Origin of the sequence: Pseudomonas atagonensis, from assembly GCF_011369485.1 — a bacterium.
Classification (GTDB): Bacteria; Pseudomonadota; Gammaproteobacteria; order Pseudomonadales; family Pseudomonadaceae; genus Aquipseudomonas; species Aquipseudomonas atagonensis.
In genome coordinates, this window is record NZ_VXCA01000013.1 from 166,328 (window position 1) to 222,782 (window position 56,455).

Genomic DNA, 56,455 nt, shown 5'->3' on the forward strand with positions numbered 1-56,455 from the left:
CGATCTGCGCCTGGATTTCTTCGGCACCCTGCTCGGTTGCCTGAATCGTCAGCGGAAAACGGCTGGCCGGAATCGCGCTCTGGCGCAAGCCATGGAAACCGGCGACCTTGCTCAATTGCGCCAGCAACATCGGCTGTTGCGCCAGCAGCGTATCGAAAGCGGCCTGCAAGCGTTGCGGATCGAGGTCGCCCTCCAGGGTCACACTCAACCAGCGCAAGGCCGCACCGCAGGTCGCCGTGTTCGACAGTTGCTCCAGCAGCGCCTGTTGCTCGGGCGTCAGGGCGAATCCGCTTTCCTGCGTGTCCATCATGACCTCGTTCATGCTCCGGTTTCCTCGGTGCTCACTGTGCCCGGGGCGGTTTGCCCGGCGGCCGGCGCACGTTCAAGACTGCTGTGGTCGTACATGTCGCCCATCGCCACAACGATTTTTCGTGGGCCTTCGAACGGATCCCGAGCGTGAGCCACCAGCATGTTATCGAGCAGAATCGCGTCGCCCTTCTGCCAGTCGAACCGCACCGCGCACTCTTCGTACAGATCGCCGATGCGCTGCATCACCTCGTCTTCGATCGGGGTGCCGTCGCCGTAGTACACGTGCCGCGGCATGCGCTCGGGGCCGAACATCGACAACAGGTCTTCACGCACATCCGGCTCCAGCCAGTAGATGTGGTGCAACTGCACCTGATTGAAGAACGACTTGGCGCCCGTGATCGGGTGACGAATGATCGCCGGCCCCGGTGTGCGGGTTTGCAGTTCGTTGTTGTCGAGCCAGCGCCACTCGATACCGCCAGCGCGGCAGCGGGCTTCGACTTCAGCGCGGTCTTCAGTCTTGAAGAAATGCTGCCACGACACATCGAGGTTGTCGGTGAAGGTGCGCACGTACAGCAAGCCCTTGGACTCGAACTTGTCGCGCAGATCGGCCGGCAGTTTTTCGTACATCAAACGGCAATCCACCACCGGCGTCGCACCGCCAATCGGCGCCGCCACTTCGCAATAGAACATCTGCTTGCGCGGCCAGCGATCCTGATGCGAACTCTCGTTGTGGAACAGGATCATCTTGCGTTCCGGGTACGGCGTGGAGCGGTAGGTGTTCTTGCCGCCCTCCTTCTTCGGCAGGTCGCCGTACTGGCCGTACAGGCCCGGTTGAATCGCTTCGGCGAACGCCTCGAAACCCTGAATGCCGTCGAGTTCAAACCCGCGGAACAGGATGCCGGCGTGGGTGGCGAGTTTTTCTTCGATCAGCGGCCGGTTGTTCTTGATCCACTCGATCAAGTCCAGTTGCGGCTCGTTCGGCTCCATCAACAGCGGGAATGGCTGTGGAGCGGCGATCAGCGACTCGCGGATCGGTGCCGGACGAACCTTGGCCACCGGGGCGGCGCCGCGCTTGAGGAACTTGCCCAGTTTGTCGGCCTTGGGTCCGGGCGCAGCGGGTTTGGCGGCCACTGCTAAATTGTCGACTGGCATGCTGATAGCTCCCAATTGAATGTCCTGATCAGCGACGATCTGTTCCAACAGGGCTATCCAGGCCTGCACCAGGTACTGAATGCGCTCGTGTCCGAACAAGGTTGTGGCGAATTGCCAATTACCCAGCAATTGCCCTTCTTCTTCGTCAACGAACAATGCCATGTCGAATTTAGAATGGGTCTGCAACGCCGCCAGCGGTTCAACGCTCAAGCCCCCCATCGATTGGGTGCGCCCCGGCAGGTTGTTCATCACGAACAACACCTGCACCAGCGGGTTCATGCCCTTGTGACGCGGCACGCCACAGCTTTCGACGATCATGTCCAGCGGCAGGTCCTGATGCTCCAGCGCCCCGAGCAGGTTGTCCTGAGTACGGGCGAGGAAATTCGAGAACGCGCTGTGCGCCTCGAAGCGCGAACGCAGCGGCAACACGTTGACGAAGAAGCCGATCAGACGCTCCAGTTCCGGCTGTTCACGCCCGGCGACATCCGCGCCGACCAGCACATCGTTGCCACCGCTGAACCGATGCAACAGCACCTGGAACGACGCCAGCAGCGTGCTGTACAGCGTCACCCCGGCGTTAGTGGAGACCTTGCGCAAGCCCTGACTCAGATCCGCCGGCAGACGGAACTGCACCGCATCGCCGTCGTACGACGCCACCGCCCCGCGCGGCTTGTCCAGTGGCAGGTCGAGCTGCCCGCTGTAACCGCCGAGCACCTCTTTCCAGTAAGCCGCCTGCTGCCCGAGAACGCCTGCGCGCTCCAGTTCCTGTTGCCACAGGGCGAAGTCGGAGTACTGCACTTCCAGCGCCGGCAACGGCGTGTTGTCGCCAGCCTTGCTCAGCTCGTAGATCTGCACCAGCTCGTTGACCAGCACGCCCATCGACCAGCCGTCGGAGATGATGTGATGCATCGAGAACAGCAGCACATGCTCGGTCGCCGACAGGTGCAGGATGCGCCCGCGCCACAGCGGCGCCTGCTCCAGATCAATCGGCGTGTGCGCGTTGTCCAGCACCGCCTGTGCTACCTGCTCTTCCTGAGCAATGCGCGACAGACCGGACAGATCGATCACCGGGAAATCGACGCCGACCTGCTCGGCGATCAAGGCGATCGGATCACCTTCATCGTCCTGGGAATACGCGGTACGCAGCACCTCATGACGGCGCACCACTTCGGCGAAGCTGCTGATGAACCGCTCGGTCGACAGCTCGCCGCGCAAGCGCAAGGCCAGCGGCATGCCGTACGCCGAGCTGCCGCCGGACAACTGCTCGGCGACCCACAAGCGGCGCTGCACCAGCGACAACGGTGCCGTCGACTTGGCGCCAAAGGCCTTGAGCGGCAAGGCCTGGCTGCCAGCGACGGTAGCCGTCGGTGCCTGGGCCTGACGCATCCACGCCGCCAGATCCTTGAGGCGCGGATGGTTGAACAGATCCCGCAGACCCAGCGTGCCGGTAGTCAACTGGCGCAAACGCGACACCGCCTGCGTGGCCAGCAACGAATGCCCGCCCAGCTCGAAGAAGTGGTCTTCGCGGCTTACCTGATCGAGCTCCAGCACGTTCTGCCAGATCACTGCGATCTGCTGTTCCAGCTCACCGACCGGCGCCACGAAGTCCCCGGCCGAAACCACGCTCTCGACGCCCGGCAAGGCCTTGCGATCAATCTTGCCGTTCGGCGTCAGCGGCAGGCTGGCGAGGAACAACAGGTGCGCCGGGATCATGTAGTCCGGCAGGTTTGCCTTGAGCTGCGTCTTCAAGTCTTCGCGCAGCAAGGTTTGCGCGGCGGCATCGGCGTTCGCCACGGCCGCGTCGTCCATCACCACGTACGCCACCAGTTGATGGCTGGAAGCGATCGGTTGCGCGACCACGAGTGCCTGGCTGACACGCTCGATCTGCAACAGACGGGCTTCGATTTCACCCAGCTCGATACGGAAACCGCGCACCTTCACCTGATGGTCGATACGCCCGACGTACTGCAAGGTGCCGTCGGCCTGATAACGGGTCAGGTCGCCGGTGCGGTACATGCGCTCGCCATGGCCGGCGAACGGGTTGGGTACAAACTTCTCGGCGGTCATCGCCGCCCGACCCAGATAGCCTCGGCTGAGACCGGCACCGGCCAGGTAAAGCTCGGCCGACACGCCCAGTGGCGCCGGTTGCAGATCGCCGCCCAGCACGTAACTCGCGGTGCGCGCCATCGCCCGGCCGATGTTGGCCGTGCCACCCGCTTCACGACGGGTCCAGGTGGAATAAACGGTGTCTTCCGACGGCCCGTACAGGTCGATGACGTCTTCGATGCTCGCCTGTTTGTAAAGCAAGTCCACCAGATTCTGCTTCAGCGCTTCGCCGCACAGGTTGATCAGCCGCACGCCCGCCGGAATGTCGCCGGCGTCCTGCAAGGCATTGATCGCCGACGGCACGGTATTGATCAGGCGCACCTGATCCCGGGCGGGCAGCTGCGGCAGTTCAAGGGCGTTGCGGGCGATGATCAGCGAGCCGCCATTGGCCAGTGTGACAAACAGCTCCCACACCGACAGATCGAAGCACACCGACGTCGAAGCCAGCACGCCTTGAATGTCATCGCGACTGTAGGTGTTCTTCGACCAGTCGCTCAGCGCCATCACGTTGCTGTGGGTGATCGAAACGCCCTTCGGCTTGCCGGTAGAACCGGAGGTGTAGATCACGTAAGCGAGATTGTCCGCGCACACGTCCGTGACCGGCGCAATTGCGCTGTTGGCCGACAGGTCGAGTTGATCCAGAAGCAACACTTGCGTATCGCCACCGACCGTCAGAATCGCAGCCACCTCGGTTTCAGTCAGCAGCACCCGGGCGCGGCTGTCTTCGAGCATGTAAGCGACCCGATCCGCCGGGTAATCAGGGTCCAGTGGCACGTAGGTGCCGCCGGCCTTTAGCACCGCCAACAGCGCCACCAACAGTTGATCGGAGCGCTGCATGGCCACGCCGACCCGCACTTCCGGGCCGACCCCACAGTCGATCAAACGATGAGCCAGGCGATTGGCCCGGGTGTCGATGTCGGCATAAGTGAACGACTGATGACCGAAGGTCACCGCCCGCGCGTCCGGCTGGGCAGCCACCTGACGCTCGATGGCCTGGTGAATGCACAGCGCTTCGAGGGGGTTGGCCTCGACCGGATTCCAGTCATGCACGATCCGTTGCTCGTCCGCCGCTTCCAGCAGGTTCCATTCGCCCAGGCAGCCTTCGGCGCTGAGGTCGAGGCGCGTCAGAAGCTGTTGCAACTGCGCGGCCAGTTTGACCACGGTCTCGGCGGCGAAGCTTGTGCGCTGATAGCTGAAATGCACGGTCAGTTGCTGGTCGAGGTTGACCATCAACGTCAGCGGATAGTTGGTCTGCTCATAGCGGTCGACCTCGCCGAAGCGCAGGTCATCCGATGCGGCTTGCTGCAAGGCTTCGGCAATCGGGTAGTTCTCGAACACCAGAATGTTGTCGAACAACGCCTCCCCGCTCTGCCCGGCCCAGCGCTGAATGTCGAACAGCGGCGTGTGTTCCTGCTCGCGCAGCAACAGATTCTGCGCCTGCACCTGTTGCAGCCAGTGCGACAACGGCTGTTCGGCACGGGGGCTGGCGATGATCGGCAGGGTGTTGATGAACAGACCGATCTGGCCTTCGACGCCGCTCAACTGCGCCGGACGCCCCGACACCGTGGCACCGAACGCCACCGTGTCCTGCCCGGTGTAGCGCTGCAGCAGCAACAGCCACGCGGCCTGAACCAAGGTGTTGACCGTGACCTTTTGCACGCGGGCAAAACGGTTGAGTTCAGCAGTCGCGCGACTGTCGAGCGTGAGCAGGTGCTCGCCCTGGCCTGCCACCGAGCTGTCCGTGCCGTGCGGCACCGCATCGGCCAGATAGGTCGGCATGTCGAAATCGGCCAACTGGCCCTTCCAGAAGTGCTCCGTGACCTGCGCGTCCTGCTGCGCCAGCCACTGAATGTAATCGCGATAACGCCCGGCACCGCTCACCGGCGCCTGGCCGTGGTAGCGCTGCAGGACTTCGCCGAGCAACTGCGAGTTGCTCCAGCCGTCCATCAGAATGTGGTGCGAGGTGTAAATCAGATGGAAGCGCTCGGCCGCCACCCGCACCACCACCAACCGCAGCAACGGAGCCGCGTGCAGATCAAAACCTTGCTGACGCTGCGCACGCTCCAGTTCGCTCAGAGCCTGTTCCAGATCGCTGCGCTCACGCCAGTCGAGCACGCTGAACGGCACCTGCAATCCCTTGTGCACCACTTGCAACGCATGGGGCAGATCACCTTCCCAGACAAACCCGCTGCGCAGCACGTCATGGCTGTCCATCGCCGCCTGCCAGGCCTCGCGGAAACGCTCGACCTGCAAACCGTCCACGGCGACGCACATCTGATTGATGTAATCGCCCGACTGCTGCGCGTAGAGGGTGTGGAACAACATGCCCTGCTGCATCGGCGACAGTGGATAAATGTCTTCGATCAGACGCGGCGCAGTCGGCAAACCGTCGAGCTGAGCCTGGCTCAGACCCGCCAGCGGGAAGTCCGACGGGGTCAGGCCTTCCACGCCCGGCGTCAGGCAGTGGTCAATCAGTGCGGCGAGTTCATCGGCGTAATCGCGGGCCAGCGCTTCAATGGTGGCGCTGTCGAAACGTTCTTCGCTGAAGGTCCAGCCGACGCTCAATTCGCCGCCATACACCTGACCGTTGAGGGTCAGCCAGTTGCCCAGCGGCGCATCCGGGCTTTGCTCCATGCCGGCATTGTCCGGGGCCGGCGCGAACAGTGCGCCGTCATCGGCTTCGAAACTGCCGTCGAACTGACCGAGGTAGTTGAAGGTGATGCGCGGGGTCGGCAATGCCTTCAGGCTGCTTTGCGCCTCGGCATCACCAAGATGACGCAGCGCACCGAAACCGATGCCCTTGTTCGGGATCGAGCGCAGCTGTTCCTTGATCCGCTTGATCGAATCGCCCGCGCCTTCGGCCGGGGTCAGACGCACCGGGAACAGGCTGGTGAACCAGCCCACGGTACGGGTCAGGTCGACGCCGTCGAACAGCTCTTCGCGACCATGACCTTCCAGTTGAATCAGGGTCGACGGCTGCCCGCTCCAGCGCCCGATCACTCGGGCCAGCGCGGTCAGCAGCAGGTCGTTGACCTGGGTGCGATAGGCCGCCGGGGCTTCTTGCAACAGCTGCCGGGTCAGCTCCGCACTGAGGCTAGTCTGCACGGTTTGCGCCAGACGATTCTGCTGGCCGGCGTCGAGACGCTTGCACGGCAGATCGATGCTGACATCGCTCAGGCACGCCTGCCAGTACGCCAGTTCTTCCTGCAACGCCGGGCTGTTGGCGTAGCGCTGCAAGTGTTCGCTCCAGTCCTTGAAGGCACTGGTCTTGGCCGGCAGGCTCAGGGCCTGACCGCTGGTGGCTTGCTGATACGCGGTTTGCAGGTCTTCCAGCAGAATCCGCCACGAAACGCCGTCCACCGCCAGGTGATGGATCACCAGCAACAGGCGTTGACTGCCGTCGGCCAGATTCGCCAGCACCGCCCGCAGCAGCGGGCCGTTTTGCAGGTCGAGGCTGCGCTGGGCGCGGTTGCCCAAGGCTTCGAGATCCGCGATGTCGGCAATGGTTTCCTGCCAGAGCAGGTCTTGCGGCAACGCATCGACCGACAGGTGTTCGGCCTGCCAGACGCTGCCCTGCTGGCTGAAACTCAGGCGCAAGGCATCGTGATGGATGACCAGCGCGCGCAACGCTTGCTCGACCTTTTCCACCGCCAGCGGCTGACGCGGCTTGAGCAGCACCGACTGGTTCCAGTGATGACGCTCGGGGATTTCGTCCTCGAAGAACTGCTGCTGGATCGGCAGCAGCAACGCCGGGCCGGTGACCGGTTGCTGATCGATGGTCGACTCGCTGTCGCCGATCTGCGCAACCAACGCCAGACGTTGCACGGTCTGGTGCTGGAACAGGTCTTTGGGGTTCAGACGGATACCGGCCTGACGGGCGCGGCTGACCACTTGAATCGAGATGATCGAATCGCCGCCCAGCTCGAAGAAGTTGTCGTTCAGACCGACCTGCGGCAGCTTCAGCACGTCCTGCCAGATCTCGGCCAGACGCTGTTCCAGTTCGCTTTGCGGTGCCTGATAAGCCTGCTGCGCCTGACTCGCATCCGGCGACGGCAAGGCGCTGCGGTTGAGTTTGCCGTTGGCGGTCAGTGGCAATTGTTCGAGCAACAGCAAGTGCGCCGGGATCATGTGATCCGGCAGGTTTTCCTTGAGCGCGGCCCGCACAACGTCGCGCCACTTGGCTTGCTCGGCTGAGTCGGCGTCGAGCAATGCAGCCTCGCTCGGCACCAGGTACGCCACCAGTTGCTGACCGCTCAGACCCGGCTGCGCCAGTACCACGGCCTGGCGCACGGCGGCCTGTTCGAGCAACTGCGCTTCGATCTCGCCGAGTTCGATGCGGAAGCCGCGAATCTTCACCTGATGGTCGATCCGGCCGATGTATTCGATCACGCCGTCGGCGCGATAACGCGCCAGGTCACCGGTGCGGTACAGACGACCGCCATCGGCAGCAAAAGGATCGGGAATGAAGCGCAGCGTGGTCAGGTCAGGACGGTTCAGATACCCCCGGGCCAGACCGGCGCGACCGACGTACAGCTCGCCGATGCAACCTTTGGCCACCGGGTTCAGGTCGCCGTCGAGCAAGTACCAGGACAAGTCCGCAATCGGCTCGCCGATCGGGCTACTGGCATCGCGTTGCAGATCGGCCAGTGAGATCGGCCGGTAGGTCACGTGAACCGTGGTTTCGGTGATGCCGTACATGTTGATCAGTTGCGGCGTCTGATCACCGAAACGCTCGAACCATTGGCGCAGGCTCTTGACCTCCAGCGCCTCGCCGCCGAACACCACGTAACGCAGGGACGGTTGCGCCGCCGCGTGTTCCGGGGCGCACGCCACTTGCATCAGTTGCTTGAACGCCGACGGCGTCTGGTTGAGGACGGTGATCCCTTCACGGCACAGCAAGGCGTAGAAATCTTCCGGCGAACGGCTGGTCTCGTATGGAACCACCACCAGTTTGCCGCCGTACAGCAGCGCCCCGAAGATTTCCCAGACCGAGAAGTCGAACGCGTAGGAATGGAACAGGCTCCAGACATCCTGCGGACCGAAATCGAACCAGGCATCGGTGGCCTTGAACAGGCGCAGTACGTTGTGATGGGCGAGCAAGGTGCCTTTTGGCTGGCCGGTAGAACCGGAGGTGTAGATCACGTAAGCCAGGTTGTCCGGGCTCATGCGTACCTGCGGGTTGGCGTCGCTGTAGCCTTCGAGGCCGTCGCGTTCCTGATCGAGCATCACGCTGCGCACCGAGTCCGGCACCGGTAGACGACCGAGCAGATGACTCTGGGTCAACAGCAAGCCAATGCCGCTGTCGCCGATCATGTAGGCCAGGCGATCTTCCGGATACGTCGGATCCAGCGGCACATAGGCACCGCCGGCCTTGAGAATCGCCAGCAGCCCGACGAGCATTTCCAGGCTGCGCTCCACCGCCAGACCGACGCGTACGTCCGGCCCGACACCACTGGCAATCAGCTTGTGGGCCAACTGGTTGGCGCGGCTGTTGAGCTCAAAGTAGTTCAGGCTCTGTTCGCCATAGGTCACGGCCACCGCGTGCGGCGCACGCGCAGCCTGGGCTTCGATCAATTGATGCAGGCACGCCTCGCTCGGGAAATCGGCCACGGCCGGGTTCCATTGCAACAGCGTGGCCTCACGCTCGGCTTCCTCGTGCAGCGGCAGCTCGGCGATGCGCTGGGCGCAATCGGCGACGATGCCGTGCAGCAGATTGGTCCAGTGCTGCGCCAGACGTTCCATGGTCTCCGCGTCGAACAGGTCGGTGGCGTAAGTCAGTTCGGCCCAGACGTTGTCCGCCGATTCGAACGTGTCGAGGGTCAGGTCGAACTGCGCGGTGTGCGAGACCCAGCTCAGGCCTTCGATCTCGATCTTCGACAGACGCATCGCGCCTTCGGCCTGACGGGCCTGGCTCTGGTGGTTGTGCAGCACCTGGAACAGCGGGCTGTGACTCAGGCTGCGTTCCGGTTGCAGCGCATCGACCAGTTGCTCGAACGGCAGGTCTTGATGGGCCTGAGCACCGAGCACGGTGTTTTTCACTTGCTGCAACAGGCTGCGGAAAGTCTGCTGGCTGTCGAACTCGGCCTTCAGCACTTGAGTGTTGACGAAGAAGCCGATCAGGCCTTCGGTCTCGACCCGGTTACGGTTGGCCACCGGCACGCCGACGCGAATGTCGGCCTGACCGCTGTAGCGATGCAGCAGGGTCTGGAACGACGCCAGCAGCAGCGCGAACAGAGTGACGTTTTCCCGTTGTGCGACCTGCTTCAGGCCGGCGGCCAGTTCGGCGCTCAGCGGGATGTCCTGACGCGCGCCCCGGTAACTTTGCTCCGGCGGACGCGGACGGTCGGTCGGCAGCTCCAGCAACGGCTGGTCGCCGTCGCCCAGTTGCGCGGTCCAGTAACTCAGTTGACGCTCGCGTTCACCGGCGTCCATCCACTGGCGCTGCCACACGGCGTAGTCGGCGTACTGCACCGGCAACGCCGGCAACCGCGCGGTCTTGCCTTCGCTGTGCGCGGCATACAACGCCACCAGCTCGTTGACCATCACGCCCATCGACCAGCCATCGGAGACGATGTGGTGCAAGGTGATGATCAGCGCGTGGTCATCGGCCGCCAGGCGCAGCAGTTTGACCCGCAGCAGCGGGCCTTTCTGCAAATCGAACAGGTGCCGGGTTTCGGCAGCGACCAGAGCTTGCAGCACGGAGTCGTCCAGGTCGCGGTCGATAGCTTCGACGGTGATGTCCAGCGATGCCTGAGCCTGAATCACTTGCAGGGTCTGGCTCTGCTCTTCGACAAAGCAGGTGCGCAGGGATTCGTGGCGGGCGATCAGCGCATCGAAGCTGCGCTGCAACGCCGGCAAGTCCAGTTCGCCGCGCAGGCGCAGTGCGGCTGGCACGTGGTAAGCGGTGCTGGTCGGCTCCAGTTGCCAGAGGAACCATTGACGTTCCTGAGCGTAGGACAGCGTCAGCGGTTGCAGACGCGGCAACGCCACAATCGGCGGCTCCTGCTGTGCTTGCTCGACGCCGAGAGCGGCGACGAAATCCACCAGCGTGCTGTGTTCGAACAAAGTGCGCAGCGGCACCTGCACGTTGAGCGCCTGACGCACTCGCGAGACGACCTGGGTCACCAGCAACGAATGGCCGCCGAGTTCGAAGAAGTTGTCGCCCAGCCCTACCTGCTCCAGTTTCAACACCGCTTGCCAGATTTCGGCGACGGTGTGCTGGGTGGCGGTCTGCGGCGCAATGTAAGTCGATTGCAACTGGCTGGCGTCCGGCGCCGGCAAGGCCTTGCGGTCGACTTTGCCGTTGGGGGTCAGCGGCAGTTGCGCGAGGAACAGCAAATGCGCCGGCACCATGTACTCCGGCAATTCAGCCTTGAGGCTGGCCTTCAGTGCAGCACGGAACGCGGCTTCGCCATCAGCATCCAGCGCTTCGCCGGACGCCGGCACCACGTAGCCCACCAGTTGCGGGCCGGTCGGGCCATCCTGAGCGACGACCACGGTTTCGCGCACGCTGTCGAGCGCCAGCAGGCGCGCTTCGATTTCGCCCAGCTCGATACGGAAACCACGGATTTTCACCTGATGGTCGATCCGCCCGATGTATTCGATTACGCCTTCGGCGCGGTAACGGGTCAGGTCGCCGGTGCGATACAGACGCTCGCCGCTGGTCGAGAACGGATCCGGCACAAAGCGTTCGGCGGTCAGCGCAGGACGCTGGAAATAACCCCGCGCCAGGCCATCGCCACCGATCAGCAGCTCGCCCGGCGCGCCGAGCGGATTGAGTTCCAGATCACTGCCGAGGATGTACAGCGCGGTGTTGTCGATCGGTTTGCCGAGGAATGGACGGCTGTTGTCCACGCTCAGCGGATGCAGCGCCGACCAGATCGTGGTTTCGGTCGGGCCGTAGAGATTCCAGACCTTCGGCGAGCGCGCCAGCATGCGTTGCGCCAGTTCCTGGGGCAGCGCTTCACCGCCACAGAGGAAGGTGCGGCCTTCGAGAATCGCGGCGTGTTCGTTGTCCAGCAGCATGCGCCAGGTCGAAGGCGTGGCTTGCAGCATGGTCACGCCGTGGCGGGCGATCAGGTCGAGCACCGCTTGCGGATCCTGATGCACGTCCTTGCCAGTCAGCACCACGGCGGCGCCGGCCAACAGCGGGCCGTAGATTTCCAGGCCGAAAATGTCGAACGAGAACGTGGTCAGCGACAGCATGCGATCCGCCGCCGCGATGCCAGGTTGCTCGACCATGCTCGCGACGAAGTTGCTCAGGGCTGCGTGACGGACCATCACGCCTTTAGGCTTGCCGGTCGAGCCTGAGGTGTAAATCGTATAGGCCAGATGCTCGCCGCTCACTGCCACTTCAGGCACGGTGGTCGGGTACGCCGCCAGCCATTCCTGCGGTTGATCCAGCAACACCGTGGCAAGGCCGGCCGGGATCGGCAGCAGCGCCTGCAAGTGCGACTGGGTCAGCAGCAATTCGATGCCGCTGTCCTCGATCATGTAGGCCAGACGATCTTCCGGATACGCCGGGTCCAGCGGTACATAAGCGCCGCCGGCCTTGAGGATCGCCAGCAGGCCGACGATCATTTCCACGCTGCGCTCGACCGCGATGCCGACCAGTCGATCCGGGCCGACGCCCAGTTCGATCAGCTTGTGCGCGAGCTGGTTGGCGCGCGCATTCAACTGGCCGTAAGTCAGCTGGTCTTCGCCGATGATCAGCGCGGTGGCGTCAGGCGTTTTCTCGGCCTGCAAGGCGATGCGTTGCTGCACGCATGGCGCCGGCGCGGCGTGATCGACCACGCGTTTCCAGTCCTGCAACAACACTTGATGTTCGTTGGTTGCCAGCAGCGGCAGTTCGCCGACACGCTGGTTCGGCGCGGCAACAATGCCGTGCAGCAGGTTCAGCCAATGGCGTGCCAGACGCTCGATGGTTTGCGGTTTGAACAGGTCGGTGGCGTAAGTCAGTTCCGCCGCCACGCCTTCGCTGGATTCGTAGGTGCCGAGGGTCAGGTCGAACTGCGCGGTGCGGCCCTCCCAGACGATATCCTCGACGCTCAGTTGCGGCAGTTGCACCTGGCTCTGACGCTGAGTCTGGTCGTTGACCGCCTGGTGGTTGTACATCACCTGAAACACCGGGCTGTGGCTCAGGCTGCGTTCCGGTTGCAGGGCTTCGATAAGTTGCTCGAACGGCAGATCCTGATGGGCCTGGGCGGCCATCGCCGATTGCTTGACCTGGGCCAGCAATTGATTGAACGGCAGTTGCCCGTGAACGTCTGCGCTCAGCACCTGGGTGTTGACGAAGAAGCCGATCAGGCCTTCGGTTTCCACCCGGTTACGGTTGGCGGTCGGCACGCCGACACGAATCTGCGACTGGCCGCTGTAGCGGTGCAGCAACGCCTGGAACGACGCCAGCAGCACCATGAACAGACTCGCGCCTTCGCGCTGCGCCAGTTGCTTGAGGGCATCGCCCAGCGCCGTCGGCAGGTTCAGATCGAGGCGCGCACCACGGAAGCTTTGCACCGCCGGGCGCGGGTGATCGATCGGTAACTCCAGCACCGGCTGTTCGCCGCCGAGGGTGTCGATCCAGTATTTCAGCTGCCGCTCACGCTCGCCGGCCTCCAGCCAGTGACGCTGCCAGATCGCGTAGTCGGCGTATTGCACTTCCAGCGGCGGCAGGCTCAGGGACTGGCCGCCGGTGTCGGCGGCGTAATGCTTGATCAACTCGCCGACCAGCACTTGCATCGACCAGCCATCGGAGATGATGTGGTGCTGGATCAGCGCCAGCACGTGGTCGTCTTCGCCGACCTTGAGCAACGACACCCGCAGCAACGGGCCCTGTTGCAGATTGAACGGGCGCGCGGTTTCGTTCTCGACGAAAGCCTTGATCGCAGCGTCGGCATCCTGACCGGACGCCAGCGTCTCGACCGTGATGCTCAACGGCATCTGCGCGTGAACCTTCTGGCAGAAGGTTTCACCCTGCTCGACGAACGTGGTGCGCAGGCTTTCGTGGCGGGCGACCACCGCGTTGAAACTGCGCTCCAGCGCCGCGACATCCAGCCGCCCCTTCAAACGCAGCGCGCTGGGAATGTGATACGCGGTGCTGTGCGGATCCATCTGCCACAGGAACAACTGGCGTTCCTGGGCGTAGGACAGCGGTATCGCCTCGAAGCTTGAGCGAGTTTCCGGAATCGGCAGGTTGGCCGGCGAGACGCCCTCTTCGAGCATCTTTTCCAGGTAGAGCTTACGTTTGTCCAGCGGCAGAGTGATAAAGCGCTTGGCAATCCTCAAAGCAACACTCGTGTCCATCAGAACTCCTCCATATCGTCAAGCAGGGCTTCCAGCTTGTTCAGTTTCTGTTCGTTGATTGCCCCGCCTCCTGTATCGAGTCGAGCGACAAAGTCGCTCAGGACGGGGTGCTGGAATAGCAGTTGCGGCGTCAGCGTCAGGCCCAGTTCCAGGGCGATGCGCGACACGACATTGACCGCCAGCAGCGAGTGCCCGCCGAGTTCGAAGAAGTGATCGTTCAGACCGATGCGTTCCACGGTAAGCACTTGCTGCCAGATTGCCGCGACCTGTTGCTCAAGCTCCGATTGCGGCGCGACATACGCGGCCTGCATCTGGCTGGCATCCACCGCGGGCAGCGCCTTGCGGTCGAGCTTGCCGTTGGGGGTCAGGGGCAACTGCTCAAGGAACAGCAGGTGCGCGGGAATCATGTAGTCAGGTAACGAAGACTTGAGGCCAGTCTTTAGTCCGTCGCGCAGTTGGCGCTGCGCTTCACCGTCGTACACGTCCAGTTGCGCAGCGACCACGTAGGCCACCAGTTGCGCGCCGCCCTCGGCCTCGACGGCCAGCACGGCCGCCTCGCTGATACCCGGTTGCGCCAGCAGCCGCGCTTCGATTTCGCCCAGTTCGATACGGAAACCACGGATTTTCACCTGGTGGTCGATCCGGCCCATGTATTCAAGCGCCCCGTCCTCGCGCTGACGAATCAGGTCGCCGGTGCGGTAGAGACGCTCGCCGTTGCGGGCGAACGGATTGGGCACGAACTTCTCGGCGGTCATCGCCGCTTTGCCCAGATAACCGCGCGTTACGCCGGCACCGGACAGGTACAGCTCGGCCGACACGCCCTGCGGCACCGCTTGCAGATCGGCATCGAGCAAGTGGCTGGCGGAGTGATCCAGCGCACGACCAATACGCGGCTGACCACCGTCGGTGCGGCGGGTCCAGGTCGAGTAAGTGGTGTCTTCCGACGGGCCGTACAGGTCGTAGACATGCTCGACCGTCGACTGCTGATAAAGCGCGTCCACCAACCCTTGCTTGAGCGGTTCGCCCGCCAGGTTGATGATCCGCACACCCGGCGGAATCTGCCCGGCGCGCTGCAACGCGTTGATCGCCGACGGCACGGTGTTGATCAGGCGCACCTGATCGCGGGCCGGCAGTTGCGGCAGTTCCAGCGCGTTGCGGGCGATGATCAGCGAGCCGCCGTTGGCCAGGGTCACAAACAGCTCCCACACCGACAGGTCGAAGCACACCGAAGTCGAGGCCAGCACGCCTTGAATGTCTTCGCGGCGGTAGACCTTGGCCGACCAGTCGATCAGCGCCATGACGTTGCGGTGGGCAATCGCCACGCCTTTCGGCTTGCCGGTGGAACCGGAGGTGTAGATCACGTAGGCGAGGTTGTCCGGGGTCACGGCGGTTTGCGGGGCCTGAGCCGGATAGCCGCCCAACGCGACCTGATCCAGCAACAACACTTGAGCCTTGGACGGCACGGTCAACGTGACAGCCAGTTCCTGCTCAGTCAGCAACACTCGCGCACGGCTGTCTTCGAGCATGTAGGCCACGCGATCGGCCGGGTAATCCGGGTCCAGCGGCACGTAGGCGCCACCGGCCTTGAGCACCGCCAGCAGTGCAATCAGCAACTGCTCGGAACGCGGCAACGCCACGCCCACCCGCACTTCCGGGCCGACGCCGAGTTCGATCAACTTGTGCGCCAGACGGTTGGCCCGGGCGTCCAGTTCGGCGTAGGTCAGTTGCGTGTCGGCGAAGGTCACGGCCAGCGCATCCGGGCTCGCGGCGACCTGACGGGCAATGCGCTGGTGGATGCACAGTTCGGTGACGAAATCGCTGGAAACCGGCGCCGTCTCGATCAGACGCAACTCGCTGAGCGAACGCTCGCCCGCCTCGGTCATCTGCTCAAGCAAACGCTGCAAATGCGCGCCCAGTTGCGCCACGCCGACGTCGGCAAAACGGTCGCGCTGATAGCTGAAGTGCACCGACAGTTCGGCGCCCAGATGCACCAGCAGGGTCAGCGGATAGTTGGTCTGTTCGTGGTTCTCCACCGGACCGAATCGCAGGCCTTGTGGCGCGCCTTGCTCCAATGCCTCGGCGATCGGGTAGTTCTCGAACACCATCAAGCTGTCGAACAGCGCGTCACCGCCCTGCCCGGCCCAGCGCTGGATCTGCGCCAGCGGCGTGTGTTCGAACTCGCGCAGCGCCAGGTTCTGCGCCTGCACGCCTTGCAGCCAGCTGGCCAGGCTCTGCTGCGCTTGCGGCGCGGCGATCACCGGCAAGGTGTTGATGAACAGACCGACCTGCTGCTCGGCCCCCGGCAGATCCGCCGGACGCCCGGCGACGGTGGCGCCGAACGCCACGCAATCCTTGCCGGTGTAGCGCTGCAACAGCAGCAGCCACGCGGCTTGCACCAGGGTGTTGACGGTGACTTTCGAGGCCCGGGCAAACTCGCCCAGACGCTGAGTCAGGCCGGCATCGAGCATCTGGAAATGATCGCCATAACCAACGCTTGGCAAACCAGCATTCGGCCGCGCGATGGCATCGGCCAGACGCGTCGGCTCTTGCAGATTGCCCAGCGCCGCCAGCCAGTAGGCTTCAGCGGTCGCGGCGTCCTGACGCTGCAGCCAGGCGATGTAATCACGGTAACGCCCGGTCGGACGCGGCACCGCTTCGCCGCTGTAATGCTGCAACACTTCGCCGAGCAACTGCGCGCTGCTCCAGCCGTCCATCAGGATGTGATGGTTGGTGTAGATCAGGTGATGACGGTTTTCAGCGATGCGCACCAGCACCAGACGCAGCAACGGTGCGCGGGTCAGGTCGAGGCCTTGGGCACGTTCTTCATCGGCAAGTTTTTTCAGCGCGGCATCAAGATCGGTCTGTCCATTCCAGTCGAGTACGCGGAACGGCACTTCGAGCTGGCGCTGCACCACTTGCACCGGCTGCTCCAGATCGCCCTGCCAGACGAAACCGGTGCGCAGGATGTCGTGGGCATCCACCACCGCTTGCCACGCCGATCGGAAACGCTGCGGGTCGACGCCATCGACGTCCAGACGCATCTGGTTGATGTAGTCGCCGTTGCCGTGTTCGAGCAAGGTGTGGAACAGCATGCCCTGCTGCATCGGCGACAGCGGGTAGATGTCGTCGATGGTCTGCGGCTGTGGCGCCAGCACGTCGAGCTGGGCCTGGGTCAGGCTCGCCAGCGGGAAGTCCGACGGGGTCACGCCACGGTTGGCGCTGTCGCAGCAATGGGCGATCAGCGCGGTCAGCTCTTGCAGGTAATCGTCGGCCAGACGCTGGATGGTCGCCGGTTCGAACATCTCGCGGCTGAAGGTCCAGCTCAGGTCCAGCTCACCGTTGAACACCTTGCCGTCGAGGGCCAGCGGACTGCCCAGCGGGCCTTGCATGTTGACTTCTTCGCCGCCGGATTCGCTGGTCGGCACGAACAGCGCTGCATCACCGGCCTCGAAACTGCCGTCGAACTGGCCCAGATAGTTGAAGGTCAGGCGCGGCGTCGGCAGCGCTTGCAGGGTGGCCCGGGCATGGTCGTCGCCCAGATGCGCGAGGGCACCAAAACCGATGCCTTTGTTCGGGATCGCCCGCAGCTGCTCCTTGATCTGTTTCAGCGAGGCGCCGAGGTCGGCGGTCGGGGTCAGTTTTGCCGGGAACAGGCTGGTGAACCAGCCCACGGTGCGGGTCAGGTCGACGTGGTCGAACAGGTCTTCACGACCGTGCCCTTCCAGTTGCACCAGCACATTGTCGTCGCCGGTCCAGCGCACCATCACCCGCGCCAGGGCGGTCAGCAGCAGGTCGTTGACCTGGGTGCGATAGGCCGCCGGGGCCTCTTGCAGCAGTTGACGGGTCAGAGTCTTGTCCAGCGGCGTGCGGATCGCCAGCGCCTGGCAATGTTGCTGACCGCCCTGCGGGTTGTCGCACGGCAACGCGTTGGATGCGCCTTGCAGTTGTTGCTGCCAGAAGCCCAGTTCGGCTTGCAGCGGTGCACTGCCGGCGTAGTCCTGCAACGCTTCGGTCCAGGCTTTCACGGCACTGGTCTTGGCCGGCAGCTGCACCGCCGCCCCCGACTGGATCTGCCGGTAAGCGCTTTGCAGGTCTTCGAACAGAATCCGCCACGACACGCCATCCACCACCAGATGATGGACCACCAGCAGCAGGCGCTGGCTGCCATCCGCCAGGTTCGCCAGCACCGCGCGGATCAGCGAACCGCCGCTCAGTTGCAGGCTGCGCTGGGCCTGATTGCCCAGCACTTCGAGAGCCGCCAGATCAGCAACCTCGACTTGCCACAGCACGGTTTCGCCGGCCTGGGTTTCGACGTCGCGGTACTGCGCCGTCCAGCCCTGCGCTTGCTCGGCAAAGTCCAGGCGCAGGCTGTCGTGATGCACGACCAGCGCATCCAGTGCTTGCTCAAGCACAACAGCGTCCAACGGCTGAGCCGTCTTGAGCATCACCGACTGGTTCCAGTGATGACGGTCGGGAATCGGCTGGGCGAAGAACCACTGATGAATCGGCAGCAGCGCGGTTTCACCGGTCACCGGGCGCTGATCGATCTGCTGCACCGGCTCGCCGGTCTGCACCACATTGGCCAGCGCCTGAATGGTCTGGTGCTGGAACAGGTCTTTCGGGGTGAAGCGCAACCCGGCCTGACGGGCGCGGCTGACCACCTGAATCGAGATGATCGAATCGCCGCCCAGCTCGAAGAAGTTGTCGGTCAGGCCGACGCGTTCCAGCTTCAGCACGTCCTGCCAGATCGTTGCCAGTTGCTGCTCCAGTGCGCTTTGCGGCGCCACGTAGGCTTGCTGCAATTGGCTGACGTCGGGCTTCGGCAGGCTCTTGCGATCAAGCTTGCCGTTCGGCGTCAGCGGCATGCGCTCAAGGGTCAGCACGTAAGCCGGGACCATGTGCGCCGGCAAGCTGGCCTTGAGTTGCGCCCGCAGTTGCTCGGCGAAATCCGTCTGTTGCGAGTCGCCGACCACGTACGCCACCAGCCGTTTGCTGCCAGCGCTTTCCTGCGCCACGACCACCGCTTCGCGCACGCCGTCGAGGGCTTGCAGGCTGGCTTCGATCTCGCCCAGTTCGATACGGAAACCACGGATCTTCACCTGGTTGTCGATGCGCTCCAAATAATCGAAGGTGCCGTCGGCACGCTGGCGCACCAGGTCGCCGGTGCGGTACAGCACGCCACCGGTTGCGCTGAACGGGTCCGCGACAAAGCGCTCGGCGGTCATCGCCGGACGATTCAGGTAACCACGGGCCACGCCGCTGCCGCCGAGGTACAGCTCGCCGGCCATGCCTTGCGGCAGCAGGTTCAGATCGGCGTCGAGCACGTAGGCGCTGCGGTCGCCGATGCGGCTGCCGATCGGCGCATAGGCGGCGCCGCACGGCACATCGCGACCGGCCTTCCAGATCAGCGGCGTGACCACGGTTTCGGTCGGGCCGTAGCCGTTGATGATGTATTCCGGATTCAGCGCACGCTTGACCCGTTCGAAACTCGCATTCGGCACCGCATCACCGCCGAAGCAGTAGATGCGTACCGGCGGCGGATTGCCCACGCGCTCGGCGTGTTCGGCCAGTTGTTGCAGATACACCGGCGGGAAAGCGACCACGGTCACGCCGTGCTCGATCATGGCGTTGTAGGTCTGCTCCGGCGTCCACAGGCTGTCGTCGCGGATCAGCAGCGAGCCGCCGTGGGTCAAGCTGGTCAGCCAGCGTTCATGGGCGCCGTCGAAGGCGAACGACATGAAATGGAATTCGCAATCGCTGTCGCGCATTTCATAGCGCTCACCGATGGCCAGGCAGTGCATCGCCAGCGGCCCGTGGGTGACGCTGACGCCTTTCGGATTACCGGTGGAGCCGGAGGTGTAAATCACGTAGGCCAGATTGTCCGGATCGATCGTCACCGCCGGCGCCTGCGCCGAATGGCCGCTGAGGTCGAGGCGATCCAGCTCCAGCACGCTCATGGCGTCGTCGATCGGCAGTTGTGCCGACACACGGGAATCGGTCAGCAGCAGCGCCAGACCGGAATCCTGCATCAGGTACGCCAGACGCTCGCGCGGGTAGCTGGTGTCCAGCGGCACATAGGCGCCACCGGCCTTGAGCACCGCCAGCAAGGCAACGATCAGTCCTTCGCCGCGCGGCATCGCCACGCCGACCCGCACTTCGGCGCGCACGCCACGGGCCACCAGTTCATGGGCCAGACGGTTGGCCCGGGCATCCAGTTCGCCGTAGCTGTAATGCTTGCCATCGAAGATGACCGCGGTGCGATCCGGTTGCTGCGCGGCCAAGCGGGCATAGCGCTGGTGCACGGCGATATCGGTCGGATACGCCTGCGGATGGTTCTGCGCCTGTTGCCGCGCATGTTCGTCAGCCGTGGCCAAGGCGATTTCACCGAGACGACGTTCGGCGGATTCGGCGAACTGCTCCAGCAGGTGCAGCAACTGCGCGCTCAGGCGCTCGACCGTGGCGACGCTGAAATGCGCCTGGTCGAAGCTCATGTGCAGCGCCAGGGTTTCGCCCAGCGTCACGCCGAGGGTCAGCGGATAGTGGGTCTGATCCTGGTTGGCAACTTCGCCGAACACCACGCCCTGGGCAGTGCCGTGTTGCAGCGCTTCGGAAATCGGGAAGTTCTCGAACACCAGCAGCGTATCGAACAGCGACTCGCCGCCCTGCCCGGCCCAGCGCTGAATGCTCGCCAGCGGCGTGTGTTCGAACTCGCGCAGCGACAGGTTCTGCGCCTGCACCGCCGCCAGCCACGCGGCCACGGTCTGGTCCGGACGACTGCCGGCGATCACCGGCAAGGTGTTGATGAACAGACCGACTTGCTGCTCGATGCCCACCAGTTCCGCCGGACGCCCGGCCACGGTGGTGCCGAATGCCACGCAGGCGCTGCCGGTGTAGCGTTGCAACAGCAACAGCCACGCGGCTTGCACCAGGGTGTTGACGGTGACTTTCTGCTCACGGGCAAACGCATTTAAACGACGGGTGCGCGACGCATTGAGGTCGTAATGCTTGAGCAGATGACCGATTTCGCTGCGCACCTCTCCACCGCCGGCAGCGGCTTGCGCCAGCACGGTCGGTTCGTGGAAATCCGCCAGTTGTTGCAGCCAGAACGCTTCACTGACCGCCGCGTCTTGACGTTGCAGCCACTGGATGTAATCCGAGTAACGGCTGACCGGACGCGGTGGTTGCTGGCCGGCATAACGCTGCAGGACTTCGCCGAGCATCTGCGCGCTGCTCCAGCCGTCCATCAGGATGTGGTGGTTGGTGAAGATCAAGTGATGACGCTGGTCACTGATGCGGATCAGGGTCACACGCAGCAGCCCGGCCTGGGTCAGGTCGAACCCTTCGGCCAGATCGGCGGCGGTGAAATCCTCGAGGGCCTGGGCGATGTCGCTGCGCTCGCGCCAGTCGAGCAGCGTGTACGGCAACGGCAGTTGGCGATGGATGATTTGCAGTTGTTCCTGCAATTCGCCCTGCCAGATAAAGCCGCTGCGCAGGATGTCGTGGGCGTCCATGGTCGCTTGCCACGCCGCGCGGAAACGCTCGGGATCGAGGCCGTCAACATCGACACACAGCTGATTGATGTAAGTACCGGTGCCCTGCTCGTACAAGGTGTGGAACAACATGCCTTGCTGCATCGGCGACAGCGGATAGATGTCTTCGATGCTGGCGGCCGGCACCGGGATCGCGTCCAGTTGCGCCTGATCGATGTGCGCCAGCGGGAAGTCCGACGGCGTCACGCCCATCGAATCCGCGTCGCAGCAATGGCTGATCAGCACCTGGAGTTCACGCTCGTAATCCTCAGCCAAACGGGCGATGGTCGCCTCGTTGAATTGCTCGCGGCTGAAGGTCCAGCGCAAGTCGAGTTCGCCGTCGTAGACCTGACCTTCGACGCCCAGCCAGTTGTCCAGCGGCGCGTCGAGGCTTTGCTCCGGCCCGGCGTTTTCACCGGCCGGGCTGAACAGTGCACCGTCCTCGGCATCGAAGCTGCCGTCGAACTGGCCGAGGTAGTTGAAGGTGATGCGTGGCATGGCCAGCGCCTTGAGGCTGGCCTGGGTGGATGCGTCGCCCAGATGGCGCAGCACACCGAAACCGATGCCCTTGTTCGGGATCGCCCGCAGTTGTTCCTTGATCTGCTTGATCGCCGCCGCGACGGAATCCGCCGGGGTCAGGCGCACCGGAAACAGGCTGGTGAACCAGCCAACGGTGCGGGTCAGGTCGACGTCGTCGAACAGGTCTTCGCGGCCGTGGCCTTCCAGCTGGATGAGGGTGTCGGCGTGGCCGGTCCAGCGGCTGATCACCCGCGCCAGCGCGGTCAGCAGCAGGTCGTTGACCTGCGTGCGATAAGCGGCCGGGGCCTGTTGCAGCAACTGCTGAGTGAAGGTTTTGTCGAGGCGGCTGTGCAGCACCAAGGCGTGACGGCTTTGCAGGCTGCCCTGCGGGTTATCGCAAGGCAGATCCAGTGCCGCACCGTCGAGTTGTTGCTTCCAGAATCCCAGCTCGGCCTGCAGCGCTTCGGTCGCGGCATAGGCTTGCAGCTGCTCGCCCCAGACCTTGTAGGCGCTGGTTTTCGCCGGCAGTTTGATTGCGTTTTTTTGCGCAGCCTGTTGATAAGCCAGTTGCAGGTCTTCCAGCAGAATCCGCCAAGAAACACCGTCCACCACCAGGTGATGCACGGCCAGCAGCAGACGCTGACTGCCATCGGCGACGGTCGCCAGCACCGCGCGCAACAGCGGGCCGTTTTGCAGGCTCAGGCTTTGCTGGGCCTTGGCGTACAGCGCTTGCAGTTCGCTGTCGGCCAGCTTGTCGGCAGTCCACAACAGTTCCGGATCCTGCGCAATTGGCGCGACTTCGGCACGCCAGCCTTCGGCGCTTTCGACGAAGCGCGAACGCAGGCCGTCGTGATGCGCGATCAACGCGTTCAACGCTTGCAACAGCGCTTCGGCGTTCAGGGTTTGATGACTGCGAAGCAGCACTGCCTGGTTCCAGTGGTGACGCTGGGGAATCGGCTCTTCGAAGAACACTTGCTGGATCGGCAGCAACGGCAGTTCGCCGGTCACCGGCCCCTGATCGATGCTCACGCCAGCGCTGCCCTGCTGCGCCACGCCGGCCAGACCTTGCACGGTCTGGTGCTGGAACAGGTCGCGGGGGCTGAAATGAATGCCAGCCTGACGCGAGCGGCTGACCACCTGAATCGAGATGATCGAGTCGCCGCCCAGCTCGAAGAAGTTGTCGGTGAGGCCGACCTGTTCGAGCTTGAGCACGTCCTGCCAGATGCCCGCGATCTTCTGTTCCAGCTCGCTGCGTGGCGCGACGAACGCCTGCTGCATCTGGCTGGCGTCCGGCGCCGGCAAGGCCTTGCGGTCCAGTTTGCCGTTCGGGCTCAGCGGCAGTTCGGCGAGGAACAACAACTGCGTCGGCACCATGTAGTCCGGAAGGCTGTCCTTGAGCTGCGCCTTGATCGCCTCACGCGCCGCGCCTTGTTCATCGGCGTTCGCTGCAACCACCGATGCCTGCTTCGGCACCACGTAAGCCACCAGTTGCAGGCTGCTGCCGCCCTGCACCGCCAGCACCACGGTTTCGCTGACGTCGTTCAGTTCCAGCAGTCGCGCTTCGACCTCGCCCAGCTCGATACGGAAACCACGGATCTTCACTTGATGGTCAACGCGACCAACGTATTCGAGCTGGCCGAGGGCGTTGTAACGCGCCAGGTCGCCGGTGCGATACAGACGCGCCCCGCTGCTGGAAAACGGATCGGGAATGAAGCGTTCGGCAGTCAGATCGGCACGCTGGAAGTAACCGCGTGCCAGCAATTCACCACCGATCAGCAGTTCACCGACCACGCCGACCGGGGTCGGTTGGCCGTCGGCATCCAGCAGATAGGTGTGACGGCCCGGCAGCGGTTGACCGATCGGCAGGGTCAGCGGCAACGGCTGGCGACCGAACACGTAATCGCTGCAATCGAGGGTGGTCGCAGTGACAGTGGCTTCGGTCGGGCCGTAGGTGTTGAGCAGTTTGACGTGTTCCAGCCCAGCCTGACGCCAGGCCTGCACACCTTCCGGCGGCATCGCTTCACCGCCACTGTGCACCTGACGCAGCGCCGCGTAGTCACGCGGGCCGGCGGCGGCGAATTCCTTAGCGATCATGTTCCAGTAAGCGGTGGTCAGGTCCATGACCGTAATGCCGTGCTCAACAATGTTCCGGTACAGGGTTTCGCTGTCCCATACTTCGTTGCCGCGCAGCACCACCGAGGCGCCGCAGGTCAGCGGGCCGAACAGCTGCTCGCCGAAGGCATCGAAGTTGAAGGTCGCAAATTGCAGCGCGCAATCGGCGGCGCTCAGATCGTAGTAATGCTGCGAGGCGAATGCGTGCTTGCTCAGGGCGCCGTGGCTGATGCCCACACCTTTCGGGCGACCGGTGGAGCCGGAGGTGAACATCACGTAGGCGAGGTTATCGGCCCACACTGCGCGTTGCGGGTTGCTTTCGTCGGCATGCGCCCAGACTTCGGCCTGATCCAGGCACAGGCTCTGGACGTTTTGCGGCACCGGCAAACGCTCGAGCAAATGGCTTTGGGTCAGCAGCAAGCGGCTGCCGCTGTCTTCGATCATGCACAGCAGGCGATCACGCGGGTATTGCGGATCCAGCGGTACATAAGCGCCACCGGCCTTGAGCACGGCGAGGATGGCAACAATCAGTTCCAGTCCGCGATCCACCGCCACGCCCACCAGCACGTCCGGGCCGACGCCTTGCGCCAGTAGTGTGCGCGCCAGGCGATTGGCCCGGGCGTTGAGCTGGGCGTAGGTCAGTCGCTGGCCGTCGAAAATCAGCGCGACGGCATCAGGCGTCAGTTCGGCCTGGGCTTCGAACAGCTGATGTACCGGACGCTCGCTCGGCCACTGGGTATCGTGGCGGCCCCAGTCGTGAGTCAGTTGTTCCAGCTCAGTCGTTTCCAACAACGCGATGTCACCGACGCGCTGCTGCGGATCGCTGACGATGCTGCGCAGCAAGTTCGTCCAGTGACGCGCCATGCGTTCGATGGTTTCAGGCTCGAACAGATCCGTGGCGTAGGTGAACGCGGCGTGCAGCTGCCCGCCCTTCTCGTAGGTGTCCAGGCTCAGGTCGAACTGGGTGCTGCGGCTTTCCCACTCGATGACACCCAGTTCCAGACCGCTGCCGACTTTGAGCGTGGTGACGTCGGCGACTTCCGGCTGGTGGTTGTACATCACCTGAAACAGCGGGTTGTAGCTGAGGCTGCGCTCCAGCTTCAACGCCTCGACGAGACGCTCGAATGGCAAATCCTGATGGGCCTGGGCGCCAAGGGCGGCTTCCTTGAGGTCACGCAGCAGATCGGCGATGGAGGTCTGGCCGTCCAGTTCGACGCGCAGCACCTGAGTGTTGACGAAGAAGCCGATCAGCCCTTCGATTTCCCGGCGATTACGGTTGGCGATCGGCACGCCGACGCGCAGGTCGGACTGGCCGGTGTAACGGTGCAGCAGAATATTGAAGGTGCCGAGCAACAGCATGAACAACGTCACCCCATGCTGACGGGCGAGACCACGCAATTGCTCGACCAGCGCGGCGTCCACCACGCGTTCCAGACGCTGACCCTGGTTGCTCGGCAGCACCGGGCGCGGGTGATCCACCGGCAATTCCAGCACCGGGTGTTCGTCGCCCATCTGCGCCAGCCAGTAGTCGAGTTGACGCTGCTGCTCGCCGGCCTCCAGCCAGCGGCGCTGCCACAAGGCATAGTCGCTGTATTGCACCGCCAGCGGCGGCAGTTCGGCGGCGCGGCCCTGATCGTGGGCGTCATAGAAGCGGCAAAATTCGTCGATCAGCACGTTCATCGACCAGCCGTCGGAGACGATGTGGTGCAACGTCAACAGCAGCACATGTTCCTGCTCGGCCAGTTGCAACAGGCGCACCCGCAGCAGCGGGCCGTTGGCCAGGTCGAACGGCAGCAGCGATTGCTCTTGGGCCGCCGCAGCGACACGAGCTTCACGTTCGGCGGCCGGCAAATCACTGAGATCGATGCGCTGGATGTCCAGCGGTTGTTGCAGCGGCACTTGCAGCAGGCTGTCGTCGGGCTGCTGCTGGAACACCGTGCGCAGGGTTTCGTGACGTTCGATCAGGCTGGCGAAGGCTTGCTCCAGCGCTGTCTGGTTCAGGCGACCGGTCAGGCGCACCGCCGCCGGCAGGTTGTAGGCACCGCTTTGCGGATCCAGATGCCAGAGAAACCACATACGTTGCTGGGCATAAGACAGCGCCTGCCGATCCTCGGCCTCGACGCCTGCGGGAATCGGGAACCGGGAAAAATCCACCCCTTCTTTCGCCAGGGCAGCCAGGAACATCTGGCGCTTTTCCAGGGGCAACCCGATAAACCGGCGAGCGAGTTTCAAGGAGTCTTCTGCATTCATTTCTTGGCATCCGGATCAGTAGGCAGGCAGCACAAAGGCACGTCGTCCCTATAAAACGAATGCAGACCGGAAAAATTAGCGATTGAGAAGAAGTGTCAGAAAGGCAGTGGCGAGCATGAAGCCGCCAACTGAAAGCGCAGCGACAGCAGGCAGGACGCCCGCTGTCGCCGATTGAAACTCAGGCGCTGACGGCCAGCGCGTGGCGACGGTGATGCACCTCAAGTTGATCCTTGATCACCTTGAGCACTCGGGCTTCGTGCTCATGAATGAAGAAGTGCCCGCCGGCCAGCATGTCCACCGAGAAACTGCCCGAGGTTTCCTTGCTCCAGCCGATCAATTGCTCGGTGGTGGCCTTGTCGGCCTTGCCCCCGAGCACATGCACCGGGCATTTGAGCAGCGGGCGCTGCAACGGCTGGAATTTGCCACAGAGCAGGAAATCCGCACGCAGAATCGGCAGGGTCAGGCTCATCAACTCTTCGTTGGCCAGCACTTCCTCGCTGGTGCCGTTGAGCGTGCGCAGCTGGTCGATCAGCTCAGCGTCGGTCTTTGGGTCAGCGAAGCCACGGTCGTATTCGGCGCGCATCGTCGGCGCCGCCGTTCCCGAAGCGAACAACGCCACCGGCTCCGGGCAGCCCAGCGCGCGTAAGGCGTGGGCGATTTCGCAGGCCATCAGCGCACCCAGGCTGTGGCCGAACAACGCATAAGGGGTCTTCAGCGTCGGGCGCAATTCCCTGGCCAGTTGCATCGCCAGTACGCGCATGTCGGTGTGCAGCGGCTCGTCGAACCGTGCGCCGCGCCCCGGCAGTTCCACCGGTTGCAGTTGCAGCCATTGCGGCAGCTTCGGCCGCCAGCGGCTGTAGACCATGGCACTGGCGCCGGAGTACGGCAGGCACAGCAGGGTCAACTTGGTCACCACGCTTCCCTCGAAAAAATGTCTCTTCAAGAGGGTACGGATCAACGGCCGGGCAAATTAGTCGGCGGTGGCTAAATTTCCCCCACAAACCCTCGTTAACCGTTCAGGCCAAAACTACAACGAGGACTCACCGTGGACCTGCAGACCATCCTGGGCAAGCTGTTCGCCAATGCCGGTGCCGTCGGCATCGAAGGCGTTTTCCAATTCGTGCTGGGTCCACAGCTGGCGTGCTGGTCCGAGGTCAAGGCCAGCACCCGCACCGAGGCCGGTCGACACCCGAACCCGGACGTGACCATTGAGGTGGCGCCGAACGATTTCGCCGGGATCATGAGCGGCACCGCCAACGTCGAAGAACTGTTCGCCAGCGGTCGGCTGAAGATCGGCGGCAACATGGGCCTGGCGACAATGCTGCCGCAGATCATCGACCACGCCCGCCACGGGGGTGCGCCGGCGCAAAAGGTCGACATGAACAAGCGCTACCCGACGCCGCCGCGCCGCAGTGAAACCATCACCGCCGCACGGCCGCTGCAGACCGTCGTCGACCGCCGGCCACGCAGCGAGTTGTCAGTCCAGGAATTCGAGGAGCGCTACCTGCCCTTCGGCACGCCGGTGGTCATCAGCAATGCCTTGCACGACTGGCCGCTGTTCAAACTCAGCCGCGAAGAATCGCTGGTGCATTTCGCCGAACTGCAAGGCATCACCCGCCACGGCGATTATGTGAAGAAAACCTTCTCCACCGAGAGGGATTTCCGCTCCACCTCGATGGCCGATTTCATCGCTTCGCTGGACAGCCCGGCGGTCAAGGGCGCGGATGGCGAGCCGCCGGCGTACATGGGCAACAACATCCTGCCGGCCGCGCTGATGCAGCAGATCAAATACCCGTCCTACTTCGATGCCTCGCTGTTCATCCCGCCACGGATCTGGATCGGCCCCAAGGGCACGCTGACGCCGCTGCATCGCGACGACTCCGACAACCTGTTCGCCCAGGTCTGGGGCCAGAAGAAATTCACCCTCGCCGCACCCCACCATCGAGATGCGCTGGGCACCTGGTCCACCGCGCCGGAAGGGGGCCTGGATGGCTGTGATTTCAACCCGGATGCGCCGGACTATGAGCGCTTCCCCGCCGCGCGCGACGTGACGTTCCTGCGCGTGACGCTGGAGGCCGGTGATCTGCTGTTCCTGCCTGAAGGCTGGTTCCATCAGGTGGAGTCAGTCTCGACGTCGCTGTCGGTCAACTTCTGGGTGAACTCGGGCCGGGGCTGGTAACCGGCATTATTTGAGGTGACGAAAGCTCTGCACCGCCGAGCCCAGCACCACCGCCCCGGCGGCAATCGCCAGCCAGAAGCCGCTCCGCGCGCCGAACGCATCCACCAGTGCGCCGGAACCGGCGGCGCCAATGGCCACGCCGATGCTCAAACCGGTCACCAGCCAGGTCAGGCCTTCGGTGAGTTTGGCCGGCGGTACGATGCGCTCAATCAATGCCATCGCCACAATCAGAGTCGGCGAGAAGAACAGCCCGGCGATGAACACCGCGACGGCCAACCCGAAAATATTGCTCGCCAGCAATAACGGCAAAGTGGTCACCGCTGTCGCCAAACCGCCGTAGAGAAACAGGCGCGGCAGCGGCAGCTTCGAGCGCATCGCCCCGAACGCGATACCGGCCAGACAGGAACCGATGGCGTACACCGACAACACGATGCTCGCCGCCGCAGGCTGGCCCTGCTGCTGGGCGAACGCGACGCTGACCACATCCACCACGCCGACAATCACACCCATGGCGAGCATCAACGCCAGCAGCCATTGCACGTCGGTCGAGCGAATGATCGAGCCTTGATGCTGCGATTCGTGGGGATGCACCGGCGGCTCCGTGCTTCGCAGGGCGACGAATGCAGTCACGCCGATCGCCAGCGCCACCAGCGCCGCCAAAGGCCCGGCTTCGGGAAACGCCACCACGCACAACCCCACCGACAACGGCGGGCCGACGATAAAGCAGACTTCGTCAAGCACCGACTCCAGCGCATATGCGGTCTGCAACTGCGGCTGGCCGCGATAGATTTCCGTCCAGCGCGCCCGCACCATCGCCGACATGCTCGGCATGCAACCGGCCAGTGCAGCGCAGACAAACAGCGTCCAGGTCGGCGCCTGCAAACGGGTGCACAGCAGCAACATCAGCAGCGCGCCCCCGCCGATCAGCGCTGCCACCGGCAGCACCCGCCCCTGGCCGAAACGGTCCACCAGCCGCGACACCTGCGGCGCGCAAAACGCCGTGGCCAGCGCAAACGTCGCCGCCACCCCGCCCGCCAACGCGTAGCCGCCGGTCAATTGCGAAAGCATGGTGATCACGCCGATGCCGGTCATGGAAATCGGCATGCGCGCGATCATCGCGGCAATCACAAAAGCCCGGGCGCCGGGGGCGTTGAACAGTTCGCGGTAAGGGTTTGCCATGGGTTGCGGCCTCATCAGGGGCGGCCAAGTTGCCACAGAGCCTGACGGCCGGGGAAGCGAGGAATTGTTGGTGGAATGTGAAGGGCATGCACAGCAAAAGGTTATTCGTTTTGGCTTCGCAAATTGCCTGCCTGCCGCTTCGGGCGGGTCGCTGCCCGCTCGTCCATTGAGCTGCGCACCTGTCAAACCTGACAGGTGCGCAAATTCCGTCAAAGGTTTTACATAAACCTGCCATTTCCGCACGGGAACCGCATCGGTGAGGCCCTCCCTCCTCCCAGAGAAAAGGATGACACCATGGATCACGCCACCAACGCCCCGACGCCACGCAGCGCCACTGCGCCCTTTGTCGTGCGCTCGCTTTTTTGTCCTCCTCCCACGCGCATCGATGAAGCGCTGGGTCAGGACATCAACGAGCGTCTGATGGCATGGATACCGAACATAGGGATCTTTGCCGGCAAGGAGGAAAAAATCCGCGCCAGTGATTTCGGTCGCTATGCAATGCTGTGTCACGCCGATACGGACGATCCGGATCGATTGCTGCTCGCGGCGCAATGCTTCGCGGCGTTGTTTGCGGTGGACGATCACTATTGCGACGATCAATCCCTCGGCGGTCGCCCTGAGAAAGTGGCCGAAAGGCTCTCCTTCGCGCTCACCGCGATCGACCCGGTCTACTTGCCTGCACCGTTCGACAAAGAACTCGCACGGCAGCAGATGCGCGACCCGGTGATCAGGGGGTTGCTGGCTTATATGAAACGGGTCGCCCAGTTCTGCACGCCCTCGCAAGTCGCCCGGGTGCGCCAGATCACAACCGCCATGTTCGTCACCATGGCGGCGGAAAGTCCCTGGCGCCTTTATGGCACCCAACCCACTGTCGCTGAATACCTGGCCAGTCGGCAGGTCAACAGCTTCTGGCCTTGCCTGGTACTGATCGATCCGATCGGCGGCTACGAAGTCCCGGCCAACAAGTATTCCCTTCCAGAGTTTCACCACATCACCGCACTGGCCTCGCTGGCGACTACTCTGGTCAACGATCTGTACTCCGCTTACAAAGAGCACCTGAACGAAACCGGCGACTTCAAGCTGCCTTACCTGTTGGCAGCCAGGCACAACTGTTCGCTTCAAGGGGCAATCGACCTGGCGGCCGATATCCATGACGCAGTGATGGAAGAATACGAGCACCTGCACGCAACGCTGATGAAAGGCACGCGCTCGCCGGTATTGCGGCGCTACCTCACAGGATTGAGGACATGGATTGGCGGCAATCTGGAATGGCATAAACACAGTGCGCGCTACCATGTCTGAACCCGCGCAACCCTGCGGGGATTCGACGCGATTGCCCGGCCCTTCGCATTTGCGCTGAACTCTGACCCGAGGGCGTCGGTCAGCTGTTCAGATCCCCACACAAGGCGCGACCCTGCATGCAGATTTCCCTCGCCCGTCAGGTGGCACTGGTCACCGGCGCAAGCTCCGGCATCGGCCACGGCGCCGCCAAAGCCCTGGCCGCTGCCGGTGCCGCCGTGGTCATCAACTACAACCGTCAGGCCGAGCCCGCCGAAGCGCTGGCCCGGCAGATCGTCGCCGACGGTGGTCAGGCCATCGCCATCGGCGCCGACGTGTCAAAGGAAGAGGACGTCGAGCGACTGTTCCAGCAGACCCTCGACGCCTTCGGAACACTGGACATTCTGGTGGCCAATTCCGGCCTGCAAAAAGACGCGGCGGCTGTGGATATGTCGCTGGCCGACTGGAACGCGGTGATCGGCGTCAACCTCACCGGCCAGTTCCTTTGCGCCCGCGCCGCGCTGCGGATTTTCCACCGCCAGGGCGTGCGCGAAGGCGTGTCCCGGGCGGCGGGCAAGATCATCCACATGAGTTCGGTACACCAGCGCATTCCCTGGGCCGGGCACGTCAATTACGCAGCGTCCAAGGGCGGCGTCGATCAGTTGATGCAGACCCTGGCCCAGGAAGTCAGCCACCAGAGAATCCGCATCAACGGCATCGCGCCGGGGGCGATTCGCACGGCCATCAATAAGGACGCCACCGAGGGCGACGCCGGGCAAGCCCTGCTCAAACTCATCCCTTACGGGCGCATCGGCGATGTCGAGGACGTGGCCAACGCGGTGGTGTTCCTCGCCTCCGATGCCTCCGACTACATCGTCGGCACCACCCTGTTCATCGACGGCGGCATGAGCCTCTATCCGGAGTTCCGTGGCAATGGCTGAGCATCCTTCCGAACGACAAAGCCCCATCGACGCCCACGGCATCATTGGCGACATGCGCAGCGCCGCGCTGGTCAATGACAAAGGCAGCGTGGATTTCTTCTGCTGGCCGGAGTTCGACAGCCCGTCGATCTTCTGTTCGCTGCTCGATACCCCCGACGCGGGGATTTTCCAGCTCAACCCTGACCTGCCCGATGCCCGACGCGAACAGATTTACCTGCCGGACACCAACGTCCTGCAAACCCGCTGGCTCAGCGACCACGCCGTGGTGGAAATCACCGACCTGCTGCCGATTGGCGACAACGACGATGCCTTGCCGCTGTTGATGCGCCGGGTGCGAGTGGTCAGCGGGCAGGCAACGTTTCATCTGCGCTGCGCGGTTCGGCATGACTATGCCCGCGCTGAAACGCGCGCCGTCATCGACAAAGAGGATGTGTTGTTCAGCGCCAGCGGGCAGCCGACACTGCGGCTGGCTTCGGATCAAACCCTGAGCGTCGATAACGCTGCGGCAGCCGCACAGTTCACCCTCAAGCAGGATCAAACGGCGGCGTTCATGCTCGGCGCCAGCGACGACCCACGCTTTGCCGAAGGCGCCGCGCAGCTGTGCATCGAACGCACGCTGAAGTTCTGGCGCGACTGGATCGGTCAGTCAAATTATCGCGGCCGTTGGCGCGAAATGGTCAACCGCTCGGCCCTGGCCCTGAAGCTCCTGACCTCACGCCAGCACGGCGCAATCCTCGCCGCCGCCACCTTCGGCCTGCCGGAAACACCCGGTGGCGAACGCAACTGGGACTATCGCTACACCTGGATCCGCGACGCCTCCTTCACCGTCTACGCCTTCATGCGCCTGGGTTTTGTCGACGAAGCCAACGGCTACATGCGCTGGCTGCGCGGACGGGTCAGCGATTGCAGCGGCCAGTCGATGAAGCTGAACATCCTCTACGCCATCGACGGCCGCCAGGAACTCCCGGAAACCGAACTCACGCATTTGTCCGGCCATGGCGGCGCAAAACCGGTACGCATCGGCAATGGCGCCTACGACCAGATTCAACTGGATATCTTCGGCGAACTGATGGACGCCGTTTATCTGGTCAACAAATACGGCGACGCGATTTCCCACGAAGGCTGGAAACATGTGATGGAAGTGGTCGATCAGGTCTGTGAGACCTGGCAGACCAAGGACGTAGGCATCTGGGAAATGCGCGGTGAGCAACATCACTTCCTGCACTCGCGACTGATGTGCTGGGTGGCGCTGGACCGGGCCATCCGCCTGGCCTCGAAACGTTCGCTGCCGGCGCCCTTCGCCCGCTGGGACCAGACGCGTCAGGCGATTCATGCCGACATCTGGGACAACTTCTGGAACGAAGAGCGCGGGCATTTTGTGCAGTACCAGAGCGGCACGGCGCTGGATGGCTCGATGTTGCTGATGCCGTTAGTGCGCTTCGTCAGCGCCAAGGATCCGAAATGGCTGGCGACGCTGGAAGCGATCGAAAAACATCTGGTGCGTGATGGCATGGTTTATCGCTATCGCAACGATGATGCGGGTATCGACGGTTTGTCCGGCACTGAAGGCGCCTTCGCCGCTTGTTCATTCTGGTACGTGGAATGTCTTGCCCGCGCCGGACAAGTGGAAAAGGCTCACCTGGAATTCGAGCAACTGCTGCGTTACGCCAATCCGTTGGGGCTGTACGCGGAGGAATTCGACAACCGTGGCCGGCATCTGGGCAACACACCACAGGCGCTGACCCACTTGGCGTTAATCAGCGCGGCGAGTTTTCTGGATCGCAAGTTGAGTGGGGAGAAAAATTACTGGCAGCCGTAGTCATCCTTCTTCGCCACACGCTGTAAGAAAGATCTCAACCCCAATTGCCGTTTGTAGGAAGGCTACCTACGAACGGCAAACACCCCCGAGCCTTATGGTTGAAGGGCTGGCCCACACAATCGATTCCTTTCGATACAACTGGTTGATGGCACGGCCTACAGAAACCTGCCAACCCCGTGTAACGCTTGGCCCGCAACTCGCACTTACACCCCGAAATACCTTGTTGCCAGCTGTTACATCGCCCCCTACCATCCATCGCAACGGGCACAGCGGAGCTGTCCAATAAAAACCCGATTCAAGGAACCAGAATGAGCCAACGCATCCACCGCCAGATCGACACCCCACTGCGCACCGGCCTCAAGCGCGATGAACTATGGGAAGCCGCCGACAAAGGCCTGATCAAATGCTGGGAAATCGGCCGCCAGCGCGCCGCCCGCTTCCCCGACCTCGCCCAACGCTGCCGTGCCGATGAATTACCGGTGCTGGGCTGGAAAGGTGGCGTGAGCCGCAGCCTGAAGAAGAATGAAAAATACGGATCGCTGAAATACCTCGCCCAGTGGCAAGGGTTGCGTGGGGAAGATCTGGATATTGATCTGGGTTCCGAACGAGTCATGACCTGCTCGCGGACGAAAATGGTGGTGACGTTTACGCCGGATCGGAGCAAGTATTTTAATCAGGTGGCGGAAGCCGAAGGTTGAAATGTAACGCTTGTAGCTCTCAGCCCCACTCAAGCCACACCATTAACCATCGACTACGAGTTATCTTTTGAAATCGACGCACATCGACAAGCTCGCGCTTGGCGTTGCTCTGCTGGCACTTGGAGCAACAATCTGGCAGGCGAACGCCCAAATCAAACATGACCATGTTTCAGTGGAACCACGTATCACCTCGTATTTCTCAAACAACGGAAATAAAAACCAATGGGGGATTTACGCATTCAATAACGGCATGGGTAATGCTTTCGTTGAAAGTCTGGAGGTCTATGTAGATGGGAAACCCGTACAGGATCATCAGTACGGAAAATTCTTCTCAGCCGTCACCGAGCTTGGACTGAACCCACTATGTTTTTTAATCGGCGGCCCACGTCCGAACGATGCCTTTCAAGTAGGCAGTGAAGAGAGACTCATAGAGGCAAACCCCAAAGCTCCTAAAGAATGCGCCCTGAATAATTTGCTGCTGCAAACCTATGCTCGCGAGCGCGTTGACTATGAGTTGGTCTTCAAATCCATTTATGGCGAACGCTTTAAATATCGTTATTCGAAGAATAGCCAAGTGCCGATATGAGCGGTTTTTACAGACCTCATAAGTGCTGATCAATATCTCAAGGCACTATTGAATCCATTGCCGTGCTGACCGAAAACCGCTCCCGATACGCCTGCGGCGTCACACCCATGGCCCGCAGGAAACTGCGACGCAACGTCTCCTCACTGCCAAATCCACAATTCGCCGCGACCCGTTTGATCGGCAGCCCGGTATCACTCAGCAACCGGCGAGCGGTTTCGACGCGGATCAGTTCGATGGCGCGGGCCGGGGTCTGGCCGGTGTCGGCGCGGTAGTGGCGCACGAAGCTGCGTTCGCTCATGCCGGCCTGTTCGGCGAGGGTCGGGATGCCCAGGTCGCAGGTCAGGTGTTCGGCGATCCACGCGTGCAAATCGTCGAAGCGGTTGCCCTGTTTTTGCAGCGACAGCGTCACGCTGAACTGCGACTGCCCGCCCGGGCGCTTGAGGAACACCACCAGTTGCCGGGCGACGTCCAGGGCCATGTCGCGGCCGAGGTCGTCTTCGACCATGGCCAGCGCCAGGTCGATGCCGGCGGTGACACCCGCCGAGGTCCAGACCGGGCCGTCGTTGATGAAGATCGGATTGGGCTCGACCTGCAAGCGCGGATGCTGCTGCGCCAGTTGTTCGCAGCGGGTCCAGTGGGTGACGACCCGACGACCGTCGAGCCAGCCGCTGGCCGCCAGCAGAAATGCGCCGGTGCAGACCGAGGCCACGCGCCGGCAGCCGTTGGCGTGTTCACGCACCCAGCTCACTAACTCAGTGTCTTCGGCAGCGGCATAAACGCCCCAGCCGCCGGCGATGATCAGGGTATCGCTGGGCTGCTTCGGCAGCGGCTCGGCCAGCATCGCCAACCCGGCAGACGAGTTCACCGCCCCACCACCGCTAGCAATCACCGTTGGCGCGTACGGCGCAGGCAAACCCTGCTGGCGGGCGATATCGTTGGCCGAGGCGAACACCTGCAACGGCCCGGTGACATCGAGCAGTTGCACGTTGGCGAACGCGAGTACGTGGATGGTTTTCGGCATTTGGCGTAATTCGTGGGCTGATTGGCTTATGCGCCAAAACCTACGCGCCTACAGTGAAGCCGTCTACCCCCCTTTTCACGGAGAAGAATCATGGCGTTGCAGATCGGTTTTCTGTTGTTTCCCCAGGTGCAGCAACTCGACCTGACTGGCCCGTATGACGTGCTGGCCTCGTTGCCGGACGTGCAGGTGCACCTGATCTGGAAAGATCTGGTGCCGGTCACCGCCAGCACGGGGCTGGTGCTGAAACCGACCACAACGTTCGAGGACTGCCCGGCTCTGGATGTGATCTGCGTACCCGGCGGCGCGGGGGTTGGGCCGTTGATGGAAGATGAGCAGACGCTGGATTTCATCAAGGCGCAAGCGGCGCATGCGCGGTACGTGACGTCGGTGTGCACCGGATCGCTGGTGCTTGGGGCGGCGGGTCTGTTGCAGGGCAAACGGGCGACCACGCACTGGGCTTATCACGATTTGCTGCCGACACTGGGCGCGATCCCGGTGAAGGATCGGGTGGTGCGTGACGGCAATCTGTTTACCGGGGGCGGCATCACGGCGGGGATCGATTTTGCCCTGACCTTGGCGCAAGAGTTGGTCGGTGTCGATACGGCGCAACTGGTGCAGTTGCAGCTGGAATATGCGCCGGCGCCGCCGTTTGATTCGGGAAGCCCGGAGACGGCGCCGGGTGCGGTTGTCGATGAGGCGCGCAAGCGTGCGGCGCCTTCGCTGAAGTTGCGCACGGAAATCACCGAGCGCGCGGCGGCAAAACTCAACCTGCACTAACTTTCAACCACACCTGAAAACTTGTGGGAGCTGGCTTGCCAGCGATGACGTCGGCACAGTCAATATCTTCATCGACTGATTCACCGCCATCGCTGGCAAGCCAGCTCCCACAGTTTTTGTATTAGCCACAGCTTTTTGTGTCAGCCACAGGTTTGGGTGTTGTCCCGGTTTCTCGCCACACCTTCACTTGTCCCCTCGCCCCCACCCGTGTAGAAAGCCTGTCCACAAATCGTGCACAAGGACTTTCCATGACAGCTCTGCCATGGCTCTATCTCGGGCTTCTCAGCCTTTGTTACGGATTGGCGCTGAGTTTCGGCCAGCTCGGCTGGCTGGCGCTGATCTCCATTGCACTGCTGGTTTTCGCCGGTTACGCCGTGCGCCAGCAAACCGTGCCGGTCGGGCGTTATCTCGGCCATGGCCTCTTTATCGTGCTGGCTCTGGCGCTGGCCCTGCACTGGCTGCCGGGCTTCTACAACGGCCGGGCCATCGAGCCGCAGCGCTTCACCGACAACGCCGTGCCGTTCTCGATGTACCTGAATCTCGACAAACCGTTGATTGGTTTCTGGCTGCTATTGGTCTGCCCATGGATCGTCGCGCGGCGTTCGTTGCGCCTGACGGTCTACGCCACCGCGCTGGCACTGACGTTGAGCGTAATCCTGGCACTGGGCGGCGCCGTGTTGCTGGGCATGATCGCCTGGGCGCCGAAATGGCCGGATCAGGCGTGGCTGTGGGTGCTGAACAACCTGCTGCTGGTGACGCTGGTCGAAGAAGCGCTGTTTCGCGGCTATATACAGGGCGGCCTGAGCCGTCGATTCCGGCACCTGCCGTACGGCGAAAACCTTGCGTTGCTGCTGGCCTCGTCGCTGTTCGCACTGGCGCATCTGGGCGCAGGATGGACGTGGGTGCTGCTGGCAGGTCTGGCGGGGGTCGGCTATGGTCTGGCCTATCGTTTTGGCGGACTGGGCGCGGCGATCGCCACCCATTTCGGCCTGAACCTGCTGCATTTTGCGCTGTTCAGCTATCCGATGCTCGCGGGCTGAAGCAATGGCCGTTTTGCGACGCCATTCTTAAATCTGAAAAAAAATTTCAATAATTTCCTGCCACCGCCGACAACCTTTCAAAGCCTTGCGGATTGAAAAACCATGCGTAACAACCAGCCCATTACACAACGCGAACGGACTTTCCCGGCTCAGCAGCGGTTGATTTCCACAACCGACGCCAAAGGCGTGATCACCTACTGCAACGACGCTTTCGTCGAAATCAGCGGGTTTTCGCGTGAGGAACTGATCCGTGCGCCGCACAACCTGGTTCGTCACCCTGACGTGCCGGCGGCGGTGTTTTCGCACATGTGGGGCACACTGAAACAAGGCTTGCCATGGATGGGCATTGTCAAGAATCGCTGCAAGACCGGTGACCATTACTGGGTTAACGCCTATGTAACACCGGTGTTCGACGGCAATCAGGTGGTCGGTTACGAGTCGGTGCGGATCAAACCCACCGCCGAACAGATCCGCCGTGCCGAAGCGCTTTATCAACGCATCAACCAGGGCAAGTCGGCGATCCCTTCCAGCGATAAATGGCTACCGGTGCTGCAGGACTGGCTGCCGTTCATTCTGGTCAGCCAACTGAGTTTCGTGATCGGCGCGACGCTGAACTCGCACTGGGGTTTTGCCCTCGCTGCCGGTCTGTCGGTGCCGCTGGGCCTGATGGGCCTGCAGTGGCAGCAACGCGGGCTCAAACGCCTGTTGCGTCTGGCCGAGCAGACCACGTCCGACCCGCTGATCGCGCAGATGTACACCGACAGCCGTGGCGCCCAGGCGCGTCTGGAAATGTCGATCCTCAGCCAGGAAGCCCGCCTGAAAACCTGCCTGACCCGTCTGCAGGACACCGCCGAGCACCTGACCGATCAAGCCAAACAGTCCGACGCCCTGGCGCACAACAGCTCCAGCGGTCTGGAACGTCAGCGTGTGGAAACCGAACAGGTCGCCACCGCCGTCAACCAGATGGCCGCCACCACGCAAGAAGTGGCGAGCCACGTACAACGCACCGCCGACGCCACCCAGGAAGCCAATCGCCTGACCGGTCGCGGCCGCGACATCGCCGGTGAAACCCGCGAAGCCATCCAGCGCCTGTCGGTCGTCGTCGGTGAAACCGGCCTGACCGTGACCCAACTGGCCAAGGACAGCGACGAAATCGGCGGCGTGGTCGACGTGATCAAAGGCATCGCCGACCAGACCAACCTGCTGGCGCTCAACGCTGCGATTGAAGCCGCCCGCGCAGGCGAGATGGGTCGCGGTTTTGCCGTGGTCGCCGACGAGGTTCGTCAACTGGCACAACGCACCAGCGAATCCACCGGCCAGATCCACGCCCTGATCGCCAAGCTGCAACAGACTGCATCCAGCGCCGTACAAACCATGGAAGCCGGCCATCGCCAGGCGGAAGAAGGTGTTGCGCGGGTACTGGAAGCGGATCAGGCCTTGGTCGGCATCAGCGAAGCGGTGGCCAACATCACCGACATGACCACCCAGATCGCCGCCGCGACCGAAGAGCAAAGTGCCGTGGCTGAAGAAATCAGCCGCAACATCAGCAACATCTCGGAACTGGCGGACCAGACCTCGGAACAGGCGCATAACTCGGCGTTGCTGAGTGAAGAGCTGACGAAGACGGCTAATACGCAGTATTCGTTGGTGGAGCGGTTTAACCGCTGATTGAAAGGCGATAACAAAAAACCCGGAGGGCGAGAGCTTCCGGGTTTTTTGTTGTTAATCACTCCGTGACTACCTATCGGTGCGCCACGCCCTACAATCATGCCCCTCTCAACGGAGCAGATATCAGACGCTTTTAGAGCACAGTCCCAAATCAATATCATATCGAACCGCAGTATCGAGGTAGAAGCCCTCAACAAATAAGCCCTTAACGTCAATTGTCAATTGTCAACTGTCAACTATGACAGTTGCCGAATCCCTCAGCCGTCACTACTTTGCTCCTATCAGGCAGGTTCATCAAAATTTCCGCACTGATGAGTTTACATTTTATCTTCCAGGGTGAGGCAAAATGACCAAGCTGACAGATGAACAACGCAAACGAGCAAAAGAAGCTTTCAATAACTACGACAGCAACAAAGACGGCCGTGTAACTGTTGAGGAGTTTACACGAGTGGTTGAAAAATTTTTGACACCCGAAACTACTGCGGCCTTGTTGAAAGAGGTAAATCCCAATGATGACGATGAGATCAGTTGGGAAGAGTTTCTCAAAGATTATGAGAACGACCTCTGATTGCATGGATTATTTTGCGATCAAAAACTGAAAATCGAGTAGCAAAACCCGGACTAGCGAAAGCTTCCGGGTTTTTTAGCGCTTTTGCGGTGCTCGACGGCTACTGCGGCACACGCAGCTTATCCAGCAGTCGATTGACCAACAGCTCGTTGAGCATGATCACCTGTTGCAGCGCCAGCAGCGGTTTGCGTTCCGGGCCGCCTATTGAATTGGCGATATTGCCGGCCATGGCATGGGCGTATGAAAGCGACTCGCTCGCCTCGACCAGGAGGGTTTCGTCATTCAGCGTGGGGTCGACAAAATAGACCGGGCGAAACTTGGGCGAGCTTGGTGGGGCTCCCAGTGCTTCGGGTCCGAGGTAGTAGTCGAGGGCGCGATCCGTCGCTTCTTTTGTCTTTTGAGACTCAAGCGCTGGGTCGTGAGGAGTTGGGTCGATGCCCGGAGGGTTTGGCGTGGCTTTGAACATAAATATCTAATTCCTGATCAAGGGCCGCGACCGTTCTCTACTAAAAGAAGGGTGGCGGCTGTGCGCAGGTTAGTAGACCGGAGGAATTAGCAAGACCGGCGCGCTCGAAAGCGCCCTGAGCACAGCCACCATTGAGTACAGGCAGATGCGCCTGACTTTATGGGACCTATGCACTTACTAAAACCATACGGGCTACTAAACCCGACCACTGATGGGCAGTGGCAGGCAAACGATATAGCCCGCGCCATGGTCGTGTAAGCCGGCGGATTCTGGCGTACGCGTAGGTAACGGCGCAAGGTGTTGTAGCCGTTATGGCGTAACGGTTCGTGTACTTTAAACGCGCTCACAAAATCATGTTTACGCACAGGAAATGCTGGGCAGTGAGCGCTTCCAGTTTTTTATCGTGTCAGCGAAATAGCCCCTCACCCTAACCCTCTCCCAGAGGGCTTGGCGGGCGGCGTTCCGATGAAGGGCAAGAGCACCACAAAACCAAAGCCGAACATCCGCTCCTCACCACTCAATAGGCCGAGTGTCAGCTCGCCTGCTTTTGATCTTGATCCACGGGCGACGTCGGAAGGCTGAGTGGAGGGATTGATCCGGGGGTGGGAGCGCAGCGACCGTTTGGCGAAGCCAAACACATCGAGAGGAGGTGCAGCGAAGCAAACCGTAGGCGATGCCCCCCGGATGAATCCCGGAGCGAAGGAACCCCGAGCCTTAGCGAGTGGGCCGGACGTAGGAGCAAGCGTTTTTGGTTACTTTTTAGGCGTTTGTAAAAAGTGACCCGCCGTAAGGGCGGAACCCTAGGTGGCCTTAACCGCAGCAATGGATATGCACACAGATCGAAAAGTGTGTCGTGTTCAAGATCTACCCCCTCACCCCAGCCCTCTCCCCCAGGGGGGCGAGGGCTGGGGTGAGGGGGCCGATCTCTGTGCGTTTCAGAATTTTGGTGAACCCTTGAGAAACGCAACCACTTTCTGCGCGGCGCTAGCCAAATGCTGCTCATGCGTAAACCCGGAAACCTTGAGCGGCTTCAAATCATGATCCCCCGCCGCCAGCCAAAACACTTCAATACTTGGCGATAACGAATAACCTTCGACCGCCTCACGATTGCCAAGCGCATCCCGCTCCCCCTGAACAATCAACGTCCGAGTCTGCAAAGAAGCCAAATGCTCAACCCGAGGCTTCTCCGGTTTCCCCACCGCATAAAACGGATATCCCAGACAAACCAACGCATCCGCACCCAACTCGTCGGCCAGGAGACTAGCCATCCGCCCCCCCATCGACTTCCCGCCAACCGCCAAAACCCCAGCGACATGACGTCGCACTTCAACGAAAACCTCACGCCAGCACTCCTGCAATTTCCCCGCAGGATTCGGCGGTCGCTTGACCCCGTCAACCCGCCGCTGCGCCATATAAGGAAACTCAAACCGCAACACATTCACCCCAAGCCCAGCAAGGCGCCCAGCCACATCCGTCATCCACTCACTGTCCATCGGCGCCCCCGCCCCATGCGCGAGGATGAGGGTCGCCGAAACCTCCCCAACAGCGGCATCCCAAAGCCACCCGTGATCCCGCAGGCACTGCGCCCATTGATCCCCGTCAATACTGGCCTTGTGCTGTTTGTCCATGCTTGCCTCGCTTTTAGTCTGCCTATAACTCCAGGCGAAGGATTCGCGGCGTTTTCTGCGCGCGCTCACTTCGGCTGAACCGTGGATGGGGAACCATGAACACTTCTATCAGTACCGCCTACAACTATAAGGTGGTCCGCCAATTCGCCATTATGACGGTGGTGTGGGGCATCGTCGGCATGGGGCTCGGGGTTTTTCTCGCGGCTCAATTGGTCTGGCCCGAACTCAACTTCAACCTGCCGTGGACCAGCTTCGGACGCCTGCGCCCGCTGCACACCAACGCGGTGATCTTCGCGTTCGGCGGCTGTGCGTTGTTTGCCAGTTCTTTTTACTCGGTGCAGCGTACTTGCCAGACCCGCTTATTTGCTCCCGCAATTGCCGCGTTCTGCTTCTGGGGCTGGCAGCTTGTGATTCTATTGGCGGCCATCAGCCTGCCACTGGGTTACACCAGCTCCAAGGAATACGCCGAGCTGGAATGGCCGATCGACATCCTGATCACCATCGTCTGGGTCGCCTACGCCATCGTGTTCTTCGGCACGATCATGCAACGCAAGACCAAGCACATTTATGTGGGTAACTGGTTCTTCGGCGCGTTCATCATCACCGTGGCGATCCTGCACATCGTCAACAACCTTGAGTTGCCGGTGAGCTTCACCAAGTCCTACTCGGTGTACGCCGGTGCAACCGACGCGATGGTGCAATGGTGGTACGGCCACAACGCCGTAGGCTTTTTCCTCACCGCCGGTTTCCTCGGGATGATGTACTACTTCGTGCCGAAACAGGCCGAACGTCCGGTGTATTCGTATCGCCTGTCGATCGTGCACTTCTGGGCGCTGATCACCCTGTACATCTGGGCCGGACCGCACCACTTGCACTACACCGCGCTGCCGGACTGGGCGCAATCGCTGGGCATGGTGATGTCGCTGGTACTGCTGGCCCCAAGCTGGGGCGGCATGATCAACGGCATGATGACCCTCTCGGGCGCCTGGCATAAGTTGCGCAGCGACCCGATCCTGCGCTTCCTGGTGGTGTCGCTGGCGTTCTACGGCATGTCGACCTTCGAAGGTCCGATGATGGCGATCAAGACGGTGAACGCCCTCTCCCACTACACCGACTGGACCATCGGCCACGTACACGCCGGCGCGCTCGGCTGGGTGGCGATGATTTCCATCGGCGCGCTGTACCACATGATCCCGAAAATCTTCGGCAAAGAGCAGATGCACAGCATCGGCCTGATCAACGCGCACTTCTGGCTCGCGACCATTGGCACCGTTTTGTACATCGCATCGATGTGGGTCAACGGCATCGCCCAAGGCCTGATGTGGCGCGCAGTGAACGAGGACGGCACGCTGACCTACTCCTTCGTCGAAACCCTGGTGGCCAGCCACCCAGGCTTCGTCGTGCGGCTGATTGGTGGGGCGATCTTCCTCAGCGGCATGTTCCTGATGGCTTACAACACCTGGCGCACCGTGCGGGCCTCGCAGCCTGCTGACGTCGTTGCTGCCGCGCAGATGGCCTGAGGAGTCCGCCATGAAACACGAAACGATTGAAAAGAACGTCGGCCTGCTGATGCTGCTGATGGTGTTTGCCGTGAGCATCGGCGGCCTGACCCAGATCGTCCCGCTGTTCTTCCAGGACGTGACCAACAAACCGGTGGAAGGCATGAAGCCCTACACCGCGCTGCAACTGGAAGGCCGCGACATCTACATCCGCGAAGGCTGCGTCGGCTGCCACTCGCAGATGATCCGTCCGTTCCGCGCCGAAACCGAACGCTACGGGCACTACTCGGTGGCCGGCGAAAGCGTGTGGGATCACCCGTTCCTGTGGGGCTCGAAACGTACCGGTCCGGACCTGGCCCGGGTTGGCGCGCGCTACTCGGATGACTGGCACCGTGCGCACTTGTACAACCCGCGCAACGTTGTACCGGAATCGAAAATGCCGGCCTACCCATGGCTGGTCACCCAACCGGTCGACAGCAGCCACACCGAAAACAAGCTCAAGGTCATGCGCACCCTCGGCGTGCCATACACCGACGATGACATCAGCGGCGCGGTGGCCAGCCTCAAGGGCAAGACCGAAATGGACGCCCTCGTCTCCTACCTGCAAGTGCTTGGCACTGCGATCAAGAGCAAGAGGTGATCTAGATGGTCTTTGAAATGAGCGCGGGGCTGATACGCGGCCTCGGCACGGTCGTGGTGTTCGTGGCCTTCGTCGGCCTGACCCTGTGGGTGTTCAACCGCAAGCGCACGCCGGAATTCGCCGAAGCGCGCCTGCTGCCGTTTGCCGACGAGCCGCAACCCGACACTACCCAAGCTAATGAAACAAGGAGTACCCGGCCATGACCACCTTCTGGAGTACGTGGATCTGCGTACTGACCATCGGCAGCCTGATCGGCCTGACCTGGCTGCTGGTCGGCACCCGTCGGGGCGAGACCAAGGGCAGCGTCGACCAGACCATGGGCCACAGCTTCGACGGCATCGAGGAGTACGACAACCCGCTGCCGCAGTGGTGGTTCATGCTGTTCGCCGGCACGCTGGTGTTTTCCGTGGGCTATCTGATCCTTTATCCGGGCCTGGGCAACTGGAAAGGCATCCTGCCCGGCTACGAGGACGGCTGGACCGGCGTCCACGAATGGGAAAAGGAAATGAGCAAGGCCGACGCCAAATTCGGGCCGATCTTCGCCAAATTCGCCGCCATGCCGCTGGAAGAAGTGGCGAAGGATCCGCAGGCGCTGAAAATGGGTGGCCGTCTGTTCGCGTCCAACTGCTCGGTGTGCCACGGTTCTGATGCCAAAGGCGCGTTCGGTTTCCCTAATCTCGCCGACAAGGACTGGCGTTGGGGCGGCGACGCCGAAACCATCAAGGCCACCATCATGGGTGGACGGATGGCGGCGATGCCGGCGTGGGGCGAAGTGTTGGGCGAAGCCGGGGTGAAGAACGTGGCCGCTTACGTGCGTCACGAACTGGCCGGCCTGCCACTGCCCGCCGACAGCAAGGCTGACCTGCAAGCCGGGCAGCAAGCCTTCAGCACCACGTGCGTCGCCTGTCATGGGGCAACCGGCCAAGGCACTGCAGCCATGGGCGCGCCGAATCTGACGCACCCGGCCGGGTTTATCTACGGCACCGGCCTGACCCAACTCGAACAGACCATCCGCCATGGCCGTCAGGGCCACATGCCGGCGCAAAATGAACTGTTGGGCAACGATAAAGTGCAATTGCTGGCCGCTTATGTGTACAGCCTGTCGCACAGATTGAATACAGAAAAAGTTATTACTGAAGACAACAAGCAGTAAGCATTGCGTACATCACTGCCGCACCATTCTCGGTGCGGCAGCATCCCGCCCCTTTGCGACGCATTGTCGCACCCCTTCACACCCTCACCTTTCGGTTCCCCGGATTCGGGTCTACGCTTGCTCGATGCGGACTGGCCCGTGCCGGTTCCAGGTCGACCCCGAGCGATGTGTTCGATGAATTGGCTGACAGACTCGCCGCAAAGGCCGGTAGATACCGGCTGTCGCGCCGATTGCCATTCATCCGCCTAACTGGCCGTTCGAACACACCTCGTTACAACTGACCTGAACCCCTCGCTTTTTCCGTCCGCTGCGACATTTTGTCCGAGGCCAATTTTGACCTTACGTGGCGCATGGAAAGGCCGCAGAATCAGCGTTGGAAAGCATTGACCCAGGTCATGGCGCGTTGCAATGACCCCCTGCTCTCTGCATACTTGCGGCCGATTTTAATCCTAATAAAACACCCAAACCGTGGAACCTTAGAATGAGCACAGCAATCAGTCCGACTGCTTATAACTATAAGGTAGTCCGCCAGTTCGCCATCATGACGGTGGTCTGGGGGATCCTTGGCATGGGGCTCGGTGTCTTCATCGCCTCGCAACTGGTCTGGCCGGAATTGAACTTCGGTCTGCCGTGGACGAGCTTTGGACGCTTGCGCCCGTTGCACACAAACCTGGTGATTTTCGCCTTCGGTGGTTGTGCACTGTTTGCCACTTCCTACTATGTCGTGCAGCGAACCTGCCAGACGCGACTGATTTCCGACAGCCTCGCCGCCTTCACCTTTTGGGGATGGCAAGCGGTCATCGTTGGCGCGATCATTACCTTGCCGCTGGGTTACACCACCACCAAGGAATACGCGGAACTGGAATGGCCGCTCGCCATTTTGCTGGCCATTGTCTGGGTCACCTACGGCCTGGTGTTCTTCGGCACCATCACCAAGCGCAAAACCAAGCACATCTATGTCGGTAACTGGTTCTACGGTGCGTTCATCGTGGTGACGGCGATGCTGCACATCGTCAACCACATGTCGTTGCCGGTCAGCCTGTTCAAGTCGTACTCGGCCTACTCGGGCGCGACCGACGCGATGATCCAGTGGTGGTACGGCCACAACGCAGTGGGTTTCTTCCTGACCACCGGTTTCCTGGGGATGATGTACTACTTCGTGCCGAAACAGGCCGAACGTCCGATCTACTCCTATCGCCTGTCGATCGTGCACTTCTGGGCACTGATCACCCTGTACATCTGGGCCGGCCCGCACCACTTGCACTACACCGCACTGCCGGATTGGGCACAATCGCTGGGCATGGCCATGTCGATCATCCTGCTGGCACCAAGCTGGGGCGGCATGATCAACGGCATGATGACCCTGTCGGGCGCCTGGCATAAGCTGCGCACCGACCCGATCCTGCGCTTCCTTGTGGTCTCGCTGGCGTTCTACGGCATGTCGACCTTCGAAGGTCCGATGATGGCGATCAAGACCGTCAACTCGCTCTCGCACTACACCGACTGGACCATCGGCCACGTACACGCCGGCGCGCTCGGCTGGGTAGCGATGATCTCGATCGGCGCGATCTACCACATGATCCCGAAACTGTTCGGTCGTGCGCAGATGCACAGCGTCGGTCTGATCAACGCGCACTTCTGGCTCGCAACCATCGGCACCGTGCTGTACATCGCTTCGATGTGGGTCAACGGCATCACTCAAGGCCTGATGTGGCGTGCAATCAACGACGACGGCACCCTCACCTACTCGTTCGTCGAAGCGCTGCAGGCCAGCCACCCGGGCTACATCGTCCGTGCACTGGGCGGTGCATTCTTCGCCAGCGGCATGTTCCTGATGGCTTACAACGTCTGGCGCACCGTGCGCGCCTCGAACCCGGCTGAAGCCGAAGCCGCTGCCCAGATCGCTGTCGTTGGAGCTCACTGATGAAGCATGAAGCTGTCGAGAAGAACATTGGCCTGTTGGCCTTCTTCATGGTCATCGCCGTCAGCGTTGGCGGCCTGACCCAAATCGTTCCGCTGTTTTTCCAGGACGTCACCAACAAACCGGTCGAGGGCATGAAGCCGCGTTCGGCGCTGGAACTGGAAGGCCGCGACGTTTACATCGCCAACGGCTGTGTCGGCTGCCACTCGCAGATGATCCGTCCGTTCCGTGCCGAAACCGAACGCTACGGCCATTACTCGGTCGCCGGTGAAAGCGTCTGGGATCACCCGTTCCTGTGGGGTTCCAAGCGTACCGGCCCGGACCTGGCCCGCGTCGGCGGTCGTTACTCCGATGACTGGCAGCGTGCGCACTTATACAACCCGCGCAACGTGGTGCCTGAGTCGAAAATGCCGGCTTACCCGTTCCTCGTGGAGAACAAGCTCGACGGTAAGGACACCGCTAAAAAAATGGAGGTCTTGCGCACGCTCGGCGTCCCTTACACCGACGAAGACATCGCCGGTGCAAAGGATGCTGTGAAGGGCAAAACCGAAATGGACGCGCTGGTGGCCTATCTGCAAGGCCTGGGCACCATCATCAAAAGCAAACGGTGATCTAGATGGATATCGGGATGATTCGAGGCCTGGGCACCGTTGTTGTGATGGTTGCCTTCATCGGCCTGGCGTTGTGGGTATTCAGCCCCAAGCGCAAGTCGGAGTTTGAAGACGCGACCTTGCTGCCTTTCGCGGATGATCCCGAAGCCATCAAGCACGTCGAGCAAGCTTCTAGGAGTAACAAAGAATGACTACATTCTGGAGTCTGTACGTCACAGTCCTCAGTCTCGGTACGATCTTTTCCCTGACCTGGCTGCTGCTGTCGACCCGCAAGGGCCAGCGCAGCGAGCAGACGGACGAGACGGTCGGCCACTCCTTCGACGGGATCGAGGAGTACGACAACCCGCTGCCGAAATGGTGGTTCATGCTGTTCGTCGGCACCATCGTTTTTGCCTTGGGTTACCTGGTGCTGTACCCGGGCCTGGGCAACTGGAAAGGCCTGCTGCCGGGCTACAACTACCTCGATAACGACAAGCAGACCGCGTTCGCCAACGGCCAGACCGGCTGGACCGGCGTGCACGAGTGGGAAAAGGAAATGGCTCGCTCGGACGCCAAGTTCGGTCCGATCTTCGCCAAGTTCGCCGCCATGCCGATCGAAGAAGTGGCCAAGGATCCGCAAGCCCTGAAGATGGGGGGCCGCCTGTTCGCCTCCAACTGCTCGGTCTGCCACGGTTCCGATGCCAAGGGCGCTTACGGTTTCCCGAACCTGACCGACGCCGACTGGCGCTGGGGCGGCGAGCCGGAAACCATCAAGACCACCATCATGGGCGGTCGTCACGCGGTGATGCCGGCCTGGGCCGATGTCATCGGCGAGCAAGGCGTCGCCGACGTTGCAGCCTTCGTGGTGACCCAACTCGATGGTCGCAAACTGCCGGAAGACACCAAGGCCGACCCGGCCAACGGCCAGAAACTCTTCGCCGCCAACTGCGTGGCGTGCCACGGCCCGGAAGGTAAAGGCACCCCGGCGATGGGTGCGCCTAACCTGACCCACCCGGCGGCGTTCATCTACGGTTCGAGCTTCGCGCAACTGCAGCAGACCATCCGGTACGGCCGTCAGGGCCAGATGCCTGCGCAGGAACAACTGCAGGGCAACGACAAGGTGCACCTGCTGGCGGCGTATGTTTACAGCTTGTCCCACGGTGAAAAAGCACCGGAAGCCGAGGCGCAATAAGGTCGATAACTGATAACGACAACGGCCCCGTTCATTTCCATGAACGGGGCCGTTGTCGTTCCATACCGGCTTTTTAACGAATTTCGATGGTGTCGATTTCTTCAAGCGTCTTGCGCCAGTCATTGGCGCTGACCTGATACACCTTCATTGACTTGCGATCCCCGGCAATGCTGATCGTCAGATACGACTGATTGGACGCCCCACCGCTGAGATAGACAGGCACACTCCCGAACACTCTTTCGACACTGCGTTTACTGTAATTCCCCACACGCTGGTGATAATGACCGGCGAACACTGCGGTCACTTTGTATCGTTCGATCATTTCCTTGAACCTGGTGATCTGCTCGGCCGAGCCCTTCCAGTCATCAGGCTTGTGCATATTGAGCAGAATGATCTGACCTTTTACACGCGCCGCTTTCAAATCCTTTTCCAGCCAGTCGAGTGAGTCGGTTATCGCATACAGCGTTGGCACGCCCCAATCATATGCGGTGAATTGAGTGCTGTAAGTAGGCTCATTGTTCAGCTGAACCACATGCACATCCCCATAATCCTTTGAATAAGCAAGACTGCCACTAAGGCGTCTTTTAATGGTGCTCTCACTGTCGTAGCTCATATCCAGGCCTGGCAACTTGCCAAAATATCGCTCTTTAAAATCAACGATACTTCCCGCTGCGCAATTATTCAGAAAGCAGTCATCGACGTTATTTTCGTAATCATGATTACCCAGACCGTAGTCATAGTTGCCTGCCAGTTGTTTATCCAGTATTTCCCGGACAGTGGCCCGCTCAGACCCGTGACCGAATGCCGTCATGTCACCGTTGATCATGACAGGTACATTGTTTGGATTGAGAACGACACTCCTTCGGAAATCTGCAATGTCGGCGTATTGGGTTTCAATTAACCAGCGCGAACGCTTATCTCGATCCGAGGAAGATTCCTTGTCGCCGTCATCAGAAGCTTCAGTCCAAGGAAACTGCGGGTCCGATGCAAAAACAAAACGACTCGGGGAGTAATCGGCCTGCGCAGTATTAATGAAAACTGCAAGCGCACTAAAAAACAGACTGCCAAAATACGAAAACTTATTATTAAACATAGACTTCTTTTCCGGTAATAAAAGTTAGCGAAAGACTCATTCCATCGCTTGCCCCCAAAGTAACCAACAGAACACCGCAACACAATCACCACACCCTCAAACTTTAATTAACCATATTTCACTACTTACACCAAATTCAAACTCATCATTGGCTGCAATACTTTAAATAAACAATCGCACAAACTTTGACAATGTTCCGACTTCATACGCGACACCAGTCTGCAAGCTCCGGATAACGCGACTGGCTCACATTTGGCAATGCAATGTCGATGGGCCAATCTGCCGACAGACGATATCGTCCTGATCTGAAACCGCAGGCGACGCCTGCATACCACCTGGCAAGGATGCCCTTCATGACCAAACCAAACGAAAGTCCGAACACTGCACAGTCGATCCCGGACTGCGTACCCCCCGTTAAAAATGACACGACCAACGAGACCGGAAACCGGTCGAGTCAGAAGCGATCTTTCATCGACGAAAGTGCTGCGGACAAAAAGCATGGTTCCGGCGGGCTCGACACCCTGGGCGGCGGCCGACTGCCTTGATCGCTGAATGAAAAACCGGGCAACGTTCGCGTTGCCCTCCTCTGCTGCCATCGCGCAACACCGATATCGGCAGTACCTGTCAGCTATAGTCAATTGACCTGCGTCATGCTTTGCTGAATTCGCTACACCATTCAGGTTTTTTTCCCAACGCGACCAAAGGTCGCACCCTTGATCCAGAGCGACAGGCGTATCATTGCGCCACTGCAACACCTCTTTCTGACCTGGGTTGGCACGTATCGACCGAGGCATTTTTCCACTGCCGTGGGATGCAATGATGAGCAACCAGATTCCGGTACACGACGTCACGCCACCGAGCAAAAACACGAACAACAGCGTCGACCTTTACGCCTCACGAGAAAAAATCTACACCCGCGCTTTCACCGGGCTGTTCCGCAATCTGCGGATGATGGGCGGCGCCGCTTTGTTTCTGCTGTATTTCGGTACGGTGTGGCTGAACTGGGGTGGCCATCAGGCCGTGTGGTGGAACCTGCCCGAGCGCAAGTTCTTCATCTTCGGCGCCACCTTCTGGCCCCAGGACTTCATCCTGCTGTCGGGCTTGTTGATCATTGCCGCGTTCGGCCTGTTTTTCATCACCGTGTATGCCGGCCGGGTCTGGTGCGGTTACACCTGCCCGCAAAGCGTGTGGACGTGGATTTTCATGTGGTGCGAGAAGGTCACCGAAGGCGACCGCAACCAGCGCATCAAGCTCGACAAGGCGCCGATGAGCGCCAACAAATTCCTGCGTAAATGTGCCAAACACACGATGTGGTTATTGATCGGTTTTGTCACCGGCATGACCTTCGTCGGTTACTTCTCGCCCATTCGCGAACTGGTCTTCGAGTTCTTCACCGGCCAGGCCGATGGCTGGTCGTACTTCTGGGTCGGTTTCTTCACCCTCGCCACTTATGGCAATGCCGGATGGTTGCGTGAGCAGGTGTGCATCTACATGTGTCCGTATGCGCGCTTCCAGAGCGTGATGTTCGACAAGGACACGCTGATCGTTTCCTACGACCCGCGTCGCGGCGAAAGCCGTGGCCCACGCAAGAAAGGCGTCGACTACAAGGCCATGGGCCTGGGCGATTGCATCGATTGCACCATGTGCGTGCAGGTCTGCCCGACCGGCATCGACATCCGCGACGGCCTGCAGATCGAATGCATTGGCTGCGCGGCGTGTATCGACGCCTGCGACAGCATCATGGACAAGATGGACTACCCGCGCGGCCTGATCAGCTACACCACCGAGCACAACCTCTCCGGGCAGAAAACCCATAAACTGCGGCCACGCCTGATCGGCTACGCAGTGGTGCTGCTGGCGATGATCAGCCTGCTGGTGACCGCGTTCTTTATGCGCTCGCTGGTTGGTTTCGACGTCAGCAAGGACCGCGTGCTGTACCGCGAAAACGCCGAAGGCCGGATCGAAAACGTCTACAGCCTGAAGATCATGAACAAGGACCAGCGCGACCACACCTACGTGCTGGAAGCCGCCGGTCTGCCGGATCTGCGACTGCAAGGCAAGCGCGAGATCAAGGTGCCGGCGGGCGAGATTTTCAGCATGCCGGTCGAATTGTCGAGTGCACCCGAACAACTTCCATCGAGCACCAACGAGGTGAAATTCATCCTCAAGGACGCCGATGACGACAGCGTCCACGTTGAAGCCAAGAGCCGATTCATCGGCCCACAAATCCGTTGAGAGAACTGAACATGCCCGCAGCAAACGCCGCAAGTCCCTGGTACAAGCACCTCTGGCCATGGATCATCATCGGGATTCTGGCCTGCTCGGTGACCCTGACCTTGTCGATGGTGACCATCGCGGTGAACAACCCGGACAACCTCGTCAACGACAACTATTACGAGGCGGGCAAAGGCATCAACCGTTCGCTGGACCGTGAGCTGCTGGCGCAAAACCTGAAGATGCGCGCTGCCGTGCATCTGGACGACGTCACCGGCGAAGTGGATCTGCGTTTGAGCGGCGACAGCCAGCCAAAGACGCTGGAACTGAACCTGATCTCGCCGACTCAGCCGGAGAAGGATCGCAAAATTGTTCTGTCCCGCAGCGAAACGGAAACCGGACGTTACATCGGCCAGTTGAGCGACAAGATCGAAGGGCGTCGGTTTGTCGAATTGCTGGGTACTCAGGACGACCACGTCTGGCGCATGTTCGAAGAAGAACTGGTCAGCCATGACAAGGATCTGCTGCTCGGCGATGAGCCGCTGCAAGGCGCTGAAGACCTGAAGAAGTGAATCAAAGTCAAAAGCCCCTCACCCTAGCGCTCCCGAAACGTCGGACCGCCCGGAGGGAGAGGGAACTGGTCTCGGGTGTTTACATAATCGATGTATGCCAGTGACGATAGCGCTGACTGAACCCATTAATCCGGCCACCACCGATCGGCTCCCTCTCCCTCCGAGAGAGGGCTGGGGTGAGGGCAAGCGGATCACTCGACTCCAAGGGTTTATCCCCTCGACAATGCCATGACCACCCCACTCCCTTGCTACCACTGCGCCCTGCCCGTCCCGTCCGGCAGCCGCTTTACCGCCGTCGTCCTCGGGGAACCCCGCGAATTCTGCTGCCCCGGCTGCCAGGCCGTGGCCGAAGCCATCGTCGCCGGCGGCCTGGAAAGTTATTACCAGCATCGCAGCGAAGCCTCCGCCAACCCTGAAGCATTGCCGGTGCAACTGACTGATGAACTGGCACTGTACGACCGCGCCGATGTGCAACAACCTTTCGTCCGCCACGAAGGTGAGCTGGCCGAAACCACCCTGCTGATGGAAGGCATCAGTTGTGCCGCGTGCGGCTGGCTGATCGAGAAACACCTGCGCACCTTGCCCGCCGTGGCCGAGGCGCGACTGAACCTGTCCAACCATCGCCTGCATGTGCGCTGGGCCGACGCGCAATTGCCGCTGAGCCAGATCCTCGCCGAACTGCGCCACATCGGTTACGCCGCCCATCCTTATCAAGCCGACCGCGCCAGCGAACAACTGGCCAGCGAGAACCGTCTGGCTCTGCGACAGCTCGGGGTGGCCGGGCTGCTGTGGTTTCAGGCGATGATGGCGACCATGGCGACATGGCCGGAATTCAACATCGACCTCAGCCCGGAACTGCACACGATCCTGCGCTGGGTCGCGCTGTTTCTCACCACGCCGATTGTGTTTTACAGCTGCGCGCCGTTCTTCAAGGGGGCGATGCGCGACCTGCGCACTCGTCACCTGACCATGGACGTGTCGGTGTCGCTGGCCATCGGCAGCGCCTACGTTGCGGGGATCTGGACGTCGATCACTGGCGTCGGCGAGTTGTATTTCGACGCGGTCGGCATGTTCGCCCTGTTCCTGCTCGCCGGGCGCTATCTGGAGCGACGTGCCCGCGAACGCACCGCCGCCGCCACCGCACAGCTAGTCAATCTGTTGCCGGCCTCGTGCCTGCGCCTGGACGACAACAACCAGAGCGAGCGCATCCTGCTCAGCGAATTGCGCCTTGGCGATCAGATTCTGGTGCAGCCCGGTTCGATCCTGCCGGCGGACGGCAAGATCCTCGACGGCCAATCGAGCATCGACGAGTCACTGCTGACCGGTGAATACCTGCCGCAACCGCGCTCGCCGGGTGACGCGGTGACCGCCGGTACACTCAACGTCGAAGGCGCATTGACCGTTGAAGTGCAGGCGCTGGGGCACGATACGCGATTGTCCGCCATCGTCCGTTTGCTCGATCGTGCGCAGGCCGAAAAACCGCGACTGGCAGAAATCGCCGACCGCGCGGCGCAATGGTTCCTGCTGCTCTCGCTGATTGCCGCAGCGGCCATCGGCCTGTTGTGGTGGGAACTGGATTCGTCGCGCGCCTTCTGGATCGTCCTCGCCATGCTGGTTGCGACTTGCCCGTGCGCGCTGTCGTTGGCGACCCCGACCGCCCTCACGGCGGCCACCGGCACCTTGCACAAACTGGGTCTGTTACTGACGCGCGGTCATGTACTGGAAGGCCTGAATCAAATCGACACGGTGATTTTCGACAAGACCGGCACGCTCACCGAGGGGCGTCTGGTGCTGCGTTCCATTCGCCCGCTCGGGGCGCTGAATGGCGAGCAATGCCTGAGCCTTGCCGCCGCTTTGGAAAACCGCTCGGAACACCCGATTGCCCGCGCCTTTGGGCGGGCACCGCTGGCGGCGGAGGAAGTCCACAGCACACCGGGCCTCGGCCTCGAAGGTCTGGTTGGCGAGCAGCGCCTGCGCATTGGCCAGTCTGCGTTTGTCTGCGCCCTGAGCAACGCACCGCCACCGGCAATGCCCGACGAACCGGGCCAATGGCTGCTGCTCGGCGACGCTCAAGGCCCGCTGGCATGGTTCGTCCTCGACGACCGCTTGCGTGACGATGCTCCGGCCCTGCTCGCGGCGTGCAAGGCGCGCGGCTGGCGGACGTTGCTGTTGTCCGGCGACAGCTCGCCGATGGTCGCCAGTGTCGCCGCCGAACTGGGCATCGACGAAGCCCGAGGTGGCTTGCGCCCGGACGACAAGCTGCAAGTGCTGCAACAATTGCACAAGCAAGGACGCAAAGTGCTGATGCTCGGCGATGGCGTCAATGACGTACCGGTGCTGGCCGCGGCCGACATCAGCGTGGCCATGGGCTCGGCCACCGATCTGGCGAAAACCAGCGCCGATGCCGTGCTGCTGTCCAATCGCCTCGACGCACTGGTGCAAGCGTTCACCCTGGCCCGTCGCACCCGCCGGGTAATCATCGAGAACCTGCTGTGGGCCGCGCTGTACAATGGCCTCATGTTGCCGTTTGCCGCGCTCGGCTGGATCACTCCGGTGTGGGCCGCTGTCGGCATGTCGATCAGTTCGTTGACCGTGGTGCTCAACGCCCTGCGCCTGACTCGCCTGCCGAGTGCGCCGGCTGTTCGTACCTCGTCAGAAACCCGTCCGCTGCCGGCCTGAGCCGCGCGGGCATGGAGTACCGATGCCAGCTCTCTACGTGATGATCCCGGCCGCACTGTTGATCGTGGCCATCGCCGTGTACATCTTCTTCTGGGCGGTGGACAGCGGTCAGTACGACGACCTCGACGGCCCGGCTCACAGCATTCTGTTCGACGATCAGGATCCGAACCACACAGCAGCGGTGGACGAGGCCAACGCCGGCAAACCGGACGACAAGGCGCCGCCCCATGCTTGAATTGGCGCCACTGCTGGTGTCGGCGCTGATTCTGGGTTTGCTCGGCGGCGGCCATTGCCTGGGAATGTGCGGCGGTTTGATGGGCGCGCTGACGCTGGCGATCCCCAAGGAGCAGCGCAGCCGACGCTTTCGTTTGCTGCTGGCGTACAACCTGGGGCGAATCCTCAGTTACGCCACCGCCGGATTGCTGATCGGCCTTGCGGGCTGGGCGGTGGCCAACAGCCCTGCCGCGCTGTTCATGCGCGTGCTGGCCGGGTTGCTGCTGATCGCCATGGGTTTGTATCTGGCCGGTTGGTGGAGCGGTCTGACCCGCATTGAAAGCCTCGGCCGTGGTTTGTGGCGCTACATCCAACCGGTGGCCAATCGCTTGCTGCCAGTGTCGAGCCTGCCCCGCGCCTTGCTGCTCGGCGCCCTGTGGGGATGGCTGCCGTGCGGACTGGTTTATAGCACGCTGCTGTGGTCGGCGAGTCAGGGCAATGCGCTGGACAGTGCGCTGCTGATGCTCGCTTTCGGCCTGGGCACATGGCCGGTGCTGCTCGCCAC

33 protein-coding genes (1 of these 33 only partly in view) are annotated in these 56,455 nt (G+C 61.8%); 24 read left to right on the plus strand and 9 right to left on the minus strand.

All coding sequences use genetic code 11. From position 1 onward, the window contains the following. The 4 genes from F2P67_RS10205 to F2P67_RS10220 form a co-directional block, all read right to left on the minus strand. A protein-coding gene (locus F2P67_RS10205; RefSeq protein WP_166219938.1) for a non-ribosomal peptide synthetase crosses the window boundary here: on the minus strand, positions 1–322 show its 5' portion. 2,909 nt of this gene lie to the left of the window's left edge; 322 of the gene's 3,231 nt are visible here — the first part of the coding sequence; the start codon lies at positions 320–322; its stop codon lies beyond the left edge, outside the window. Next, a complete protein-coding gene (locus F2P67_RS10210) occupies positions 319–13,866 on the minus strand; it encodes a non-ribosomal peptide synthase/polyketide synthase (protein WP_166219940.1) in 13,548 nt (4,515 codons plus the stop codon). Before F2P67_RS10210 ends, F2P67_RS10205 begins: the two co-directional genes overlap by 4 nt. Beyond that, a complete protein-coding gene (locus tag F2P67_RS10215; protein WP_166219942.1) occupies positions 13,866–26,276 on the minus strand; it encodes a non-ribosomal peptide synthetase in 12,411 nt (4,136 codons plus the stop codon). Before F2P67_RS10215 ends, F2P67_RS10210 begins: the two co-directional genes overlap by 1 nt. Before the next feature lie 178 nt (positions 26,277–26,454). Continuing rightward, positions 26,455–27,192, minus strand: a complete 738-nt coding sequence (locus tag F2P67_RS10220) for an alpha/beta fold hydrolase (protein WP_166219944.1) — start codon at positions 27,190–27,192, stop codon at positions 26,455–26,457. 129 nt (positions 27,193–27,321) lie between these two features. Here F2P67_RS10220 and F2P67_RS10225 point away from each other — a divergent pair, with 129 nt between their 5' ends. Continuing rightward, positions 27,322–28,455 carry a cupin-like domain-containing protein gene (locus F2P67_RS10225; RefSeq protein WP_166219946.1) on the plus strand — a complete coding sequence of 378 codons (1,134 nt, stop codon included), beginning with the start codon at positions 27,322–27,324 and terminating at the stop codon, positions 28,453–28,455. Between the two features lie 6 nt (positions 28,456–28,461). Here F2P67_RS10225 and F2P67_RS10230 read toward each other — a convergent pair whose 3' ends face one another. Beyond that, positions 28,462–29,634, minus strand: coding sequence for an MFS transporter (locus tag F2P67_RS10230; RefSeq protein WP_166219948.1), 1,173 nt, complete (start codon positions 29,632–29,634; stop codon positions 28,462–28,464). Positions 29,635–29,928: 294 nt separating this feature from the next. Between F2P67_RS10230 and F2P67_RS10235 the strand changes: the two genes are divergently transcribed. From F2P67_RS10235 to F2P67_RS10255, 5 genes are all read left to right on the plus strand, one after another. Further along, positions 29,929–30,936 carry a terpene synthase family protein gene (locus tag F2P67_RS10235; protein WP_166219950.1) on the plus strand — a complete coding sequence of 336 codons (1,008 nt, stop codon included), beginning with the start codon at positions 29,929–29,931 and terminating at the stop codon, positions 30,934–30,936. A 116-nt stretch (positions 30,937–31,052) separates the two neighbouring features. Then, positions 31,053–31,853, plus strand: coding sequence for a glucose 1-dehydrogenase (locus tag F2P67_RS10240; protein WP_166219952.1), 801 nt, complete (start codon positions 31,053–31,055; stop codon positions 31,851–31,853). Beyond that, on the plus strand, positions 31,846–33,672 hold the full coding sequence (locus tag F2P67_RS10245) for a glycoside hydrolase family 15 protein (RefSeq protein ID WP_166219954.1): 1,827 nt from the start codon (positions 31,846–31,848) through the stop codon (positions 33,670–33,672). The genes F2P67_RS10240 and F2P67_RS10245 overlap by 8 nt, the downstream gene beginning before the upstream one ends. A gap of 308 nt (positions 33,673–33,980) precedes the next feature. Then, complete coding sequence (locus F2P67_RS10250) at positions 33,981–34,370, plus strand: hypothetical protein (protein WP_166219956.1); 390 nt, start codon at positions 33,981–33,983, stop codon at positions 34,368–34,370. Positions 34,371–34,437: 67 nt separating this feature from the next. Then, complete coding sequence (locus F2P67_RS10255; protein WP_166219958.1) at positions 34,438–34,956, plus strand: hypothetical protein; 519 nt, start codon at positions 34,438–34,440, stop codon at positions 34,954–34,956. 37 nt (positions 34,957–34,993) lie between these two features. On the opposite strand, the gene F2P67_RS10260 is transcribed toward F2P67_RS10255, so the two are convergent. After that, positions 34,994–35,977: a GlxA family transcriptional regulator gene (locus F2P67_RS10260; RefSeq protein ID WP_166219960.1), complete on the minus strand. Its 984-nt coding sequence runs from the start codon at positions 35,975–35,977 to the stop codon at positions 34,994–34,996. A 90-nt stretch (positions 35,978–36,067) separates the two neighbouring features. Between F2P67_RS10260 and inhA the strand changes: the two genes are divergently transcribed. From inhA to F2P67_RS10280, 4 genes are all read left to right on the plus strand, one after another. Then, entirely contained in the window at positions 36,068–36,754 is a 687-nt protein-coding gene (gene inhA, locus F2P67_RS10265) for an isonitrile hydratase (RefSeq protein WP_166219962.1), read from the plus strand. A 248-nt stretch (positions 36,755–37,002) separates the two neighbouring features. Then, entirely contained in the window at positions 37,003–37,794 is a 792-nt protein-coding gene (locus tag F2P67_RS10270; protein ID WP_166219964.1) for a CPBP family intramembrane glutamic endopeptidase, read from the plus strand. A 102-nt stretch (positions 37,795–37,896) separates the two neighbouring features. Beyond that, positions 37,897–39,462, plus strand: coding sequence for a methyl-accepting chemotaxis protein (locus F2P67_RS10275; RefSeq protein ID WP_025110374.1), 1,566 nt, complete (start codon positions 37,897–37,899; stop codon positions 39,460–39,462). A gap of 346 nt (positions 39,463–39,808) precedes the next feature. Then, on the plus strand, positions 39,809–40,030 hold the full coding sequence (locus tag F2P67_RS10280; RefSeq protein ID WP_166219966.1) for an EF-hand domain-containing protein: 222 nt from the start codon (positions 39,809–39,811) through the stop codon (positions 40,028–40,030). A gap of 100 nt (positions 40,031–40,130) precedes the next feature. Here F2P67_RS10280 and F2P67_RS10285 read toward each other — a convergent pair whose 3' ends face one another. Continuing rightward, entirely contained in the window at positions 40,131–40,496 is a 366-nt protein-coding gene (locus F2P67_RS10285; RefSeq protein ID WP_166219968.1) for a DUF6124 family protein, read from the minus strand. 935 nt (positions 40,497–41,431) lie between these two features. After that, the gene (locus tag F2P67_RS10290; RefSeq protein ID WP_166219970.1) at positions 41,432–42,124 is read right to left on the minus strand and encodes an alpha/beta family hydrolase; all 693 of its coding nucleotides are present in this window, start codon (positions 42,122–42,124) and stop codon (positions 41,432–41,434) included. Between the two features lie 95 nt (positions 42,125–42,219). On the opposite strand from F2P67_RS10290, the gene ccoN (F2P67_RS10295) reads away from it, so the two are divergent. The 8 genes from ccoN (F2P67_RS10295) (at position 42,220) to ccoP (F2P67_RS10330) (ending at position 49,119) form a co-directional block, all read left to right on the plus strand. Continuing rightward, positions 42,220–43,644, plus strand: a complete 1,425-nt coding sequence (gene ccoN, locus F2P67_RS10295) for a cytochrome-c oxidase, cbb3-type subunit I (RefSeq protein ID WP_166219972.1) — start codon at positions 42,220–42,222, stop codon at positions 43,642–43,644. A gap of 10 nt (positions 43,645–43,654) precedes the next feature. Continuing rightward, entirely contained in the window at positions 43,655–44,263 is a 609-nt protein-coding gene (ccoO, locus tag F2P67_RS10300; protein ID WP_166219974.1) for a cytochrome-c oxidase, cbb3-type subunit II, read from the plus strand. A gap of 5 nt (positions 44,264–44,268) precedes the next feature. After that, positions 44,269–44,466: a cbb3-type cytochrome oxidase subunit 3 gene (locus F2P67_RS10305; protein ID WP_007960354.1), complete on the plus strand. Its 198-nt coding sequence runs from the start codon at positions 44,269–44,271 to the stop codon at positions 44,464–44,466. Continuing rightward, positions 44,463–45,416, plus strand: coding sequence for a cytochrome-c oxidase, cbb3-type subunit III (gene ccoP / locus F2P67_RS10310; protein ID WP_166219976.1), 954 nt, complete (start codon positions 44,463–44,465; stop codon positions 45,414–45,416). Before F2P67_RS10305 ends, ccoP (F2P67_RS10310) begins: the two co-directional genes overlap by 4 nt. A gap of 481 nt (positions 45,417–45,897) precedes the next feature. Then, the gene (ccoN, locus tag F2P67_RS10315) at positions 45,898–47,340 is read left to right on the plus strand and encodes a cytochrome-c oxidase, cbb3-type subunit I (protein WP_166219978.1); all 1,443 of its coding nucleotides are present in this window, start codon (positions 45,898–45,900) and stop codon (positions 47,338–47,340) included. Next, positions 47,340–47,948 carry a cytochrome-c oxidase, cbb3-type subunit II gene (ccoO, locus tag F2P67_RS10320; RefSeq protein WP_095047713.1) on the plus strand — a complete coding sequence of 203 codons (609 nt, stop codon included), beginning with the start codon at positions 47,340–47,342 and terminating at the stop codon, positions 47,946–47,948. Before ccoN (F2P67_RS10315) ends, ccoO (F2P67_RS10320) begins: the two co-directional genes overlap by 1 nt. Before the next feature lie 5 nt (positions 47,949–47,953). Then, on the plus strand, positions 47,954–48,139 hold the full coding sequence (locus F2P67_RS10325; RefSeq protein ID WP_003175465.1) for a CcoQ/FixQ family Cbb3-type cytochrome c oxidase assembly chaperone: 186 nt from the start codon (positions 47,954–47,956) through the stop codon (positions 48,137–48,139). Next, a complete protein-coding gene (gene ccoP, locus F2P67_RS10330) occupies positions 48,136–49,119 on the plus strand; it encodes a cytochrome-c oxidase, cbb3-type subunit III (protein ID WP_166219980.1) in 984 nt (327 codons plus the stop codon). Before F2P67_RS10325 ends, ccoP (F2P67_RS10330) begins: the two co-directional genes overlap by 4 nt. A 73-nt stretch (positions 49,120–49,192) precedes the next feature. Here ccoP (F2P67_RS10330) and F2P67_RS10335 read toward each other — a convergent pair whose 3' ends face one another. Beyond that, complete coding sequence (locus F2P67_RS10335) at positions 49,193–50,212, minus strand: metallophosphoesterase family protein (protein WP_166219982.1); 1,020 nt, start codon at positions 50,210–50,212, stop codon at positions 49,193–49,195. A 353-nt stretch (positions 50,213–50,565) separates the two neighbouring features. On the opposite strand from F2P67_RS10335, the gene F2P67_RS10340 reads away from it, so the two are divergent. The 6 genes from F2P67_RS10340 to F2P67_RS10365 all read left to right on the plus strand — a co-directional run. After that, positions 50,566–50,757: a hypothetical protein gene (locus F2P67_RS10340; protein WP_166219984.1), complete on the plus strand. Its 192-nt coding sequence runs from the start codon at positions 50,566–50,568 to the stop codon at positions 50,755–50,757. Positions 50,758–51,031: 274 nt separating this feature from the next. After that, positions 51,032–52,447: a cytochrome c oxidase accessory protein CcoG gene (gene ccoG, locus F2P67_RS10345; protein WP_166219986.1), complete on the plus strand. Its 1,416-nt coding sequence runs from the start codon at positions 51,032–51,034 to the stop codon at positions 52,445–52,447. Positions 52,448–52,458: 11 nt separating this feature from the next. Beyond that, a complete protein-coding gene (locus F2P67_RS10350) occupies positions 52,459–52,998 on the plus strand; it encodes a FixH family protein (protein ID WP_166219988.1) in 540 nt (179 codons plus the stop codon). 228 nt (positions 52,999–53,226) lie between these two features. Further along, positions 53,227–55,677: a heavy metal translocating P-type ATPase gene (locus tag F2P67_RS10355; protein WP_166219990.1), complete on the plus strand. Its 2,451-nt coding sequence runs from the start codon at positions 53,227–53,229 to the stop codon at positions 55,675–55,677. Between the two features lie 22 nt (positions 55,678–55,699). Next, entirely contained in the window at positions 55,700–55,912 is a 213-nt protein-coding gene (gene ccoS, locus F2P67_RS10360; RefSeq protein WP_039763029.1) for a cbb3-type cytochrome oxidase assembly protein CcoS, read from the plus strand. Continuing rightward, a partial coding sequence (locus F2P67_RS10365; protein WP_166219992.1) for a sulfite exporter TauE/SafE family protein occupies positions 55,905–56,455 on the plus strand: 551 nt, incomplete at its 3' end. The genes ccoS and F2P67_RS10365, both read left to right, overlap by 8 nt.

Coding starts and splice junctions, on each gene's coding strand:
- F2P67_RS10335 (WP_166219982.1), bottom strand. CDS start 50,212: ATGTTTAATAATAAGTTTTCGTATTTTGGCAGTCTGTTTTTTAGTGCG.
- F2P67_RS10240 (WP_166219952.1), top strand. CDS start 31,053: ATGCAGATTTCCCTCGCCCGTCAGGTGGCACTGGTCACCGGCGCAAGC.
- ccoN (WP_166219978.1), top strand. CDS start 45,898: ATGAGCACAGCAATCAGTCCGACTGCTTATAACTATAAGGTAGTCCGC.
- F2P67_RS10325 (WP_003175465.1), top strand. CDS start 47,954: ATGGATATCGGGATGATTCGAGGCCTGGGCACCGTTGTTGTGATGGTT.
- F2P67_RS10355 (WP_166219990.1), top strand. CDS start 53,227: ATGACCACCCCACTCCCTTGCTACCACTGCGCCCTGCCCGTCCCGTCC.
- F2P67_RS10250 (WP_166219956.1), top strand. CDS start 33,981: ATGAGCCAACGCATCCACCGCCAGATCGACACCCCACTGCGCACCGGC.
- F2P67_RS10350 (WP_166219988.1), top strand. CDS start 52,459: ATGCCCGCAGCAAACGCCGCAAGTCCCTGGTACAAGCACCTCTGGCCA.
- ccoN (WP_166219972.1), top strand. CDS start 42,220: ATGAACACTTCTATCAGTACCGCCTACAACTATAAGGTGGTCCGCCAA.
- ccoO (WP_166219974.1), top strand. CDS start 43,655: ATGAAACACGAAACGATTGAAAAGAACGTCGGCCTGCTGATGCTGCTG.
- ccoP (WP_166219976.1), top strand. CDS start 44,463: ATGACCACCTTCTGGAGTACGTGGATCTGCGTACTGACCATCGGCAGC.
- ccoO (WP_095047713.1), top strand. CDS start 47,340: ATGAAGCATGAAGCTGTCGAGAAGAACATTGGCCTGTTGGCCTTCTTC.
- F2P67_RS10245 (WP_166219954.1), top strand. CDS start 31,846: ATGGCTGAGCATCCTTCCGAACGACAAAGCCCCATCGACGCCCACGGC.
- F2P67_RS10305 (WP_007960354.1), top strand. CDS start 44,269: ATGGTCTTTGAAATGAGCGCGGGGCTGATACGCGGCCTCGGCACGGTC.
- F2P67_RS10215 (WP_166219942.1), bottom strand. CDS start 26,276: ATGAATGCAGAAGACTCCTTGAAACTCGCTCGCCGGTTTATCGGGTTG.
- F2P67_RS10280 (WP_166219966.1), top strand. CDS start 39,809: ATGACCAAGCTGACAGATGAACAACGCAAACGAGCAAAAGAAGCTTTC.
- F2P67_RS10285 (WP_166219968.1), bottom strand. CDS start 40,496: ATGTTCAAAGCCACGCCAAACCCTCCGGGCATCGACCCAACTCCTCAC.
- F2P67_RS10340 (WP_166219984.1), top strand. CDS start 50,566: ATGACCAAACCAAACGAAAGTCCGAACACTGCACAGTCGATCCCGGAC.
- F2P67_RS10260 (WP_166219960.1), bottom strand. CDS start 35,977: ATGCCGAAAACCATCCACGTACTCGCGTTCGCCAACGTGCAACTGCTC.
- ccoS (WP_039763029.1), top strand. CDS start 55,700: ATGCCAGCTCTCTACGTGATGATCCCGGCCGCACTGTTGATCGTGGCC.
- F2P67_RS10210 (WP_166219940.1), bottom strand. CDS start 13,866: ATGGACACGAGTGTTGCTTTGAGGATTGCCAAGCGCTTTATCACTCTG.
- F2P67_RS10235 (WP_166219950.1), top strand. CDS start 29,929: ATGGATCACGCCACCAACGCCCCGACGCCACGCAGCGCCACTGCGCCC.
- inhA (WP_166219962.1), top strand. CDS start 36,068: ATGGCGTTGCAGATCGGTTTTCTGTTGTTTCCCCAGGTGCAGCAACTC.
- F2P67_RS10275 (WP_025110374.1), top strand. CDS start 37,897: ATGCGTAACAACCAGCCCATTACACAACGCGAACGGACTTTCCCGGCT.
- F2P67_RS10290 (WP_166219970.1), bottom strand. CDS start 42,124: ATGGACAAACAGCACAAGGCCAGTATTGACGGGGATCAATGGGCGCAG.
- ccoP (WP_166219980.1), top strand. CDS start 48,136: ATGACTACATTCTGGAGTCTGTACGTCACAGTCCTCAGTCTCGGTACG.
- ccoG (WP_166219986.1), top strand. CDS start 51,032: ATGAGCAACCAGATTCCGGTACACGACGTCACGCCACCGAGCAAAAAC.
- F2P67_RS10230 (WP_166219948.1), bottom strand. CDS start 29,634: ATGGCAAACCCTTACCGCGAACTGTTCAACGCCCCCGGCGCCCGGGCT.
- F2P67_RS10270 (WP_166219964.1), top strand. CDS start 37,003: ATGACAGCTCTGCCATGGCTCTATCTCGGGCTTCTCAGCCTTTGTTAC.